Origin of the sequence: Amycolatopsis mediterranei (genome assembly GCF_026017845.1) — a bacterium.
Classification (GTDB): Bacteria; Actinomycetota; Actinomycetes; order Mycobacteriales; family Pseudonocardiaceae; genus Amycolatopsis; species Amycolatopsis mediterranei.
Genome location: NZ_CP100416.1, coordinates 9,758,153 through 9,806,678, shown reverse-complemented (window position 1 = coordinate 9,806,678; position 48,526 = coordinate 9,758,153). Strand labels below are relative to the sequence as shown.

Sequence of the window (48,526 nt, the reverse complement as noted above, 5' to 3'; positions counted from 1 at the left end):
GGTCGGCTCGCGTGTCTGGAGGGTCGGCTCGCGTGTCTGGAGGGTCGGCTCGCGTGTCTGGAGGGTCGGCTCGCGTGTCTGGAGGGTCGGCTCGCGTGCTTGGAGGGTCGACTCGCGTGTCTGGAGTGGACGGTCGGCCGGCGAGTCGGCCACCGGATACGCGGGCTGATCGGCTGGGTGCGCGGCTGACCGGCTGGGTGCGTGGGCCGACCCTCCCGGTACGCGAACCGACCGGCTGGGTACGTGGGCCGACTGGCTGGGCGCAGGTGTGTGGGGCGGTGGGCGGTCAGGGCTGTCCGTTGCGGTAGGCGCGGGCCTGGATCTCGTACAGCTCGTGGTAGACGCCGCCCGCGCGGATCAGCTCGTCGTGGGTGCCTTCTTCGATCAGTCTTCCCTTCTCCAGCACCAGGATCCGGTCGGCTGAGCGGATGTTGGCCAGCCGGTGCGTCACCAGCACCGTCGTGCGGCGGCCGCGGTCCGAGCGGCTCGCGTGCTGCAGCCCGGCGAACACGCGGGCTTCGGCGCGGGCGTCGAGGGCCGCCGTCGGTTCGTCGGCCACCAGGACCGAGGCGTCGCGGTAGATGCCGCGGGCGATGCCCATGCGCTGCCACTGGCCGCCGGAAAGGTCGTGGCCCTCGTCGAACTTCTTCGACAGGACGGTGTCTTCCCCTGCGGGCAGGGAGCTGATCACCTCGTCCGCGCCCGAGTAGTCGGTCGCTTCCCGCCACGCCTGCCTGTCCGGGTCCGGCCGGCCGAGGCGGCCGACCGTGATGTTGTTCGCCGCCGTCATCGGCCACTCCGCCGGTTCCTGCGCGATCACCGCGATGTTCGCGTGCACCGAGGCCGGATCCGCCCGCGCGAGGTCGACGTCGTCCCAGCGGACCGTGCCCTCGTCCGGCGGGTAGAGCCCGGTGAGCAGCTTGCCGAGGGTGGTCTTGCCGGAGCCGTTCTCGCCGACCAGTGCGACCACCTCGCCGCGCCGGATCGTCACCGAGACGTCCCGCAGCGCCGGGCTGTCCCGGCCCGGGTAGGTGAACGAGACGCCGTCCAGCCGGATCTCGGCCGGGTCGGCGGGCGCGGTGACCGACGCCGGCGGCGGTTGCCGCTTCCGGGATTCCGCGAGCAGCTGGTTGTAGAACCCGATGTAGAAGGAGTCTTCGTACAGCGAATTGACCGCGCGCATGGTGTTGGACAGCGACGTGGACGCCGTGCGCATCGCCAGCACCGCCGTGCCGGCCAGCGCCAGCTCCATCGCGCCGGTGTAGAGCAGCCACCCGAGCACCAGGTACGCGAGGGCGGTGCCGAAGCCGGCCGCCGCCCGCCCGCTGGTGCGCACCAGGTTGCTCCGGTGCGCCAGCCGGACCTCCTCACGCGTGAGGCTGCGCGAGATGCGCCGGTACTCGCCGAGCAGCGGCTCCTGCAGCGTCAGCGCGTGCCGTTCGAGGGCCATCGAGCGCCAGGTGGCGACCTCTTCGACGACCGACTTGCGGATGTTGCGCCCGACGGTGTCCAGGAAGTGCCGGTAGTTCAGCTTCGCGACGCGCGCGGCGGCCCAGCCGTCGGCCGCCGCCGCGAGCAGCAGCACTGGGGCCAGCCACGGGTTGAGCAGCCCGGCCGTGATCATCGCCGCCGCCAGCGAGATCACCGAAGACGTCAGGTCGGCCAGCCGCCGCAGGCTCGTCTCGATGGCCCGCACCCCGAACCGCGCGCCCTGCCGGGCCAGCTCGCGGAAGTCCGCGTCCTCGAACGCGATCAGCCCGACGCGCACGACCGCGGCCGTCACCGCGTCGTCCGCCGCCGCGGTGACCCGGGGCCGGAGCGCGCCTTCGACGGCGGCGACGGCCGCGTCCAGCACCGCGCGCGCCGCGTACGACCCGGTGACGACCGCGATCGCCGGCAACGACTGCAGCACGCGTTCCGGGGTCGGGCCCTGTTCGAGCAGTGCGGTGAAGACGTTCGCGGTGGCGAGCAGCCCGAACGCCGTGACGCAGCCGGACACGACGTGCACGACGGCGGCCAGCAGCGTCAGCCGCGGCGACGTCCGCCACGCCAGCCGCAGCACGACCGAGATCGCGGTGGGCAGCGCGCGCACGGCCTGGCCGAAGCCCGCGGCGGCCACGCGTTCGTCGACGCGCGCCCACTCGGGCATCTTGACGTTTTCGACCCCGATCAGCGGGGGCGGCTCGGCGGTTCCGGACACCCCACCATCTGTACTCCGGGGGTCCGACAGTTTCGGGCCGGCTACTGGTCCTTCCGGGTGTACCGCGCGCGCAAAAACGGGCTGTACTCGGGGTTTTCACCCATCCGGACGTCGATTTCGTGCGTCAGCGTCCCGCCGTCGGGCGTGAGCCGGTGCCGGGCCACCCCGCGCGCGGTCCGCTTCTCCAGGGTCAACGTCGCGCCGGCCCAGGTACCGCGGGCGGCCGACTCGGGCGGGAAGCCGTAACTGTCGAAGCCGTACCAGAGCGTCTCGCCGGTGGCCGGGTCGGCGGTGAAGACGTTGTGGCCGAGGAACTCGGACCCGTCCTCGCGGCGCTGCCGGTAGTGCTGGATCACGGCGAAACCGTTGAGGGCCAAGCGGTATTCGCAGTCGGCACGCGCGGTCGAGGCCGGCGCCCACGGCGAGGCGGCGAGTTCCTCCGTGCCGGTCCAGTCGCCGACGAACGCCTTCAGCGATTCGTGCGCGGGACCGAGGCGGGGCATGTTCATGGTCGTCTCCATTTCGACAGGTACCTGTCGATGTGCGAGACTAGCACGCATGCGGTCGCATCGAGCCGAGACGTTCACCCGCGTGATCGACGCGGTCTTCGCGTGCAACGGCGGTTTCCTCGCCGCGGGCGACGCGCTGACCGAGCCGGTCGGGCTGACGGCGGCGCAGTGGCAGGTGCTCGGTTTCCTCGAGGACGGCCCGGCGACCGCCGCCGAGGTGGCGCGCCGCCGCGGACTGCGCCGCCAGAGCGTGCAGGAAACGGTGAACCGCCTGCTGCGCAACGGAATGCTCGACCGCCTGCCCAACCCGGCCGACGCGCGGGCGCCGCTGCTGTCGTTGACGCGGCGGGCTCGCAACGCGATGCGGGCCCTGGGCGAGGCGCAGGTCGAGTGGGCGGAGGACGTGGCGGCGGAGGTGCCACTGGCGGACCTCGAGACGACATTGCGCACGCTGCAGCGATTGCGCGCGGTGGCGGCCCGGCCGCAGCCGCGGTGAGCGCTCGGACAGGACCGATCCGTCAGCACATGCCGACGCTCTGCCGCTCGACCTCGATGAGCGCGACCACCCGCTGCTGCTCCCGCGTGTACGGCCTCCCGATGTACTTGGCCGCGATCCGGTCGACGATCTCCCAGGCGGCGTCACCCTCGATCCACTCGGCCACCCGGCCACGGATGATCACCGGTTCGAACGGGTTGTCCGGCGAGGTCAGCGAGAGCGCGACGCGCGGGTCACGCCGCAGGTTGCGGGCTTTGCGCGTGTCCGGGCCGGTCAGGATGGCGATGCGGTCGCCCTCCGCGTCGACCCAGACCGGGACCGAGTGGGGCGCGCCGTCGGGCAGGGCGGTGGCGAGGTGACCGATCGCGGTGGTGGCGAGGATGCGGCGGACGTCGGTGTCGAGCATGGTCGGTTCCTTACTGGGGTAGCGGTTCAGGCGACGGCGTAGTGGAGGTGCGTGACGCCGGGCGCGGCCACGGCCTCGAGCAGGCGGAGCCGCACGTGTGACGGCAGCTCTTGGAAGAACGATCGGCCGCCGCCGAGCAGGACCGGGACCTGGTGGAGCACGATTTCGTCGACCAGTCCGGCCTGCAGCGCCGAGGCCAGCACGCCGCCGCCCATGAGGCCGACGTCCTTGCCGCCGGCCGCCTCGCGGGCCGCCGCGATCGCGTCTTCGACGTTGCCGGCGAGAGTCTGCCGCTCGGTCAGCTCCGGCGCGGGCCGGTGGCTGACCAGGAAGAGCGGGGCGTTCGGGTGCGGGCTGCCGCCACCGAAGTGTTCCGAGTCTTCGTAGGTGTTGCGGCCCGCCACGATCGCGCCCACCCGGCCGGCGAGCGAGTCGAAGACGCGGGCGCTCGGCTCGCTGAGGGTGAAGAAGTCGAAGACCCGGCTGCGGGTGTCCCCGTCGGTGTACCAGTCGAAGAGCGTCCCGCCGTCGCCGAGGCCCTGACCCGGGCGGGCGCCGCGGCCGGTGAGGTAGCCGTCGACCGACACGGCGTGGGCGCTGAAGACCTTGCTCATCGTGACTTCCCTTCTGGGTTCCTTCAGGAGACTCCGAAACCGTAACAGCTCAAGTTCCTTAAGGGAACCCCGAGTGCTAAACTGGCCTCATGCAGCGCACGAACTTCAGCGAACTGGCCGCGTGCTCGATCGCGCGCACGCTCGACGTCATCGGCGAACCGTGGTCACCGCTGATCCTGCGGGACGTCTGGGCCGGGGTCGGCCGGTTCGAACAGCTCCAGGCGGACCTCGGCATCTCGCGCAAGGTCCTCACCGAGCGGCTGAAGCACCTGGTCGACGAGCAGGTGCTCGAGCGCCGTCCCTACGACCGCCGGCCGCGCTACGAATACGTCCTGACCGAGAAGGGCACCGAGCTGGTCGACATGCTGCTGGTGATGACTCGCTGGGGCGACAAGTGGCTGGCGGGCGAGGCCGGCCCCCCGGTGCTCTACCGCCACCACGCGTGCGGCGAAATCAGCAGCGTGGACCTGCGCTGCGCCCACTGCGGCGAGCCGATGCACGCCAACGACGTCGACGCGCTGGCCGGCCCCGGTTCGACCCGCTGAGTCAGTCCGGCTTCACGCCCAGCAGGGTCAGGAACGTGCGGAACCCGGCGGACATGTCGACCTCCGCCGGGTCGAGGAGCCATTGCAGCTGGAGGCCGTCGAGGATGGCGATGGCCAGCGGGGCCAGCTGTTCCGGGGTGGTACCCGGCGGGAGTTCGTCGCGGTGGCGCTCGAGCATCTGCGTCATGCCCGCCCGCACCCGCGCGTAGCGGTCCTGGAAGTACTTCCGGGCGGGGTGGTCCTCCGTGACGCTGTCCGCCGAAAGCACCGTGTACGTCTGGACGATGCCCGGGCGGGTTGCGTTGTAGTCGACCAGGTCCGCCAGCTGGTTCACGGTCATCGCCGACGGGTCGCCCTCCCGGGCGTGGCCGAAGTGCAGCAGGTCCCACTCGTCGCGGGTCTCCAGCACCGCCGTCAGCAGGTCTTCCTTGGCGGGGAAGTAGTGCATCAGCCCCTGTTGCGTCAGCCCGACGCGCTCGGCCACCGCGGCCAGCGACGTGCCTCGGTAGCCGCGCTCGGCGATCACCTCGAACGCCGCGCGGACGATGCTCGCTCGGCGGTCGGCGCCCCTGGCCCGGGTCATGATCCCGAGCCTACGGCAGTGAGCGTCACGGAAACATAACGTTCACTACTCACCGCCAGGTAGGGTGACGGCAGGACCGACCGCGGAGGATGCGCATGAGCTTCGACGTCGAAGCGCTGCTGGCCGAGCTCGACCTGGACGCCAAGGCGAGCCTGCTCGCCGGCCAGGACGTCTGGTCCCTTCCCGCGCTGCCGCGGATCGGGCTCGCGTCGATGGTCCTCTCCGACGGCCCGGTCGGCGTTCGCGGGAAGCGCTGGAGCCCGGAGGACCCCTCGGTGACCCTGCCCAGCCCGACGGCGCTCGCCGCGAGCTGGGACCCGCGGCTGGCCGTGCGCGCCGGCCGGCTGCTCGCGCAGGAAGCCCGGCGCAAGGGCGTGCACGTGCTGCTCGCCCCGACGATCAACCTCCAGCGCTCGCCGCTGGGCGGCCGGCACTTCGAGTGCTACTCCGAAGACCCCCTCCTCACCGGGATGATCGGCGCCGGCTACGTGACCGGCGTGCAGGACGGCGGGGTCGCCGTCACGGTCAAGCACTTCGTCGCCAACGACTTCGAGACCGAACGCTTCACCGTCGACGTGCGCGTCCGCGAGCGCGCCCTGCGCGAGCTCTACCTCGCGCCGTTCGAACTCATCGTCCGGCGCGCGAAGCCGTGGGGGATCATGGCCGCCTACAACTGCGTCAACGGCGTCACGATGACCCAGCACGCCGAACTGCTCAACGGCGTGCTGCGCGACGAATGGGGCTTCGACGGCTTCGTCGTGTCCGACTGGCTGGCCGCGCGCGACACCGTCGCCTCCGCCAACGGCGGCCTCGACGTGGCCATGCCCGGCCCCCGCACGGTGTTCGGCGAACGGCTCGCCGAAGCCGTTCGCGGCGGCGAAGTCGATGAAGCCGTCGTCGACGCCATGGTCCGCCGCGTGCTCCTGCTCGCCGACCGGACCGGCGCGCTCGGCGGGAGCTCCGCGCCGAAAGGGTCCGATGTGGACGGAGACGCGATCGCGCGCGAGGTCGCGCACCGGTCGTTCGTGTTGCTCCGCAACGAAACCGGCGTGCTGCCGCTGCGGGAGCCGCAGAGCATCGCGCTCATCGGTGCGCTCGCCGCGGACCCCAAGATCCTCGGCGGGGGCAGTGCCACCGTGTTCCCCGATCACATCGTCTCCCCTCTCGACGGCCTGAAAGCGGCCATTCCCCCGGGCACCGAGCTCGGTTATGCCCCCGGTGCCGATCCGCGGACGACGTTACCGACCGCCACCGACATTTCTTGGGGGCCTCGGGTGGCGAAGCCCCCGACCTGGGGCGAAGCCCCGGATGTCACCGACAATTTCCGGCTCCGCGCGACGGCCCGCGCCGCCGACGGCGCCGAACTCGCGGAATTCTCCTTGCGCCAAGCCAGGATCGACTGGATCGGCGAACTGCCGGCCGGCCTCGACATCGGCGCGCTCGCCTCGGTCGAGATCGCCGGCACGTTCCTCCCGGAGCAAAGCGGCACGCACACCTTCGGCGTCACCGGCCCCGGCGACCTCCGCCTCACCGTCGCCGGCCAGACCGTCTTCGACGGCGTGAACCTGCCGGAGGGCGGGGACATCTTCACGTCCATCATGCAGGTGCACGAACAGCGCCGGGAGCTCGAGCTGACCGCGGGCGAGCCGGTCGACATCAGCCTGACCTACTGGATCCCGTCGGAGATGGCGGAATTCGCCAGGGGCACGTTCGCCTGGGTCACCTTCGCGCTCGGCCACCGCGGCCCGGTCCTCGACCCGGACGCGAGCCTCGACGAAGCCGTGGCACTGGCGGCGAAGTCGGAGGTCGCGATCGTCGTGGTCGGCACGACCGCCGAGGTCGAGAGCGAAGGCTTCGACCGGACGTCCCTCGCTCTGCCCGGCCGCCAGGACGAACTCGTCGCGCGGGTCGCCGAAGCGAACCGGAACACCGTCGTGGTCGTCAACGCCGGCTCCCCGGTGGAGATGCCGTGGCGCGACGACGTCGCCGCGGTGCTGCTCACCTGGTTTCCCGGCCAGGCCGGCGGTGCCGCGCTCGCCGACGTCCTCCTCGGCCGCGAGGAGCCCGGCGGCCGCCTGCCGACGACCTGGCCGGCCAAGCTCGAAGACGCGCCGGTCACCGACGTGACGCCGGAAGACGGCGTGCTCGAGTACGGCGAAGACGTGTACATCGGCTACGGCGCCTGGGCCCGCGCCGGCCGGCAACCCGCGTACTGGTTCGGTCACGGCCAGGGCTACACGACCTGGGCGTACCAGGAGCTCGACGCCTACCCGGACGAGGAAGGCGGCGCGCGCGTCCGGGTCCGCGTGCGCAACACGGGAACGCGCACGGGCCGCGAGGTCGTGCAGCTCTACCTGGCCCCGACCGAGCGCGGCGACCGGCCGCAGCGCTGGCTGGCCGGGTTCGCGAGCGTCGAAGCCCGGCCCGGCCAGGCCGTCGACACCGACATCGTCATCGCGCCGAGATCGGCCGAAGTCTGGCGCGACGGCTGGCAGCACATCGCGGGCGAGTACGTCCTGGAGGCGTCGCACTCCTACGCCGAACCGCGGCTGAGCACGCGCGTGGTGCTGCAGAAAATCCGTTGATCACCGCGGGCGGATCCCGCTAAGGTCACGAACGCACCCTCGACCAGGCGAAAGGAGGTGGGACCGATGATCACGCACCCGATCACGCGCTCCCACCTCAGTACGAGGGTGCCGGGTATCTGACCCCGGGAGCGCACTCCCGGAAGGATTTCCGTGACCGAACTGGTCATCCGCCCGCTCGCAGCGGGCGAAGAAACACTGTTCACCTCCCTGCCCGACCGCGGTCTCGTCGGCCGCGCGCTGCTCGGCGACGACTTCACCGAGATGGCGAAGAACGGCGAATACCGGCCCGAGTGGACCTGGGTCGCGCTGCGCGACGGCGTGGTCGTGGCCCGCGCGGCTTGGTGGGCCAAGCCCGGCGACGAAGAACCGATCGCCCTGGACTGGTTCGACTTCACCGACTTCGACGCGGCCGTCCGCCTGCTGAAGACCGCGCCGCTGCACGCGGAGTACGCGCTGCACACGCCCCCGGCGTGGCAGGACGATCCGCAGGTCGCGGCCGAGGTGACCGGCCGGGTCGAGGCGGCTGAGCGGGCGGGCTACCGGAAACTCGTCGAGCGCTACCGCTTCTGCTGGACCCCGGAAAACGGCCTGCCGGAAAAGCCCGGCCGGCTCGAGTTCCGGCCGGAACCGGACGACGACGTGATCCTCGACGTCTTCCGGCGGGTGCACGTCGGCAGCCTCGACGCACACGTCCGCAAGGCGGTCGAGGAGCACGGCCTCGACGCGGCCGCCCTGGAGGACCTCGACATCATGCGGTGGATGCCGGGCCCGCGGGACTGGTGGCGGCTGGCGTACACGCGCGAAGGCGAGCTGGTCGGCCTGACCCTGCCGACCCGCAACGTCTACGACCCGGTGGTCGGCTACATCGCCGTCGTGCCGGAGCAGCGGGGCCGTGGCTACGCGTACGACCTGCTGGTGGAGGCCACGCACGACCTCGCCGGGTACGGCGCGGACGGGATCATCGCGGGCACCGACGTCGGCAACGTCCCGATGGCGAAGGCGTTCGCGAAGGCGGGCTACCCGGTGGTGCTGCACCGCATCGACCTGGTGTGACACGCAGGCGGCCGCGTCTTGCCGGGCGCGGCCGCCGCGCGTTACGGTCGCTAGAGCGATCTATCAAATCGGGGGCGAGATGGACAAGGGACTGACACCGCTTCGCGTGATTCTCGGCTTCTCCCTGCTCAGCACGACGTTGCATTACGCGCACAACGCCCTCCGCGTAGCGGACTACCCGCAGCTGCCGGGCGTTCCCGCGGCCGCGGCGGGCATTGCCGTCGCCGTGGCCTGGGTGCTGTTCACCGCGTTCGGCTGGCTCGGCTACCGCGCGTACACCCAGGAGCGGTACACGCGCGCATTGGCGTTCCTCTTGGTCTATTCCCTGGCCGGACTGGTCACGCTGGGCCACTTCCTGACCGGCGTCCCGCGGATCCCGGCGTTCTGGTTCGCGACGATCTTCACCGACGCCGCGGCCGGGCTGGCCCTGTGGGCGTTCCTCACCTGGGCGTGGGCCACGTACAACCGGGTGACCACGCGAGATCAACTTTCTACACAACATTGACCTCCGTCTGACTCATGTAGACAATCGAGCAGTGACCACCACCACACCGGTTGCCTTCGACCGCCGTCCGGACGAGTACCGCCACTGGCGCCTGCGGGTCGACGGGGAGGTGGCCTGGCTGGAGCTGGACGTCGACGAGCAGGGTGGGCTGGTCCCGGGGTACGAGCTCAAGCTCAACTCCTACGACCTCGGCGTCGACATCGAGCTCTACGACGCCACGCAGCGGCTGCGGTTCGAGCACCCCGAGGTCCGCGTGGTCATCGTGACCAGCGCCAAGGACAAGGTGTTCTGCGCCGGCGCGAACATCCGCATGCTCGCCGCGTCGGAGCACCACTGGAAGGTCAACTTCTGCAAGTTCACCAACGAGACCCGCAACGGCATGGAGGACGCCACCGAGCACTCCGGCCAGGTCTACGTGGCCGCGGTGAACGGCACCTGCGCCGGCGGTGGCTACGAAATCGCGCTGGCCTGCGAAAAGATCTTCCTGATCGACGACAACTCCTCGACCGTCGCGTTGCCCGAGGTGCCCCTGCTGGGCGTGCTGCCCGGCACCGGCGGCCTCACCCGGGTCGTCGACAAGCGACGCGTGCGCCGGGACCTCGCCGACGTCTTCGCCACGCGCCCGGACGGCGTCAAGGGCAAGACGGCCGTCGACTGGCGGCTGGTCGACGAACTGGTACCTCGCCAGGACTTCCGCGAGAAGGTCCTCGAAAAGGCGCGAGAACTCGCCCGGCAGTCCGAGAAGCCGGCTGACCAGGGCATCGAACTCACCCCGCTCGAACATCGCTATGTCGACATCGACGTGGCCGGGAACCAGGCCACGATCACCGTCAAGGGCCCCGAGAACGACCCGGGCGACCTCCACGAAGAGGGTGCGGGCGGCTGGTTCCTCGCCATGACCCGCGAGCTGGACGACACGATCCTGCGGCTGCGCACCAACGAGGTCGAAGCCGGGACGTGGATCCTCCGGACCCAAGGCGACCCGGCGAAGGTGCTGGCGCACGAGCAGGCCGTGCTCGGGCAAAAGGACTGGCTGGCCAACGAGATCACGCACTACTTCAAGCGGACGCTCAAGCGCCTCGACGTCACCAGCCGCAGCCTGATCGCGCTCATCGAACCGGGCAGCTGCTTCACCGGCGCGCTGCTGGAAATCGCGCTGGCCGCCGACCGCCAGTACATCCTGGACGGGCCGCCGATCGACGACGAAGACAGTGACGAACGCGCGTCGATCCAGCTGACGGACGCCAACTTCGGTGCTTTCCCGATGGGCAACGGCTTGACCCGCTTGCAAGCGCGCTTCTACGGCGACGAAGACCACCTCGCCTGGCTCGCGCGCGAGAAGAACCGCGAGCTCAGCCCCGCCGAAGCCCTCGAACTCGGCCTGGTCACCGACGCCCCGGACGACCTCGACTGGGAGGACGAAATCCGGATCGCGCTCGAAGGCCGCGCGTCGCTGTCCCCGGACGCGCTCACCGGCATGGAGGCCAACCACCGGTTCGTCGGGCCCGAGACCATCGAGACCAAGATCTTCGGCCGGCTGGCGGCTTGGCAGAACTGGATTTTCACCCGGCCGAACGCATCCGGGCCCGAAGGCGCGCTGCGCCGTTACGGTACGGGACAGAAGGCCGTCTTCGACAGGAAGCGGGTCTAGCGCAGATGCCCGAGAAGATCGACTACGACGCCAAGATCCCCAACAACGTCAACCTCGCCGAAGACCGCAGGCTGCAGCGCGCCTTGGAGGGCTGGCAGCCGAAGTTCCTGCACTGGTGGGGCGAGATGGGGCCGACGCTGGAGACGCAGGGGGTCTACCTGCGCACCGCGGTCAGCGTGGGGCGCGAAGGCTGGGCGCACTTCGACCACGTCAACGTCCCGGACTACCGCTGGGGCATCTTCCTCGCCGAGCGCGACCCGGACCGCCGGATCGCCTTCGGCGAGCACCAGGGCGAGCCGGTGTGGCAGCAGGTGCCCGGCGAGTACCGCGCCGACCTGCAGCGGCTGATCGTCATCCAGGGCGACACCGAGCCGGCGTCGGTCGAGCAGCAGAAACTCCTCGGTCTGACCGCGCCGAGCCTGTACGACCTGCGGAACCTGTTCCAGGTCAACGTCGAAGAAGGCCGGCACCTGTGGGCGATGGTGTACCTGCTGCACGCCTACTTCGGCCGCGAAGGCCGTGACGAGGCCGAAGGACTGCTGATGCGCAACTCCGGCAGCCCGGACGCGCCCCGCATCCTCGGCGCGTTCAACGAGGAAACCGCCGACTGGCTGGCGTTCTACATGTTCACCTACTTCACCGACCGCGACGGGAAGTACCAGCTCGGCACGCTCAAGGAGTCCTCCTTCGACCCGCTTTCGCGCACCTGCGAGTTCATGCTCAAGGAAGAGGCGCACCACATGATGGTCGGCACCACCGGCGTCGACCGCGTGGTGACCCGCAGCGCCGAGCTGATCCGCGAGCACGACACGTACGACATCGGCCCGCACGGCGGCATCCCGCTGGACATCATCCAGAAGTACCTCAACTTCCACTACACGGTGTCGCTGGACCTGTTCGGCAGCGAGACGTCGACGAACGCGGCGAACTACTACACCGCCGGGCTCAAGGGCCGCTGGCAGGAGACCCGCCGCCGGGACGACCACAAGCTCACCGAGGACGCCCGCACGCTGGAGCGGCCGAACGGCGACGGCACCTGGACGACCGAAGAGCTGCAGGCGATCCTGCTGCTCAACCTCGACCTGCGCAGCGAGTACATGGCCGACTGCCAGACCGGTGTGAAGCGCTGGAACAAGATCCTCGCCGACGCCGGCGTCGACCACACGTTCCGCTTGCCGCACCCTGGCTTCAACCGCGAAGTGGGCATAAACTCCGGCCACCACGTCACTCCCGACGGCACCATCGTCGACGAGGCGACCTGGGAGGCAGGCAAACGCAAGTGGCTGCCCACGACCGAAGACCTCACGTTCGTCCGTTCGCTGATGCGCCCGGTGTACGAGCGGGGGAAGATCGCGAGCTGGGTCGCGCCGCCGCGGCAGGGCATCAACGGCAAGCCCATCGACTACGAGTATGTGTACCTCACGTAGGAGGCCTGGTGGCGACAGGGTTCAATGCCGCGGAGTACCTGCTGTCGGCCGGGCTCCCGGACGCGACCGCGGTCGTGTCGCGCGGGCGATCGCTCACCTACGCCGAGCTCGCCGAGGAGTCCCGGCGCGTCGCCGGCGGGCTCGCCGGACTCGGGGTGCGGCCCGAAGAACGGGTCATGTTCTGCATGGTCGACGACGTCGAGCTGCTCACCGGCATCCTCGGCGCGATGCTGGCCGGCGCGGTCGCCGTCCCGGTGTCGACGATGGTCACCGGGCCGGAGCTGGGCCAGGTGCTGGCCGACTCGCGGGCGCGCGTGCTGTGCGTGTCCGGGGAGTTCGCCGAGCAGGCCGGGATCGCGCTCGAGCTCGCTCCGGAGGTCACCGACGTCGTGCTCGACCGCTGCGACGGGGCCGGGTTCGGCGTCCGGACGCACGACTGGCCGGCGCTGGCGGGATCGCTCCCCAGTGGACGGACGTGGGAAGATTCGCCCGCGCTGTGGCTGTACACCTCGGGCACGACGGGGCAGCCGAAGGGCGCGATGCACCGGCACGCGAGCATCCGCGCGGTCTGCGAGACCTACGCCCGCGGTGTGCTGGCGACGACGTCGGCGGACCGGTTCCTGTCCGTGCCGAAGCTGTTCTTCGCCTACGGGCTGGGGAACTCGTGCTTCTTCCCGCTCAGCGCGGGCGGGACGACGCTGCTCGAGCCTTCGCGGCCGGCGCCCGCGTTGTTCGCGAAGCGCGCTCGCGAGGAGCGGCCGTCACTGTTCTTCGCGGTCCCGACGTTCTACGCCGCGTTGCTCGCCAGCGACGTCCCGGACGACTCGTTTTCTTCGGTACGGTACGCGGTTTCGGCCGGTGAGCCGCTGCCCGCCTCGCTGTTCGAACGGTTCCGCGCGCGCTTCGGGCTGGAGATCCTCGACGGCATCGGGTCGACCGAGGCCCTGCACATCTTCCTGTCGAACCGGCCCGGTTCGGTGCGGCCGGGCAGCACCGGCGTCCCCGTGCCGGGGTATTCCGTGCAGCTGCGCGACGAAACCGGGGCCGTGATCGACGCCGTCGGCAAGCCGGGCGAGCTGTTCGTGGCCGGGCCGTCGACGGCCACCGGGTACTGGGCCCGCTACGACGCGACGAAGCTGGTGTTCCAGGGCGAGTGGCTGCGGACCGGCGACAGCTACGTCCGGAACGAAGACGGGACTTACAGCTGTCTGGGCCGGTTCGGGGACATGCTGAAGGCGGGCGGCATCTGGGTGTCACCGTCCGAAGTGGAGGAACGGCTGCGGCAGCACCCGGCGGTGGCCGAGGTCGCGGTCGTCGCCGCGCCGGACGCCGACGGTCTTGACAAGCCGGTGGCGTGCGTGGTGCCCGCGCCCGGGTTCGCGGTGGACCCGGCCGAGCTGATCGAGTTCTGCCGCGAGGGCCTGGCGGCGTTCAAGCGCCCGCGCGGGGTGGTCGAACTGGCGGAGCTGCCGAAGACGGCGACCGGCAAGATCCGCCGCAACGTGATCCGCGAGCTGGTCCGCGACTCGCTGCGGACGGTACCCAGCCCGTGATCGACGGGCACTTCGTGGTCGACGCCCACGTCCACACGCCGCGGCTGCCGACGCTGAAACCGGCGTGGCTGCAGTGGGCGCACGACTTCGCCGGGTCGTACCCGTGGCGTTCGGTTTACGCCTCCGACGGTTCGGTGGTGCCGTCCGCAATGGACGAGCTGATGGAGTCCGAGGGTGTCGACCGGGTGCTGCTGTTCTGCGAGTACAGCCCGCGGGCGACCGGGATCCAGCCGATCGAGGACAACCTGCCGTTGGTTTCGTTCAACCCGGAGCGGTTCCGGCTCGTGGCGAACGTGAACCCGTACCTGCACCACCCGGCGGCGGCCGAGGTGGCGCGGCAGCTGGACCTGGGCGCGGTGGCGTTGAAGATCCACCCGGTGCACGGCGCGTTCTCGCCGGCGGACAAGGAGCTGTACCCGGTCTACCAGCTGTGCCTCGAACGCGGGGTGCCGGTGATCCTCCACTCGGGAACGTCGAGCTTTCCCGGCTCCCGCACCAGTTTCGGCAATCCGGAGCTGCTGTCCGATGTGGTCGAAGACTTCCCGTCGCTGCAGTTCGTCTTCGCCCACGGCGGTCGCGGCTGGTGGTACGACGTGGCGGCGTTCCTCGCGCTGGCCAGGGAAAACGTGTGGCTCGACCTGGCCGGGCTGCCACCGAAGAAGCTGCCGGAGTACTACCGGCGGTTCGACCTGCCGCGGCTGGCGGGCAAGTTCGTGTTCGGGACGGACTGGCCGGGCGTGCCTTCGGTGGCGGCGAACGTCCGGACGCTGGCCGGCTTGGGGTTGCCGGACGACGTGCTGAGCGGGGTTCTGTCGGGGAACGCGATCAAGCTGATGCCGTCGCTGGCGTAGCGGGGCCGAACGCGGGGGTGCCGCTGACGGCACCCCCGCGCCCCCAGGGGGTCAGCCCATGACCTCGTGCAGGCAGAGCACGTTGCCTTCGGAGTCGCTGAACCAGGCGGCTCGCTCGTTGCCCAGCTGGGCGATGTGGTCGACCGTCTTCAGGCCTTCCATCTCGAAGTCCTGGAACCGCACGCCGCGGCCCTCCAGGGTTTTGACTTCGGCGGGCAGGTCGCCGACTTCGAAGCTCAGTGCCGTGTTCTCGCTCTGCGCGCCGGCCGGCATCGGGCGGAGGCCGATGGCGCCGCCGGCTGCCGCGAAGTAGAGGGTTCCGTCTTCGCCCTTCCCCGTCTGCTTCAGGCCGAGGGAGTCCGCGTAGAAGTGGCCGGCGCGTTCACTGTCGGTCACCGGAAGCATCGTCGTGATGGTCGATTCGGTCAGCATGGCTCTCATGGTGCGCCGTCACCGGCGTCCGGCGTGACCTCGACTTTTTCAACGATCGGCGTTGAACGCGCGCAGTGTCCGCATGGCTTCGGCGAGTGCCGGGGCGTCCTCACCGAGCGGCGTCAGGACGATCCGGCGCAGGATGTCCGCCGCCGCGGCGCGGGCCTTGTTCGCCACGTCCAGCCCGTGCTCGGTCAGTGACGCGAACGTCACGCGGCGGTCGTCGGGGCTGGGGATCCGGCAGATCAGGTCGGCCGCCACCAGGCGGTCCGCCACCTTCGTGAACCCGCCGCTGGACAGCGCCGCCTCCATGGCCAGGCGGGTCATCGGCATCCGGTGCTCGGGCGAGCGCACCAGCCGCAGCAGGATGTCGAACGACGCCGGCGCGAGCCCGAAGCGGTCGGCGATTTCGCCCATCAGCCTGTCCTGGGTGGCCAGGTAACCCTCGATGACCAGGCCCCACCAGGTGACGATCTCGTCGTCGTCGGTGTCCACGAGGAGACACTTTACCGCAGCGACTCGCCGGATTACTTCTTCCGCGGAAGATGTCAGCCCGTTTGTACGAGTCGTATACCGGACATCCCTACGATCGGCCGATGACTAACGAGGCACTACAGCGTGCTACCAAACTGCTGGACGCCGTCATCCTCGCCGACGGGCACAACGACCTGCCGTGGGAGCTGCGGCAGCACGGTGGCCCGAACCCGGTCGAGGCGGCCGCGTCCCTCGACCTGACCGTGCGGCAGCCCGCGCTGCACACCGACTTCCCGAAGCTCGCCGACGGGAAGCTCGGCATGCAGTTCTGGTCGGTGTACGTGCCCTGTGAGTTCGAAGGCCACAGTGCGGTGACCGCCGTCCTGGAACAGGTCGAAGTCGTCCACCAGCTGGTGGAGCGCTACCCGGACCGGCTCCGGCTCGTCACCACCGCGGACGAGGCCGAGGCCGCGTTCGCCGACGGGCGGATCGCGTCGCTGCTCGGTGCCGAGGGCGGGCACAGCATCGCCGAGTCGATCGGCGTGCTGCGGATCCTGCGCCGCCTCGGTGTCCGCTACATGACGCTGACGCACAACTTCAACACCACCTGGGCCGACGCGGGCACCGACGAGCCGGCCCACGGCGGTCTCACCGAGTTCGGCCGCGACGTAGTGCGCGAGATGAACAAGATCGGGATGATGGTCGACCTGTCGCACGTCGCGCCGTCGACGATGCGGGCGGCGATCGAGGTCAGCTCGGTGCCGGTGATCTTCAGCCACTCGTCCTGCACCGCGGTGAACGACCACCCCCGCAACATCCCCGACGACGTCCTGGCGAAGCTGCCCGGCAACGGCGGCGTCGCGATGATCACCTTCGTGCCCGCGTTCGTCTCGCCGAAGGTCGCCGCGTGGAACGAACAGCTCGAGGCCGCGATGGCCGAAGCCGGGCAGGAGTACCGGAACCTGACGCTGCGCGGGAAGTTCGTCCAGGACTGGGACGGCCCGCCCAAGCCGCTCGCCACCGTCGAGGACGTCGTCGCGCACGTCGAGCACGCCCGCGAGGTCGCCGGCATCGACCACATCGGCCTCGGCGGCGACTACGACGGCGTCGGCTCGCTGCCGGAGGGACTGGAGGACACGTCCAAGTACCCGGTGTTGTTCGCCGCGCTGCTCGAGCGCGGGTGGAGTGAGGACGACTGCGCGAAACTGGCCGGGCGGAACACCCTGCGCGTCCTGCGGGAGGTCGACGGTTTCGCCCGTTAGGGGGTTTGAGGCGGCGCTCCGCGCGCGCCGGACGGACACTGAGCACATGACGCACGCGCGCGGGGGCGCGGCCGACCGCCCCACCGGTCCCACCCACCAAGAGCTGCCCGAAGGCGCCCTGGAGCCCGCCGAGCTGCGCGCCGGCGACGTCCGGCCGGGCGCGGAGGAGGTGACGCCGGTGCGGCCGGCACCCGCCGAACCGGCGTCCGCCGAACCGGCCTCCGCCAAACCGGCGGGCAAGGCCCGGCCGACGCGGATCAGCGGCACCTGGGTCGCGGTCATCGCGGGCCTGGTTGTCCTGGTCGTGCTGCTGGTCTTCATCCTGCAGAACCTCGACCCGGCGACGGTGCACTTCTTCGGCGCCGAGGGCAGCCTGCCGCTGGCCATCGCGATGCTGTTCTCGGCGATCGGCGGCGCGGTCCTGGTCGCGCTGATCGGCGGCGCCCGGATCCTGCAGCTGCGGAAGCAGGCCCGACGCCGCTAGACGATGATCGACGTCATCCCGAGGAGCACCGCGCAAACGTTTTCGTCCCCCGTCGTCCGCACCCGGCCGAGGTCGGTCGCGTTGCGGGTGCAGAGGCGCCAGAACGTGTCGAGGTCCGTCGTCACGGTGGCCAGCGGGGTCTGTGACGGCGGTGCGCCGCGGTCCAGGACCCAGCCGTCGCGCTCGCGGCGCGCGTGCCACTTGCCCTGCCCGGTCACCGTGTAGCCGACCTGCTTGCCGACGCGGGCGTCGACGGCACGCAGGGTGTGCGGCAGGGCCCGGATGAACGTGTCGGCGATCGGCTCGGCGTACTCCGCCTCCAGCGGCGTGTGCTCCAGGGCCTCGCGGATCTGCACGTGGTGCACCCAGAACTCGGAGTAGTCGCGAGCCGCGTCCAGCCAGCGCGGGGCGGGCTCGTCGCCGGCCCAGCTCACCGGCATGCCGAGGACGTCGAGGTCCAGCTGGGCCCAGTACTCGGTCGTCTGGCCCATGAACTCGTACAGCATCGTGAGCAGGACGTCCGTCGAGAGCCGGCGGCACGCGACGACCCACTCCTCGTTGATCCGGTCGATGAACCGGGGAAACGCCTCACCCGGCCGGGGGCCTTCGGACGCGTGGCCGTCGCGGCCGTGGGACAGCCGCCCGACCTTGTCGCCCAGCAGGTGGGCGGCGACGTCCTTGACCGTCCAGCCGGCGCACATCGTCGGCCGCGTCCAGTCCTCCTCGGTCAGGGCGCCGAGCAGGGTCATCAGCGCCTGCTCTTCCTTGGAGAAGTACGGGAGGACGTCGATCGGCGGGCCCCAGCGCGTCGGACTCATGTGTGCATCCAACACGGACATCACACCTCCGTTCGGCCTACCCGCAGGTAGCATCAGCGCGTAAGCAGAGGGGAGCCCACCGGTGAACGCAGAGCGACCGAACGGCCGGGGTGCCGCCGACGACGTGGCCGACCTGGCCCACCGCGCCGGTCAGCTGGCGGGCTGGGCCGCGCGCACCGGTTTCGCACTCGGCCGCAAGCTGCCCGGCGTCGAGACCGCCGAACGCGGCGTCCGGCAGGTGGAGCGCCAGCTGCTGACCGAGCTGCGCCGCCGGCTCGACGAGGTCGACGACCCTTACCACGCGGCGCTCACCGCGGCGTCGGCGATGAACCGCCCCGCGGCCATCGAAGCCACCGTCACGCTCGTGCCGGTGCGCGACAACCGCGGCGAGCCGCTGCGCGCGGCGATGGCCGAGCTGCTCAACCACTCCGTCGGCTTCGGCCGCGAGCGCGCCCGCGAGTACTTCTACGCGATCATCCTGCGCCAGCTGACGCCGGACGAGGCCCGGATCCTGTCCGCGCTGTCCGACGGCTCGCCGTTCCCCGCGGTCGACGTCGTCGAGCGGACCGGCCTCGGCGGCCACGGCCGGGTCGTGCTGCGCAACGCCTCGACGGTCGGCAAGGCGGCCGGGGTGTCGCTGCCCGACCAGGTGCCCGGCTACGTCACCCGGCTGATCGGGCTCGGCCTGGTCGACCTCGACGAAGAGGTGCCGTCGCTGGAGACGCAGTACGAGATCCTGATGACCGACGAAACGGTGCGCGAAGCGGAGAAGCACGTCCGGCGTGCGAAGTTCGTCCGGCGGACGATCCACGTCTCGCGCCTCGGCGCGCAGTTCTGGCAGGCCTGCGACCCGAGCTTGGGTTAGCGGATGGGGGCCTTCTTCGCCGGCATCGTCGCCGACTTCGCGCAGCACTGGCCTCTCTACGTTTCGATCCCGATCGTCGCCGCGCTGATCGGCTACGGCACCAAGCTCGTGGCGATCCGGATGATGTTCCAGCCGGTGGAGTTCATCGGCGTCAAGCCGTTCCTCGGCTGGCAGGGCATCGTCCCGAAGCGCGCGGCGCGGATGGCGAGCATCGCCTGCGACACGATGACCGAGCAGCTGATCAAGCCGGCCGAAGTGGTGGCGCGGCTGGACGCCGGGCGGATTGCGAAAGAGATCGAAAAGCCCCTGCTCGCGGGCGTCGAGGACATCGTCCGCGAGGTGGCGGCGCACTACCAGCCGGGGCTGTGGGAGTCCCTGCCGGTCCGGGTGCAGCGGCTGGTGATCGAGCGCGTCCAGCACGAGTCGCCGCGGATGGTCGCCGCCGTGCTCGACCTGATCAAGTCCGATGTGGACAGCGTGTTCGACCTCAAGGGCATGGTGGTCACCAGCCTGGTCAAGGACAAGCGCCTGCTGAACCGCATCTTCCAGGAGGCGGGCGCGAAGGAGTTCAAGTTCATCGCCCGGTCCGGCCTGGTGTTCGGCGGCGCGATCGGCGTCGTCCAGATGGTGGCGTGGGTGCTGTTCAAGTTCCCGCCGATCATGCCGGTCTTCGGCCTGTTCACCGGCTGGTTCACGGACTGGCTGGCGCTGCGGATGATCTTCTACCCGATCGAGCCGCGCCGCTATTTCGGCATCCAGTGGCAGGGGCTGTTCCTGAAGCGGCGCGCGGAAGTGGCGGAGGCGTACGGCTCGCTGATCGCGAAGGAGATCATCACGCCGCACAACGTGATCGAGGCGATCCTGCACGGGCCGCTGTCGGACCGGGTGCTGGCGCTGATCCAGCGCCAGCTCGACCGGGAGCTGGGCAGCGTCGCGAAGCCGCTGCTGGTGTTCGCCGTGGGCAGCCGCAAGTACCAGGACGTGAAGCTGGCGATTTCGTCCCAGATCATGTCGCGCCTGCCGGAGACGATGCGCTACATCGAGGACTACGCGGCGGACGCGATGGACATCCGCAACGTGCTGGTGTCGAAGATGAAGCAGCTGTCGCCGAAGGAGTTCGAGAGGCTGTTGAGGCCGGCCTTCGAGCAGGACGAGTGGATCCTGATCGCGACGGGCGCGGTGCTGGGCTTCGCGGTCGGTGAGGCTCAGGTCCTGGTCCTGGAGCACCTGGCGGTTTAGGCCAAGTCGTACGCCTGACGCGCCTCGGCGACCTTCGCCCGGTGCTTCGCCGCCCACGCCGACAATGCGTGCAGTGGCTCGTCCAGCTCCATCGCGTGCGGTGTCATCGTGTACTCGACCCGCGGCGGGACCTCCGGGTAGACCGTCCGCGTCACCAGCCCGTTGCGTTCCAGGCCGCGCAGCGTCAGCGACAGCATCCGCCGGGAGACGCCGGCCAGCGCCCGCTCCAGTTCGCTGAACCGCCGGGGTCCGTCGCCCAGCTGGATCAGCGTCCGGATCGCCCATTTGTCGCCCACCAGATCGAGCACCTCGCGCAGGGAGCACATCTCCGCGGGAGGAGTTTCGCCGTTGTCCATCGTCGTGACCCCGTTCGTAACAGGCGTGTGCCGTCGTATCAGAAAAGTGCCGTCTTCCAGCGGGAACGCGACCGGGGCACGATCGATTCCGGCAAGCTGGGGAAAGGAACCAGGAATGACCAAGACAGTGCGGTTCGCGACCGAAGGCGGACCGGAAGTGCTGGAGCTCGTGGACGTCGAACTCGGCGAGCCGGGCCCCGGCGAGCTGCGGCTGCGGGTCGAGGCGATCGGGCTCAACCGGGCCGAGGCGATGTTCCGCGCCGGGGTGTACTTCGAACGCGCCGGCGAGTTCCCCGCCAAGCTCGGCTACTCGGCCTCCGGGATCGTCGAAGCCCTCGGCGACGGTGTCGAGGGCTTCGAAATCGGCGACGCGGTCAGCACCATCGCGGGCTTCTCGATGCGGGACTACGGCGTCTACGGCGAGGCGGCGATCGTCCCGGCGTCGGCCGCCCTCCGGCGCCCCGAAGGGCTCGACGCCTCCGAGGCCGTGGCGCTGTGGGGGCCCTTCCTCACCGCTTACGGCGCTCTCATCGACGAAGGACAGGTGCGGCCGGGTGACTTCGTGCTGATCACGGCCGCGTCGAGCAGTGTCGGGCTCGCGACGATCGACGTCGCCAACCACATCGGCGCGATCCCGATCGCCGCGACGCGGACCGCCGGGAAGAAGCAACGTCTTCTCGACGCCGGTGCCGCGCACGTGATCGTCACGGACGAAGAAGACATCGCCGAGCGCACCCTGGAAATCACCGGCGGCAAAGGCGCGGAGTTCGTCTTCGACGCCGTCGCCGGCGAGGGTGTCCGCAAGCTGGCACAGGCAACGGCCAAGGGCGGGACCCTCGTCGTCTACGGCGCGCTCGACAGCAAGGAAACGCCGTTCCCGCTGTGGTTCGTCCCGGCCATGCGCGTGTTCAACGCGTTCGACCTGACGTTGAACCCCGACCGGCTGGCTCGCGCGGCACACTTCGTTCGTGCCGGCGTCCGGGCGGGCACGTTCCGGCCGCGCGTGGACCGCACCTTCGACCTGACCGACATCGCCGAGGCGCACCGCTACCTCGAGGCGAACGGCCAGTTCGGCAAGGTGGTGGTCACCGCCGGGGGCTGAGCGGGCGAACAAGTCCACCCGGACGGCCGTACCCCCGGACGTATCCCCGTCGTCACCTTTCGCCTCTACTCTGCGTCAGGACGACCGATTCGCCGGGAGACTCCCCATGGCCGAGACCGCGGAACCGTGGCAGCAGGAAATCCGGCTCGCGATGACCATGGTCGGCGGGGCCAGCCTGGCCATCTGGATGGGCGGGGTCGCCACCGAGACGTCGCAGCTGCTGCGGGAGTCACGCGGGGACACCCCGCCCGGCCTCTACCGCGGCCTGCTCGACCTCCTGCGGGCGAGCGTTTCGATCGACGTCCTCACCGGGACCAGTGCCGGCGGCATCAACGCCGCCTGTCTCGGCCTGGCCGAGGCCTTCGGCTCCACGCCACAGGTGCTCCGGGACACCTGGATCACCACCGGTTCGCTGGAAAACCTCATCCGCGACCCGCGAGAAGCGCAGCCGCGGTCGGTGCTCGACGGGGACCGCGTGCTGCTCGGGGACGTCGAACGGGCGCTGCGGGAGATCACCGCGGCCGGGACGCCGCCCGCCGGCGACCCCGACATCACCGTGCTGCTCACCGGCACGATGATCGACGGCGAGACCACCCGGTTCGACGACGCGCTCGGGAACCTGGTGCGGGACACCGAACACCGGATGCTCTTCCGGTTTTGTGGTCCACTGTGGACGATCGGGGTGGAGGGGCCCCTCGCGCTGGCGGCCCGCTCCACCGCGTCCTTCCCCGGCGCGTTCGAGCTGTCGCGGATGCCGATCGGCACCGGTGGCACCGACCGGCTGCACCCCGACATGACGCCGTACACCGAGCTGACCCGCTCGCACTGGCTGACCGACGGCGGTGTGCTGCTCAACAAGCCGCTGCGGCCCGCGCTGCGCGAGATCTTCGAGCGCACGTCGCACGCCGACGTCCGGCGGCTGCTGCTCTACGTCGTGCCGACCGGGGAACGCGAAGCCGACGCCGTCGGCTGCGATCCGGCGGACCCGCCGTTGCTCTCGAGCGCGATGGCCAAGGTCGTCAACACCGTGATGAGCCAGTCGATCAGCGCCGAGCTGGACGACCTGACCCGCCACAACGACGCCGTGCTGCGCGCTAGGGACACGCGCGTCTCGCTGGCCGCGCTGGGCCTGCGCGGCGGACCGGACTGCCTGGTGGACGAGCGGATCGCCGCCGCCTACCTCGAGCGGCGGACCGCCGAGGACGCCGCCGAGCTGGTCCGGGTCGCTGCCCGCCGGTACGCGCTGTCCGAGGCCGACACCCCGGACCGCGACTGGGCGTCCGGGATGTCGCGGCAGCTGCGCGCGATCGCCGTGACCGGGCTGAGCGGCGGTGTCCCGGCCGGCCCACCGGCCGCCAGTCTCCAGGTCGAGGACCTGGTCGGCTACCGGACGACCGCCCTCGACGACGCCGTCGCGACCGGCCTGCAGCTGATCAACGCCGGGTTCCGGCTCCGGCCGGACGCGACGCGCGCGAAGACGCTCAACGACGCGCGCGCCCAGTTGCACGCGGCACGCCGGACCGCCGGCCGCGGGGTGCGGCTGGCGCAGTGGGTGGCCGCGCACCCCGGCCCCGGCGCGAGCAGCACCCTCGAGGGGTGGATCCGCGAGCTCGCCGAGGAGTGGGCCGGGCTGGGCCGCTCGGCCGCCGTCGCCGAGGCGTGGCCGAAGGTGGTCGCGGGCCTGCGGGCGGCGGCGCCGACGTTGCGGGCCCTCGCCGACGCCGAGCCCGAGAAGTCCGGCCCCGAGAAGTCCGGCCCCGAGAAGTCCGGCCCCGAGAAGTCCGGCACCGTCACGACCCTGCTGAACTGGCTGGCCCTCGGCCCGGACGCCGCGGGCGGCGACGACGTCGTCCAGGCGCGGCTGGTCACCCTCCACGTGGCCACGCGCGGGCTGCTCGCCCAGGCACCGGCGGTCGACCAGCGGGTCGACCTCGTGCAGGTCAGCGCCGATTCGCGGACGCTGCTGGACATGACGCGGAACCGGTCGTGGGACAAGCTGACCGGGATGCAGGCGAGCTACTTCGGCGCGTTCTACAAGGCGTCGTGGCGGGCCAGCGACTGGATGTGGGGCCGCATCGACGGCGCGGGCTGGCTGGTCCAGTGCCTGCTCGACCCGGTGCGCCTCGAGACGCTGCGTGACGTCGTCGGGCCCGAGCGGTTCCGCGACGAGCTCGTCGCCGCGCTCGAGCCGGTCTGGCGCAAGCCGGACGAGCGCGACGGGTGCACGCCGGCCGAGGCGGGTCAGCTGCGCGACCAGCTGACGGCCGAGCTGGCCTTCCTCGGCCTCGACGCCGACCTCGCACCGGTGGCGTTCGGTGACCACCGCCCGGTCAGCCTGCCGGTGACGGCCATGGTGCTGGCCCGGGCACGGCAGGCGGAAATCGCCGCGGAGGAGCTTCCGGTCGTCACGCTCGCGTCGCGCTACGACGCCGACGACCGCTCTGGCATCGAGAAGGCACTGGCCGGGGACTTGCCCCGGGTCGACGTCGACGCCGCGCAGGCCCGGTTCCAGGCCTGCCGCGTCTCGGCGGAGAAGATCGCCGGTGAGCAGGGCACCGCCCGGCTGACCAGGACGCTCGTCGCGCTCGGCGCCGCCACGGTCAACGCCGGGACGATCGCGTTCCGGCTGCCCGGCGGCTGGCCGCAGACCGTCGCGGGCATGCTGCGGACGGTCGCCCGGAGCACGGCGAGGGTCTCGCAGGGCGCGTCCCGGCTCGGCACGGCGGGTTCGCTCGCCGCGGGGGTGCTGGCCCTGCTGGCCGGGCTGGTGATCGGCAACAACGGCGGCGCGGTCCTGCAGTGGGTCGGGCTCCCCGTCCTCGCGGGCGCGGTCGTCTACCTGGCGACGGCGCTGCTCACGACGGGCCACAAGGTGCGCTGGCTGTTCGCGGCGCTCGGGGCACTGGTGGTGGCGGCCCTGCTGCTGGCCGCGTTCCTGCCCCCGCTCGCCCGGCCGTTCTTCGGCTGGCTCGGCGACGTGGTGGCCGGCTGGCGCCGCGGCGAGGGCGCGGTGTGGTGGCTGGTGGTGTCCGGGCTGGTGCTCCTGCCCGCGGTCGTGACGCCGGTGAGCGCTCTCTGGCGCCGCGTCGGCCACCGCCGAGCCCGGAACCGGGAAGCAAAAGCCGTGGTGCTCGAAGTGGCCGGGCGCACGCCCCGGAAGACGGCGGAACGCACTCCGGCGCGGAGTTCGCGGTGACCGATTTCGGCCCGTCGCCTTGCGATCACGGGCGCGAAGGTTCATGGTGCGGGTAGGTCACGGGCCCTGAGCCCGCGCCACGAGCCTGCCTGTGCCCAACGGCCGGCCGCATCAAACAGGTTTGTGCGACTGCTCACCGGGTACTTCACGTCCTCGCAGGTCATCGCGGGGGCCGTGACCTGCGTCGCTGGCACGCGGAAAATTCTCTGTTACGTTTCCTGAGTATGTCCGTAACGCACTTGATCGAATCCCCGACCAAGGCGGACGGCGCGCAGCTCTGGCGAATCGCGCGCGATTCCGCCAAGCTCGATCTCAACTCGCCGTACGCATACATGCTGTGGTGCCGCGATTTCGCCGCGTCTTCGGTGGTCGCGCGTGAGGACGGCGAGGCGGTCGGTTTCGTCATCGCCTACCGCAGACCGGACGCGCCGGACTCGGCGCTCGTCTGGCAGGTCGCGGTCGACGCGTCCCAGCGGGGAAAAGGCCTGGCCGGAGCCCTGCTGGACGCGCTCTACACGCGCCTGGTCGACGAGGGGGTGCGTTACCTCGAGACCACGATCACCCCGGACAACGAGGCGTCCATCCGGCTGTTCACTTCGTTCGCGAAGCGGTGGAACGCCGCGGTGGAAACCAGTGTGCTGTTCGGCGGGGAGGATTTCCCCGACGCCGGGCACCTGCCGGAAGAGCTTTACCGCATCGGTCCGCTGATGACGCCGACGAATCCGGGCGATTAGGAGAGAAACGAACACATGAGCATCTTCGAAGAGCTCGAATCCGAAGTACGCAGCTACAGCCGCGGCTGGCCGGTCGTGTTCGACCGCGCGCAGGGCAGCCGGCTCTACGACGAGAGCGGAAAGCCCTATCTGGACTTCTTCGCCGGGGCCGGCGCGCTGAACTACGGGCACAACAACCCGCAGCTCAAGCAGGCCCTGATCGACTACATCCAGCGCGACGGCGTCACCCACGCCCTGGACATGTTCACCGTGGCCAAGCGCGACTTCCTGCAGACCTTCCGCGACAAGGTCCTCGACCCGCGCGGGTACGGCTACAAGGTCGTGTTCCCCGGGCCGGGCGGCGCGAACGCCGTCGAGGCCGCGCTGAAGCTGGCGCGCAAGGTGACCGGCCGGGAAGCGGTCATCAACTTCACCAACGCCTTCCACGGCATGACGCTGGGCGCGTTGTCGGTCACCGGCAACTCGATGAAGCGCGGCGGTGCCGGCGTCCCGCTGGTGCACGCCACCCCGATGCCGTACGACCAGTACTTCGACGGCGCGATGCCGGACTTCCTCTACTTCGAGAAGCTCCTGCAGGACTCCGGCAGCGGGCTCAACGAGCCGGCCGCGGTGATCGTGGAAGGCGTGCAGGGCGAGGGCGGCATCAACGCCGCGCGCCTGGAGTGGCTGAAGGGGCTCGACGACCTCTGCAAGCGCCACAACATCCTGCTGATCCTGGACGACGTCCAGATGGGCTGCGGCCGCACCGGCCCGTTCTTCAGCTTCGAGGACGCCGGGATCACGCCCGACATCGTCTGCCTGTCGAAGTCCATCAGCGGCTACGGCATCCCGATGGCGCTGACGCTCATCAAGCCGGAGCTCGACGTCTGGGAGCCGGGCGAGCACAACGGCACCTTCCGCGGGATCAGCCCGGCGTTCGTCACCGCCAAGGAAGCGATCGACGTCTACTGGAGCGACGACGCGCTCGAGAAGTCGACCAAGGCGAAGGGCGAGCGCATCGCCTCCGCGTTCTCCGGCATCGTCGAGGCGTACCCGGAAGCGAACCTGCTCGCCAAGGGCCGCGGCCTGGCGCGCGGCCTCGAGTTCGAGAACGGCGACCTGGCCGGGCGCGTCTGCGCGGAAGCGTTCGCCCGCGGCCTGCTGATGGAGACCTCCGGCCCCGACGGCGAAGTCATGAAGCTGCTGCCGCCGCTGACGCTGACCGACGACGAGCTGACCCAGGGCCTGTCGATCATCGACGAGTCCGTCAAGGCCGTCCTGAAGAAGTAAGGAGTTCGCCCGTGCTCGTGCGCACGCTCGACGAGATCACCGACACCGACGCCGACATCAAGACCGAGAACTGGCGCAGCAAGCGGATCATCCTCGCCAAGGAGGGCGTCGGCTTCTCGGTGCACGAGACCACGCTCTACGCGGGGACGGTCAACGACTTCTGGTACGCCAACCACATCGAGGCGGTGTTCATCACCTCCGGTGAAGGCGAGATCGAGGACCTGGCCACCGGCAAGGTGTACGAGCTCAAGCCCGGCACCCTCTACCTGCTCAACGACCACGACAAGCACCAGGTCCGGCCGAAGACCGAGATCAAGTGCGTCTGCGTGTTCAACCCCCCGGTGACCGGCCGCGAGGTGCACGACGAAAACGGCGTGTACCCGCTGATCACCGAGGACGCGTAAGCACCGGAGAGGAAACAGGAGGCGAAGCCCGTGACGCTGACGGACACCCGGGTCGACGACGCTTACCCGACCCGGATCACCGGTACGCCGGAGCACCTGCCGCGCGTGCACCCCACGGTGTGGGGTACCGAAGCCGACGGCCCGATCGACGCCGCCACGCTGGCCAACCACGAGACCAAGGGCTACACCGTGGTCGAGGACCTGCTCTCCGTCGGGGAAGTCCAGACGTACTGGCAGGAGCTGGTGCGGCTGTCCTCCGACGCGGAGCTCGCCGGGGACGAGCGCGTGATCACCGAGGCGAAGACCGGTGAGGTCCGGTCGATCTTCGACGTCCACGAGATATCGGCCCTGATCGCGGAGCTGGTGCGCGACCCGCGCGTGCTGGACCGGGCGCGGCAGCTGCTCGGCTCCGAGGTGTACGTCCACCAGAGCCGGGTCAACTACATGCCCGGCTTCAAGGGCACCGGGTTCTACTGGCACTCGGACTTCGAAACCTGGCACGCGGAGGACGGCATGCCGGCGCCGCGCGCGGTCAGCTGCTCCATCGCGCTGACCGACAACCACCCGTTCAACGGCGGCCTGATGATCATGCCCGGTTCGCACCGGACGTTCGTCCAGTGCGCCGGTGAGACGCCGGAGGCGAACTACAAGAGCTCGCTCAAGGACCAGCGGGTGGGCGTGCCGAGCGAGAACGACATCACCCGGATGGCGGCGGAGCACGGCATCGACCAGTTCACCGGCCAGGCCGGCTCGGCGCTGTGGTTCGACTCGAACATCATGCACGGCTCCGGGAACAACATCACCCCGTACCCGCGCTCGAACATCTTCCTGGTGTTCAACAGCGTGGAAAACGCCCTGCAGGAGCCGTTCGCGGCCGGCGCGCCGCGGCCCGCGTTCATCGCCGGCCGCGATGCGACACCGATCACGCGCTGAGACGCACCGGGGCGCAGGCCGGGAACGCAGTGAATGACTCATTCCTGGCGTCGGAGGTCAGGAATGAGTCATTCATGACGCCGCAGCACCGCACCAGATCCTGACCCGCCGGTGACCGGTCCGGTGCGCCCTGTTACCGTGTCGCCACCGCGTGGGTGTGTGGCCCGCGCAACACGTCTTCGCGGACGACCGGCGGCGGGTACTTCGCTCGGGGTGAGCTCACCCGCCCGGTTGCCCTCGGTGGCGGACGGGCGGACGGCTCTGGCGGCCCGGCCGGGAGTTTTGACGGCGACCCCGCACCACCGGATCGGGACCGGTGGTGCGGGGTCCTGTCATGTCCGCGTCAATCGCAGGGGCGCAACACCCCCGCCGCGGATTCCGCAGTGTCCGCGATATGTCCTGGTCCCGGCCCGGTGGGGCGGTATTCGCCAGCCGGTCATCACGGTAGGTTGATTTTTCCGGCGGGGGCGACGCCGGGGGACACCGTGGACCCGGGGAGGTGGGCGCGAGCATGGCCCAGACCCGGCTCCAGCTGCTCGGGCCCGTTCAGCTCTTCCACGGCGACGAGCCCGTCCCGATCGGCGGCCCCGGCGTCCGCGGCCTGCTCGCGCTGCTGGCGCTGCGGCCCGGCAAGGTCGTCGGGCTCGACGAGATCATCGACGCCCTGTGGGGCCACGACCCGCCGGCGACGGCCCGGACCATCGTCCACGGCAACGTCTCCCACCTGCGGCGCGTTCTGCGCGACCTCGACGGCCCGCGCATCCTCACCACCCCGCCGGGTTACCGGCTGGACGTCGAGCCCGACCTGATCGACGTCCACCGGGCGCGCACGCTGCTGGACCGGGCGTCGGTGGCGACGCCGGAAACCGCCGCCACGCTGCTGGCCGAGGCGCTTGCCCTCTGGCAGGGCCCCGCGCTGGGCGGGGTGCCCGACTCCCTGCGGGCCCCCGAGCTGGAGGACCTCCGCCTCGCCGTGCACGGCGCCCGCGTCGACGCCGACCTCGAACTCGGCCGGCACGCGGAACTGATCGTCGAGCTCAGCCCGATCGTCCGGGCCGATCCGCTGGCCGAGCGGACCGCGGGGCAGCTGATGCGGGCGCTGTACCACGCGGGCCGCCGCGGGGACGCGCTCGAGCTGTACCGGACCGTCTCCCGCGCGACGCTGCGCACCCTCGGCGTCGAGCCCGGCGCGGAGCTGCGCTGGCTGCACGAGCGCGTCCTCAACGACGACCTCCCGGCCCGGGACGTCGTCGCCCCGGCCGCCGTCGCGGAGCCGGCGAAAGCGATTTCGCAGCTGCCCGCGGCGGTGCCGAACCTGGCCGGGCGCGCCGAGGAACTGGCTTGGCTCGACGGCCTGGTCACCCGGGCCGAGGCCGGGCAGACGACGATCGCGGTGGTCACCGGCACCGCCGGGGTCGGCAAGAGCTCGCTCGTCGTGTGGTGGGCGCACCGGGTCGCGCCGCGGTTCCCCGACGGCGTCCTGTTCGCGTCCCTGCGCGGCTTCGACCCGCACCACCCGCCGCTCGAGCCGGCCGAGCTGCTCACCCAGTTCCTGCTCGGCCTCGGCGTCGAAACCGCGAAGGTCCCGGAGCTGCTGCACGAGCGGGTCGCCCTCTACCGCTCGCTGATCGCCGGACGGCGGATGCTGGTGCTGCTCGACGACGCCCGCACCGCCGAGCAGGTGCGCCCGCTGCTGCCGCCGAGCGCGCGGACGATGACGGTGGTGACCAGCCGCTCGCGCCTCGACGGGCTCGCCGTGTCGAACGCGGCCAAGCAGCGCGTGCTCGGCACGCTCGCGCCCGACGACGCCGTCGCGCTCATCGAGGAACTCGCCGGCCCGGCGAGCCTCAACCACGCCCTCGCGCGGCTCTGCGGCTACCTCCCGCTGGCGTTGCGGATCGCCGGAGCAAGGCTCTCGGCGAGCGCGCAGCGGACCGCGGAGGAGCTCGTGGACGAGCTCGGCAACGAACGCACCCGGCTCGCGGCGCTGCAGGTCGACGGCGCCGACGACAGCGTCCGCGCGGCGTTCGACGTCTCCTTCCGCGGCCTGCCCGGCGAAGTCGCGGAAACGTTCCTGCAGCTGGGCGCGGTGCCCGGGGTGATGGTCGGGCCGCACGTGATGGCCGCGGTCGCGCAGATCACGGTGGCCGAGGCTCGGCGGCGGCTGCGCACGCTGGCCGCGCACAACCTCATCGCCGAGACCGAGCGGGACGTCTTCGTGCCGCACGACCTCGTCTGCCTGTACCTGCGGGAGCTCGCCGAGCAGGAACTCGGCGACAAGGAGCGCGACGAAGCCCTCGGCTGGACGGTCCGCTACTACCAGGCGGTGGCCGACCGGGCGCGGCGCCGGCTGGGCCGGATCGCCGACCCGCTCGACTTCTCCCGCGTCCTCGCCGACGACGTGGTGCCGGAGATCCCCGGCTTCGCCGAGGCGCACGACTGGTTCGCGGCCGAGTGGCCGAACCTCCTGGCCGTCCTCGACGCCGCGTACGCCGCGGGCCGCCACGACGACGTGTGGCGGCTGGCTCGGGTGGCTCACACCTACCGCGTCGCGTGCCCGCTGCTGGACGAGTGGATGCGGATGGCCGACCTCGGCGTCGCCGCCGCCGAAGCCGCGGGTGACGTGGCGGGGCAGTGCTGGCTGCGGCTCGCGCGGTGCGAGATCGCGTTGACGTTCGAGCTCCCGGGGTCCGGGCTCGCCGACGCCGAACGGGCGGCGGAGCTGTCCGCCGTCTCGGCCGACCAGCGGCTGCGGACGTCGGTGGACCTGCACCTCGGGCGCGCGCTGAGCCGGCTCGGCGAGCACGAGAAGGCCATCGAGCGGCTGGCCGAGGCCATCGCGAACGCGCCCGACGTCACCCTGCGCGGGCAGGCGCTCAGCAGCTGCGCGCAGGCGGAGAAGCGGGCGGGCCGTCTGTCCGACGCGATCGCCCACCAGCGTGCCGGCCTGCGGATCGACCGCGAACTGGGCGACGACGTCCAGGTCGTCGTCTCCCTGGACCGGCTGGCCGAGCTTTGCCTGCGGGCCAGGGACCTCGAGGCCGCCGAGCGGTACGTCTGGGAAGCGATCGACCTGGCGATCAGCCGTGAGTTCGTCGCGCGGGAAGGGACGCTGCGGCTGACGCTGGGCCGGGTGCTGCGGGCCCGCGGCGACATCGACGGCGCGCGGGAACAACTGGCGTTGTCGGTGCGCATTTACGAGCGCGTGCACCCGAAGCTCGTCGGTGAGGTGCGCACCGAACTCGCCGATCTTCAGTGACGGCTTTCGCGAACTGCGGCCGTTCGGAATTTCGTTGCGAATGGGTCACGAGCCCGCCTTTGCGCTGAATCCTTAGTGGATTCTTAGTGGGCGCGGGCGGTGTCCGCGTAGGTTCGGCGGTGCCGGCAGAGCCCTAGGGGAGGGGCAGGCGGAGACGCCGGTGCCAGGCCCCACGCGGGAAACCGCCGCGGGGCCCGGAGCCGCCAGGAGCGGCTCGTGGCGGCCCGGCCGGCCGACTTGGGGGTAGGCCGGCCGGTCGCCAGGCGGGGGGCCGCGCCTGGCTCAGCCGACGTTCGCGGTGCAGAGCGCGATCGTCGTCCCGCTGTTTTCCGCGACCTTCTTGCCGTCGACGAGAATGGCGCAGCGGATTTCGTTGCTGACCGTCGCATTGCGGGTGTCCGCGGTGAGCGTCAACAGGTAGGAGCCATTGTTGTAGGACGCCTGGCCCTGCCAGGCGTCGGTGCTGGCGGGCGCGTTTTCGGTGCGCTGGTCGTTGAGGCTGCCGTAGCGCACGGTCGCGCCGCCGGCGGAGGTGACCTGGAAGGTCACGGAGTGCTTGTCGGCGGCCACCGCGGGCAGGTGAAGCCCGGATTCGCCGCCGCCGAAGAAGGTGGAGTACAGCAGCATCCCGCCCGTGGTGAGCAGCGCGGCGGCCGTGACGGTGGTGGCGGTGATCGCCACCCCGCGGTCGCCCACGGTGCCCTTCTTGGCCTGGACCAGCCCGGTGATCGCCAGGATGAGCCCGATCCCGCCCAGCGGCCACGCGACGAACTCGACATCCGGGACGAACGTGACGACGAGTGCCGCCACGCCCAGCAGCAGGCCGACGATCGCCAGGATGTTCCGTGCGGGCTTCGCATTGGCCTGACGACGCTCCGTGGCCGTCACCGGCGGCGCGGGTCGGCCGTGGCGCGCGGTGGCCGGCGGGTACTGCGGGTCGGTCATCATGCGAACCCCTTCGGGTGGGAGTGCGACGACGTTAACCCATAAGTGTGGCCCCGAACGAAATTGTTACATTCTGGAAAAAGTCATTGTCCCACCATTTGGTGTCAGGTATCGATATTTCCTGACATCGTGGGCATGGTGTGGCCCGATGATCAATGGGAAGAATATCGGAGTTCCCACTGTTCGACGCGGCCTTTTGCGACCTCGCAGCCGGTATCGTAAATACCGTACGGTCATCCGGGCACCACCGTGAGGCCTACGACGACCGTCGGGTACGGCGTTCAAGACGAAAGTCGTATACCGGACTTCTCAGTCGAAAAGGCTTACTTCCGGGGTGATTTCGAGCAGTTCGAACACGGGCCGGCCGCGCCGGCCGTCGATCGTCGTCGTGCGCACGACGCGTAGCCGGGCGGTCACCGGGCGGTCGAGGTTCTCCTTGATCTGGTCGAGCAGATCCGGCGCCACCGCACCCTGGATCGTGCCGCCCGACTCGCGATCGAGGTAGAAGATGCGCCGCCGGGTGCGGACGCCGTCGAGCCGCCCGCGCACCGTCTCGTAGCCGACCTCCTCGCGGGACTCGCGGAGGCTGCTCTGCAGGATCCGCGCCTGCTCGGTGGTCATGCTGCGGGTGACCTGCTCGCCGGCGGTCGGGGTCAGCGCCATCCCGATGCCGGCGTTCTTCGCGACGGCGTTGACGATGTCGCTCACCGCGTTGCGGACGGTGTCGCGCTGGAGCAGCACGGCGTCGAGCGCGCCGTCGTCCGAGCCGTTCGCCGGCAGGAAGTCGCAGAGCTCCTTGACCGCGCGCTCGGACAGCGTCTCGATGCCGTCGACGATCAGGGCGTCTTCGGCCAGCGGCTCCGGGAAGCCGAAGAAGATCGCGTTGCCCGCCTGGCCGCGCTGGATCAGCGGCGCCTTGTCCCGGTCGGTCTGCTGGACCTGGGTGACCTCGCCGGACGGGTTCCGGATGATGTGCCCGATCTTCGCCGTCGCGTCCTGCAGGGCGCGGCTGATGTCGGAGAAGGTGTACGCGTCGATGGTCTGCTCGCCGATCACCGAGACGTGCAGCAGCGGCGAGCGGGACGTCCGCTCGAACTTGGCGTTGGCCGCCATCGCCGAGGCGCGGGCCAGGTCGTCGAGCCACGTGCCGCCGGGGATCTCGTCGGCGATGCGCCGGAACTCGTTCCTCACCAGATCATCTCCGGGTAGCCCCTGCCACCTGCGGCCCAGACCTCGGCCCACACGTCTTCGTCGCCGGGGCGGCACAGGAAGCCGTCCAGCATGCCGCCGACCGGCTGCACTTGGTCGAGGTACATCGCCGGCTGCCCGACGATCACGCCGCGCAGCGTGAGCAGCCCGTAGAGCGCGGACCGGCCGGCGTCGTCGAGCCGCTTGAGCGCGCCCCATTCGTCCGGGATGAGGACGACGTCGAGGCTTTGCGGTGGGTGGGCGGTCCGGGTGATGAGCTCGCCGCCGATCCAGGCGCGGCCGGACGGGATGATCCGCCGGGCGACGCCGAGGTAGCTGTTGAGCGCGCTGAAGAGGATCTCGCGGTCGTTCTGGTGCGGGGCGTCGAACACCAGGCGTTCGTAGACGTCGGCGAGGTCGCCCGGGTGCCGGCCCGGCGGCAGGACCTGCTGCGACGTCCAATGGGGGAGCGCCACTCCACCCCCTCCTCAGCCTTCGCTCACAGTGCGTAGCCGAACTTACCAGGATGGGTGTCAGCCACCGCGCCCAGGTTGGTGCCACCGCCGGGTGGCGTCCGGCGGCTCTTCGGCCTGCGGCCAGGCGGGTTCTTCTTCGGTGGGCCAGTCCTCGGCCTCCGAAGCGCGCTGCGGCGGCAGCGGCAGGTGGCCTTCGCGGTGGCCGACGGGATCGGGTTCTTCGTCGTCGTGGACGTCGGCGCGCGGCTCGGGCGCGTGCTGGGCCCAGGCGGCCGGGATGAACTGCGTCTGCTCGGTCGAAAGGGGTGGCGGCGGCTCGTACCGCGGTGCTTCGTCGTCGGGCTCGGCTTCCCGGGCGGGCTCGGGCCGGGGGCGCGGGGTGGCGCGCAGCACGAGCCACGACGTCAGCGCACCGAGGGCGAAGGCGACGATCAGCCACAGCCAGATCTGTCCGAACAGCCAGAACATCAGCTCATCACCCCTCAAACGACCGTGATCTCGACACGCCGGTCTTCTTCGCCGCCGGTGGCCGGCCGGGTGTCGCCCAGCCCCCGGTAGGTCACGCGGGCGACCGTCAGCCCGTTGGTCGTGAGGATCCGCGCGACGGCCCGGGCGCGGTCCCGCGAGAGTTTGAGAGCGGCGCTCTCGCCACCGGGGCCCCGGGCGACGTGCCCGGTGACGCGGTACCGGAAGCCGGCGGGCGCCTTGGCGAGAGCGATCGCGACGCTGCGCGCGGCTTGTTCGCCGTCAGGGGTGAGCTTCGCCGTGTCGGGCTCGAAGGCGATGGGCGCCTCGGTGAGCAGCCGGTCGATCTCGGCCTGCACACCGGCCTTGTCGGTGGGCGGCGGCGCGGTGGTACTGGTGGTCGGCGGCGGGCTCGTGGTGGTGGTGGCGGTCGTCGGCGGGCTCGGGGTGGTGGTTGTGGTGCTGCTGCTGTTGCCGGGCGCCACGGGAGTCACGTCGCCGTTGACCTTGGCGGCCCGGACGCCGTCGACTTTTTGCACGATTTCGAGGGCTCTGAGCGCTTGGTCGGGCGGGAAGCCGCTGAGCGTGGCGTCCCGCCCGTCGAAGCGGACATCCCCGGTGGGCAGTCCGGCTTCGAAGAGGGCGGTCTGGGCCCGCGCGGCCAGGTCCCGTTCCATGCTCCCGGACCGGGTCCAGGTGGCGACCCCCGCGAGCAGCGCTGTGACCAGCACCGCAACCGGGACCACGAGGATCCAGCGCCGACGCATAAGGGGACTGTAAGCCGGGTGCCGCGGGTTGGCGAGCTGAATCCGGGTGGTGATCCACAAGTTGTCCCCAGGTAGGTCGACATGTGGACAACTCGGGAGATCGTGTTCGGTCGGGCACGTTCTGTCGGAGGTGGCCGGTAGGCTGGAGACGGGTGGTTCCCCCAGGGAGGGTGGGCCGCGTTCGGAGGCGGTTTGTGGCCGGCAGGGGCAGCAATGGGGCACGGTGGCGCGGGCTGGGATGCCGGTTGTGGTCCGGCGAGGTCTGCGGCTGGCAGCGCTGGTGGGCGCCCTGCGGGTCGCCTCAATACCTGTCGCGCTCTCTGGCTTCACCGAGATGCCCGGCTCAGCCGAGCGCGCCACTCCTCGGCGGAAAGGTTCTCGCCGCGCGATCCGGGCGCTGCGATACCCGGCTGCCGCGGTTCGGCGCCTTTGCCGAACCCTCGCCGTCCCTCAAGTCGCCGCGGGGCCGCCAAGCAAGCCGCCTGCCGCGGTGTTCAGCGCGTTCCGTCGCTCGTGAATGAAACCGGCGGCCGACCCTCAGCTGGCCTGCTGCTGCGGAGCGCTGTCCGGCACCTCGAGCACGTCCAACGGCAGCAGCGGCGCCAGCTGAGGCCGCTTCGGCGACAACCCGTCACCCATCGACTCGCCCCGCAGCTGCCGCCGGATCCACGGCAGCAGGTGCACCTTCGTCCACGTCAGGTCCGACCGGCGGGAGTCGATCCAGCGGCTCGGGGCCTCCGCCAGCGGCCACGGCTCGCGCCAGTCGCTCTCCACCGGGATGCCCAGGACCTCCGCCGCCTTCAGGGCGATCCGGCGGTGGGCGTCCGGGGAAAAGTGGAGCCGGTCGTCGCTCCAGGCTCGGCGGTCGTGCAGCGGGCCCATCGTCCAGAGATCGACCATGCGGGCCCCGTGGCGCTCGGCGATCGCCCACAGATTCGTGTTGTAGATCGCCACCTTGCCGCGCAGGACCGACATCACCGACAGGACCTTCGTGTCCGGGCCGTTGAACATGAGCACCGGGATGCCCGCCTCGCGCAGCTTCGCGACGCCCTCCTCCAGGCGCTCGGTGACCGCGTCGACGTCCGCTCCCGGGACGATGATGTCGTTGCCGCCGGCACAGAGCGTGACCAGGTCGGGCTTCAGCTCCAGGGCGATCGGGAGCTGCTCGTCCAGGATCTCGTCGAGCATCTTGCCCCGCAGGGCCAGGTTGGCGTAGCGGAAGTCGCTGCGGCCGGCCGCCAGGACCTCCGCCAGCCGATCGGCCCACCCGCGGAAGGTGCCGTCCGGCAGGTCGTCGTTGAGTCCCTCGGTGAAGCTGTCACCGAGGGCTACGTAGCTGTCGAATCCGTACACGTGGGTCCCCTTCCCATCCCTGCGACCGACACACCCCGACATGTAGTTGTACACCTCAACTAAGCGTCGGCCGCACACCCGCTCCGCCCCGGGTCGTTCAGCCTGCGGTAACAGTGTCTTATCTTGTCGGCCTTCTCCGCCTCTCTATTACGTAGTCTTCACCGTCGGCATGCCGTGAAACAGCACACTCGAAGGCAAACCCGGCACCCGATGTGGCGAAAATCTCCCCGCCCGGGGCGTTCCGGACGGGATCCGGCAGGCTGGACACGTGTCCGGAGAACCCCGTGAATCGCTCGCGCAGATCCTCGGTGGCCGCCGGGGCGCGCTCGACGCCAGCATCCCGCCCGTCGGTTTCGTCGCCGGCTGGCTCGCGGCCGGTCAGTCCGTCGCCTGGGGTGCCGGTGCTGCCGTCGTGGTCGCCATCGCGGTCGGGGTCTTCCGGATCGCCGGCGGTGGCAAGGTCCGCGCGCTCGTCGTCAGCCTGGCCGCCGTCGTCGCGGCCGCGCTGATCGCCCTGCACACCGGCCGCGCCCAGGACTTCTTCCTGCTGCAGCTGATGTCCAATGTGGCCAGCGCCCTGCTGTGGGCGGCCAGCATCGTCGTGCGCTGGCCGCTGCTCGGCGTGGTCGTCGGCCTGCTGCTGGGCCAGAAGACGCGCTGGCGCCGCGACGCCGTGCTGCTCAAGGCCTACTCGCGGGCCAGCTGGGTGTGGGTGCTCCAGTACACGCTGCGCGTGGTCATCTACGGCCTGCTGTGGTCGGCCGGCCAGGTGCTCGCGCTCGGCGTGGCCCGCACGGTGCTGTCGTGGCCGCTCGTCGCGCTGACCGTCGCGGTCAGTGGCTGGGTGCTCTACCGGGCGTTGCCGCCGGAGCATCCCGGCCTGCGCCTGGCGCCGGAAACCCGCTCGGACGACGTACCCGGGGCATAAGGCGGCCCCCGGCGAGGGGGGAGGGTCCGGGGGCCACTGCCTACGGTACCCGGACTACCCGGGTTCAGTCGACGGTTTCGCGTCTTTGCGCCGCGTTTTGCTCAATCTCGTCCCGGCCGGGGCCGCGGCGCGCCCTCGCCGAAGGCGTCCACGGCGGCCAGCCACGCCGCCCCGAGCACCCCATCGGAGCTGGTCAGCACCTCGAGGCCGGCCAGACGGCGGCGGACGAGCTCGCCGACCGGGCTGGCTCCGCCGAGCACCGAGCCGACGAGCACGATCGGGGTCGACTCGCCGGGCTCGCGCGCGGCGAGGGCGTTCTCGGCCAGGAACCCGGCCGCGCGGGCGACGATCTCCCGGGCCGCGGGCTCACCCGCGTCGTGCGCCGCGCTCACCAGGGGGGCGAACCGGGCGAGCCGGACGGGCGCCTCGGCGTTGGCCGCCGTGATCAACGCCCGGGACGCGGCCAGCCGCGCGTCGTCGTCGCGGACGTCCAAACCGGACAGTCCGAGCGCGGCGGTGAGCACCGCGGAGGGCAGCCCGTCGAGCGGCCGCCCGCGCCCGAGTGCCTCCAAAGTGGAGCGGACGGCTTCGCGGCCCAGCCAGAACGCCGATCCTTCGTCGCCGAGCAGCCAGCCGTAGCCGCCGGTCGTGCCGGCCAGCCGCCGCTTCCGGATCCGGCCCACGATCGAACCGGTGCCGGCGACGACGACCGTCCCGTCCGGTGCCGGCGTCGCCGACGCGTACGCCACTTCGGCGTCGGCGACGGTCCGGACCGGGCAGGTGAGGCCGATCCGCGCCCACGTCCTGTCGAAGACGGCCGCCACGCCCTGGTCGCTCAGCTTGCTGACCCCGGCCATGCCGACGACGCACGCCCGCACCGCCCCGGGGTCGTGGGCGCCGAGCGCCGCGGTGATCGCGCCGGCGATCCGGTCCGCGGCGACCTCGGGCGCGTGCGCGTTCGGGTTGGCCCCGTCGCCGCGCCCGGTGCCCAGCACCGCGCCGGTGGCGTCGACCAGGGCGGCCCTGGTCGACGTGCCGCCGGCGTCGACGCCCACCGCGAAGCTCACCGGGTCTTGGTCACCTTCAGCAGGCCGCGCGGGCTGTCCGGGTCGCCACCGCGGGCGAGCGACAGGCCGAGCGCGATCCGCTGGATCGGCAGGATCTCCAGGATCGGCGCCAGCTCCTCGACCGTCGGGGCGACGTCGATGCGCAGCGCCGCGGGCACCTCGGCGGCGGCCGAACCGACCGCGAGGACGTCCGCGCCGCGCTTGCTGACGGCTTCGAGGACCTCGTGCATCGCCCGGCCGCCGTGCCCGGCGCTGGTCACCGCGAGCACGGCGGTCTCGCCGTCCACCGCCGCGACCGGGCCGTGCAGCAGGTCCGCGCCGCTGTACGCGCGGGCGGCGAGGTAGCTGGTCTCGGCGAGCTTGAGCGAACCCTCGAGCGCGCTGGCGTAGGAGTAGCCGCGGCCGGTGGTGAGGACCCGGTCCACGAAGCGGTACCGGTCGACCGCGCGCTGCACGCCCTCCTCGGCGCCGTCGAGGGTCTGCTGCGCCAGCTCCCCGATCTTCTCGGCGTCGGCCGCCTTGCCGCCGCGCACCGCGTCGATCAGCAGGTACAGCGCCATCAGCGTCGCGGAGTACGTCTTGGTGGCCGCGACGGCCTTCTCGACGCCCGCGCCGATGTCGACGCCGAGCTCGGAGGCCGCCCGCAGCGGCGAGTCCGGGGTGTTGGTGACGGACACCGTCAGCGCGCCCTGGCGGCGCGCCGTTTCGGTGACCTCGATCAGGTCGGGCGAGCCGCCGCTCTGGCTGACCGTGACGAACAGCACGTCCCGCAGATCGGGCCGCGCGCCGTACAGCGTCGCCGTGGACGGGGAAACCAGACCGGCCGGAAGGCCGAGCAGTACCTCGATCAGGTACTTCGCGTACAACGCTGCGTGGTCGCTCGATCCACGCGCGGCGAGCAACGCGAACCGCGGCGGGCGTTGTGAGATCTTTTCCGCCACTTCGGCGATTTCCGCCTGACGCTGCACCAGTCCCGCCAAGACGTCCGGCTGCTGGGCGATCTCCGCGGCCATGTGCGCGCCGGGCCGTTGTTCGGTCATCATTTTCCTCTCCACCTCCGGCATTATGTACCGGACTCAGGCGGCGTCGGTCAGGTCTAGACCAATGTTATAGGGGCGGCGCGTTTGGGGAAAAGGGTACGTTTCTTACGGGGACGTGGCGTGCGATGAGGGAAGACATAGGGAGCCGGGCATGTTGGAGACCACCACCACGGGCGAGGCGGGCGCCGTCGCCGGGCTGCGCGGCCAGCGCGAGCCCAAGTACTGGGCGCTGAAACAGCACCTCCTCGACCTCCTGGACGTGCTGCCGCCGGGGTCGCCGATCCCGACCGAACGCGCGCTCGCCGGGGAGTTCACGGTCTCCCGCACCACCGTGCGCCAGGCGCTGGCCGACCTCACCGCCGAAGGCCGCCTGCACCGTGTGCAGGGAAAAGGCACCTTCGCGGCCGAGCCGAAGCTCGCCCAGCGGCTCCAGCTGTCCTCCTACACCGAGGACATGCGCAAGCAAGGCCTGAAGCCGTCGTCGAAACTGTTGGAAGTCGAGGAACTGCCGGTCGAGGGCGACCTCGCCAAGCTGCTCGGAATCCGCACGGGCGCGAAAATCCTTCGCCTTCGACGACTTCGACTGGCGGATTCCCAGCCGATGGCGCTGGAGACGACCCACCTTCCCCTCGGCCGCTTCCGCGGGCTGCGCAAGCACGTCTCGGCCGGCGGTTCGCTGTACGCCGTTCTCCGCGAGCACTACGGCGTCGAACTCGAACGCGCGGAAGAAACGATCGAGACGTCGCTGGCGGGCCCGCAGGAAGCGGAGATGCTCGGCGCGGACGTCGGCATGCCGGTGCTGATGCTGACCCGCCACTCGTTCGCCACGGACGGCAAGCCGGTCGAGTTCGCCCGCTCGGTCTACCGCGGTGACCGCTACAAGTTCGTGACGACGCTGCTGCCGTAAGGGGGCGCGGTTGACGGGGGTCCCCGGTCGCGTGAAGGTGACCGGGTGACTGCCACTGAAGACACCGGGATCCGGTGGGGCACCGGCGCGGCCCGCGGCCTGCTGGCCACCACCATCCTCGGCTCCGGCATGGCCATGCTCGACGGCACCATCGTCAACGTCGCCCTGCCCCGCATCGGCGCCGAGCTGAACGCCTCCGTCGCCGGGCTCCAATGGATCCTCGACGGCTACATGCTGGCGCTCGCCGCGCTGATCCTCGTCGCGGGCTCGCTCGGCGACCGGTACGGCCGCCGCCGCATGTACCTGGTGGGCGTCGTCTGGTTCGGCGTCGCGTCCGGGCTGTGCGCCGCGGCGACGTCCACCGAGATGCTCGTCGCGATGCGGATCCTGCAGGGCATCGGCGGCGCGCTCCTGACGCCGGGGTCGCTCGCGATCCTCCAGTCGTCCTTCGCGCACGACGCCCGCGCCCGCGCGATCGGTGCCTGGTCCGGCCTCGGCGGCATCGCGGCCGCCGCCGGGCCGCTGCTCGGCGGCTTCCTCGTGCAGGCCTGGTCGTGGCGGCTGGCGTTCCTCATCAACGTGCCGATCGCGGTCGCGGTGGTGCTCATGGCGCGGAAGTTCGTCCCCGAATCCCGCGACCCGGACGCCACCGGGCACCCGGACTTCGGCGCCGCCGCCCTCGGCGCCCTCGGCCTCGCCGGGATCACCGGCGCGCTGGTGGAGGCGCCCGCCCGCGGCGTCGGCGACCCGATCGTGCTGATCGCGGGCCTGCTGGGGATCGCGGGGCTGGCCGCTTTCGTCGCCGTTCAGCACCGCTCGAGGGAACCGCTCGTGCCGCCGTCGCTGTTCCGCGACCGGACCTTCACGCTCTCGAACGCGCTGACCTTCGTCGTCTACGCCGCGCTCGGCGGCGTGATGATGCTGCTGGTGATGCAGCTGCAGGTCTCGCTCGGCTACTCGCCGACCGCGTCCGGGCTGGCCGGGCTGCCGCTGACGGTGATCATGCTGCTGCTCTCGGGCCGCTCCGGCGCGCTCGCGCAGCGCATCGGCCCGCGGACGCAGCTGGTCGTCGGCCCGATCGTCGTCGGCATCGGGATGCTGCTGATGCTGCGCATCGCGCCCGGCGCGTCCTACCTCGGCACGGTGCTGCCCGCGGTGGTGGTGTTCGGGCTCGGGCTGGCGACCGTGGTGGCCCCGGTGACCGCGACGGTGCTCGCCGCGGCCCCGGACCGCTACGCCGGCGTGGCCTCCGGTGTCAACAACGCCATCGCCCGCTCGGGTGGCCTGCTGGCGGTGGCGGTGCTGCCCGCCGCGGCCGGGCTGACCGGCGAGGCGTACACCGACCCGGTCGCGCTGACGGCGGGCTGGCGGACGGCGCTGGTCATCTGCGCGGCGCTGGCGATCGCCGGCGGCCTGATCGCGCTCGGCATCCACAACGGCGTCCTCGCGCCGCCGACGGAGGCCAAGCCCGACGACGAGCGCCCCCACCTGGGCGAATGCTTCCACTGCGGTGTCGAGGGCCCGCCGACGCACATCCGCGGCGGGACCCCGGTCGCCGGCTCCTGACCCGCGCTCCGGATCAGCCCGCGAGGATCTCGGCGAACAGCGCCGGGTCCGCGTTGCCGCCCGAGACCAGCGCGACGGTCTTGCCGGCCGGCAGCTCTTCGGCGTGGAAGAGGTACGCCGCCGTCGTCACCGCGCCGCTGGGCTCGGCCACCAGCCGGGCCTTGCGGGCGAGGACGCGGACGGCCTCGCGGATCTCGTCCTCGGTCACCGTCACCATCCGGTCGACGACCTCCCGCAAATGGGCGAAGGTCAGCTCGGACGGCTGCGACCGCAGGCCGTCGGCGATCGTCTTGGCGCGGTCGGCCTGCGGCCAGCGGACCAGCCGGCCCTGCTGCAGGCTGTCGGCGACGTCCGCGGCCAGTGCGGGTTCGACGCCGATGACCTGGGCCCCCGGGCAGCGGGCCTTGATCGCGGTGCCGACCCCGGCCGCCAGCCCGCCGCCGCTGATCGGCACCAGGACGACCTCGACGTCCGGCAGGTCCTCGGCGATCTCCAGCCCCGCCGTGCCCTGCCCGGCGATGATGGCCGCATGGTCGAACGGCGGGACGAGGGTCAGCCCGCGTTCGGTGGCCAGTTCGCGCGCTTTGCCCTCGTGCTCGCCGATCGGAACCTCGATCACCTCGGCGCCGTACGCGCGGGTGGCCTCGACCTTGATCCGCGGCGCGACGTCCGGCACGACGATCACCGCGGGCACGCCGTAGCGCTGCGCCGCGTACGCGACTGCCTGCGCGTGGTTGCCGCTGGAGTACGCGATGACCCCGCGGGCACGAGCCGCGTCGTCGAGGGCGGCGATGGCGTTGAACGCGCCGCGCACCTTGAACGCCCCGACCGGTTGCAGGTTTTCGGGTTTGAGCCACAGGGTTCCGCGGGGATCCCAGGTCTGGAGCAGCAGAGGCGTGCGCACGGCGACATCGGCGACGCGCTTCGCGGCGGCCTCGATGTCAGAGATCGTCACCAGTTCCATGTGCCGAGTATGTCAAGAAAACGTTCGATATGGAGTGTCTACTGTGGACAGACGGAGTGGTCCTCCTCACGCCGCGGCAACGAGGGGAGTGCCTCACGCGCCTTAGACGTTGGACAGGGGAGAACACGGACTACCTAGATCGGGATCATGAGCAAGGAGAACGTAGCGGCTTCGGAAGCGAAGGAACAGAAGTCGGGCCTGCGGATCGCGCAGGTCCTGGCAGCGGCGCTGGCGGCGGTGACCGCGGCGCTGCTCGGTTCGACGCTGGGCGTGGCGGGCACCGTGGTCGGTGCCGGCGTGGCGAGCGTGGTGTCGACGGTCGGCAGCGAGCTTTACCTGCGCTCGCTGCAGCGCACCCGCGAGGCGGCGCTGAAGGCGCGCCAGCTGGCGACGTCGGGCATCCGGCGCCGGGGACCGGCCGAGGAGCCGTCGGACGTGCCGATCACCGACCAGCCGACGGTCCAGCTGGCGAAACCCGAGCCGTCGCAGCTGTCGGCGCGGCTGCGGAAGCTGCGCTGGCCGTTGATCATCGGCACGAGCGTGGCGGCGTTCGCGGTGGCGATCCTGTCGATCGTCGGCTTCGAGTCGGCGACGGGCACCCAGATCGGCGGCGGCACGGGCTCGAGCATCGGCAAGATCTTCTCGGGCGGCAGCGGCCGCACGGACCAGACGCCGTCGAAGACCCCGCCGACCTCGACGAACGACACCCAGGTGTCCCCGACGGAGACGACCACGACGCCGCCTTCGCAAAGTTCGACGGCGCCGACGACGTCGTCCGAGACCCCGACGACCACCCCGAGCACGACGACCGAGCAGCCGTCGACCTCGGCCCCGGCGACGACCGCGACCCCGCCGACCAGCAAGGGCGCCGCGTCGACACCGACCCCGTGACTCAGGGCAGCCGGGCTCGCAGTTCGCGCGCCGCGGCCTCGGGGTCCTCGGCCTCGGTGATCGCCCGGACCACCACGATCCGGGACGCGCCCGCGTCGAGGACCTCCGGGAGCCGCGGCCCGTCGATGCCGCCGATGGCGAACCACGGCCGATCGGGGGTCCAGGCCGCCGTCGCGCGGACCAGGTCCAGGCCCGGTGCCGGGCGGCCCGGCTTCGTCGGGGTCGGCCAGCACGGGCCCGTGCAGAAGTAGTCCACCCCGGGCTCGGCGGCCGCCGCGAGGGCCTGGTCGAGCGAGTGCGTCGAGCGGCCGATCACCACCTCGTCACCCAGGATGCGGCGGGCCAGCGGCACCGGGATGTCGTCCTGACCCAGGTGCAGCACGTCGGCCCCCACGGCCAGCGCCACGTCGGCCCGGTCGTTCACCGACAGCAACGCTCCGTGGCGGGCACACGCCTCCGCCAGCACCTCCAGCGCCGCGATCTCGCCGGCCGCCTCCAGTGCGCCGGTCTTGTCGCGCAGCTGGACGATGTCGACGCCGCCGGCCAGGGCCGCGTCGGCGAAGGCGGCCAGGTCGCCGCGGTTCGTGCGGGCGTCCGTGCAGAGGTACAGGCGCGCCGAGTCGAGGCGGGCGCGGATCTTGTCACCGGAGAGGGCGGGCATAGCGGCGACCGTACCCGTCGCGTTAGGGTGGACGTGTCCGCACGGGAGCCCGAGGCACGGGCTGAGAGGGAGCTGCCGCTCCGACCGTGGAACCTGATCCGGGTCATGCCGGCGCAGGGAGCGTGATCCCATGACGAACCTGGCAGTGGTGGGCGGCGGCGTGATCGGCCTGTCCGCCGCGTGGCGAGCCGCCGCGAAAAAGCACGACGTCACCCTCTACGACCCCGAGCCCGCCCGCGGTGGCGCGTCCTGGCTGGCCGGCGGCATGCTCGCCCCGGTCACCGAGGCCTGGCCGGGCGAGGAGGACATCCTCCGCCTCGGCGAAGAGTCGCTCAAACGCTGGCCCGGCTTCGCCCGTGACCTCGAAAAAGAGGGCGTCACCCCGGGGCTGGCCGAGCACGGGACGCTCGTCGTCGCCTTCGACCGCGCCGACGCCGGCTACCTGGACATCCTGGCCGGCCACCTGCACTCGCTCGGCCGCACCGCCGAGCGGCTCACCGGGCGGGAGGTCAAGCGGCTCGAACCGGGGGTCGGATCCGTCCGAAGTGGACTCCACGTACCCGGCGACCTGGCCGTGGACAACCGGAAACTGCTCGACGCGCTGTACGCGGCCTGCGTCAACCACCGGGTCCGGTTCGTCCGCGAGCGCGTCGAAGAACTCCCGGACGCCGAAGCCGTCGTGCTCGCCGCGGGCGCCTGGACCGGGCAGCTGCACCCGCTGCTCGCCGGCGCCGTGCGCCCGCTCAAGGGCGAAATCCTCCGCCTGAAACCCCGGCGCGGCTGCTTGCCGCCGCCGACGCACACCGTGCGGGCCGTCGTCGAAGGCCGCCCGATCTACCTCGTCCCGCGCGGTGACCAGGAGCTCGTCCTCGGCGCCACCCAGTACGAGGCCGGGTTCGACCGGGCCGTCACCGTCCGCGGCGTGCGTGAGCTGCTCGAAGGCGCCGAACGCATCTACCCCGCGGTCACCGAGTACGAGCTGGTCGAGAGCGCCGCCGGCCTGCGGGCCGGCAGCCGGGACGCGCTGCCCTACCTCGGCGTCCTGGACGGCAGTGTTTTTGCCGCGACCGGGCACCACCGCAACGGCCTGCTGATGGCCCCGGTGACCGCGGACGCCGTGGTCGCCTGGCTCGAGGGGGACGAGCCGCCGGAAGGCACCGCCGCCGCGTCCCCCGCCCGCCTGCACCAGAAGGAGCACGTGTGATGGAGATCAAGCTCAACGGGAAGTGGACGGCGTTCCCGGACGGCGCCACCGTCGCCGACGTCCTCGACGCCACCGGCGGCCGGCGGCCCGGGATCGCCGTCGCGGTCGAGGGCGTCGTCGTCCGCCGTGCCGACTGGGCCACCACCGCCGTGCCCAAGGGGGCGGGCGTCGACGTGCTCACCGCGGTCCAGGGAGGCTGAAATGGACGAAGAACCACTGGTCATCGGCACCTGCAAGCTGACGTCGCGGCTGATCATCGGCACCGGCGGCGCGGCGAACCTCGCCGTGCTGGAACGCGCGCTGGTGGCGTCGGGCACCGAGCTGACCACGGTCGCCATGCGCCGCGCCGACGCCGAGGGCGGCTCCGGCGTCCTCGAGCTCCTGAACCGGCTCGGCATCGAACTGCTGCCGAACACGGCGGGCTGCCGGACGGCCGCCGAAGCCGTGCTCACCGCGCAGCTGGCCCGCGAGGCCCTGGAAACCGACCTGATCAAGCTCGAGGTGCACGCCGACGACCGGACGCTGCTGCCGGATCCGTTCGAGACCCTCGACGCCGCCGAACGGCTGGCCGCCGACGGGTTCACCGTGTTCGCCTACACGAACGACGACCCGGTGCTCGCGCTGCGCCTGGAGGAAGCCGGCTGCGCCGCGGTGATGCCGCTGGGCGCGCCGATCGGCACCGGCCTCGGCATCCGGAATCCGCACAACATCGAGCTGATCGTCTCGCGGGCGGGCGTCCCGGTGATCCTGGACGCCGGAATCGGCACGGCGTCGGACGCGACGCTGGCGATGGAACTGGGCTGCGACGCCGTCCTGCTCTCCACCGCGGTCACCCGGGCGGCCGATCCCGAGCGGATGGCCGCGGCGATGCGCGCGGGCGTGGTGGCCGGACGGCTGGCCCGCGAGGCCGGCCGCGTGCCGCAGCGCTTCTGGGCGCAGGCGTCGAGCCCACCCCGGTGAACTGCTGCTTTCGGGGGCTCCGGGTGGCGGAGCCCCCGGCCCGGGGCGAAGCCCCGGTATGACGCCGTGGTGGCTTAACGCGGAGCGTGACCCCGGACCCGTAAGGTGGACGGCAATTTCCGGCGCAGCCGCGGCGGGGTGAGGGCAGAAGGAGCCAGCCGTGACGAGCACATCGGTCCAGGACGTCTCGGGCAGGTTGTACCTCGCCGTGGGCAGGCTGTCCCGGTCCCTGCGGCAGGCGGGGGTGCCCGGGCCGGGCCACGGCGCGATCTCGGCGCTGGCGACGCTGGTGCACGCGGGCCAGCTGCGGCTCGGCGACCTCGCGGCCAAGGAAGGCGTGGCCGCGGCGACGATGTCGCGGATCATCGCGTCCCTGGTCGAGGCGGGGTACGTCAGCCGCGAGTCCGATCCGATCGACCGGCGCGCCTGGCTGGCGAAGGCGACCGAAGAGGGCGAGCGCCTCGTTTCCGGCGTCCGGTCGACGCGGGTGCAGGAGCTGAACCGGCGCCTCGACCGGCTCTCGCCCGAGCACCGGGAGGCCCTGACGGCGGCGATCCCGGCGCTCGAGGCCCTGATCGCGGACGACTGAGCCGCCTTCTGAACCGTCAGCGCTCTTCGGGCGCCAGCCGCCAGAAAGCCGAGACCGGGCCGACCTTCGCGCCCATCGGGTAGGCGTGCTCGACCGCGTGCGAGACGAACCACTTGCCGTAGCGCGCGGCCTCGACCACGGACATCCCCTTGGCCAGGCCGGCCGTGAGCGCGGACGCCATCGTGTCGCCCGCGCCGTGCGTGTGCGGGGTCGGGTACCGCTGCCCCGGCAGCTCCACGAACGTCGACCCGTCGAACAACAGGTCCACGCACTCCGGGTCGGCCTGCAGGTGCCCGCTCTTGACCAGCACGTACCGCGGGCCCATCCGGTGCAGCACGACGGCCGCGGTGTGCATGCCCTCGCGGTCCTTCACCGTCATCCCGGTGAGCAGCCGGACCTCGTCGAGGTTCGGGGTCAGCACCGTCGCGCGCGGCAGGAGCTCGTCGCGCAACGCCACGAGCCCCGCCTCGTCGAACAGCGGGTGGCCGTGCATCGACGCCGCTACCGGGTCCACGACGAACGGGATCTTCGCGTCCCGCCCGATTTCGGCGGTGTCGCACGCCGCCGCGACGGCGTGGATGATCTCGGCCGAGGCCAGCATGCCGGTCTTCGCCGCGCCGACGCCCATGTCCGCCGCCACGGCCTCGATCTGCCCGGCCACGATGTGCGGCGGCAGGTCGGCGCGGTCGTGCACGCCCAGGGTGTTCTGCACGGTGACGGCGGTGACCGCGACCAGGCCGTGCACTC

Annotated in this window: 48 protein-coding genes and 1 riboswitch (1 of these 49 only partly in view); of the genes, 28 read left to right on the top strand and 20 right to left on the bottom strand. The window is 71.4% G+C overall.

Annotated features, from left to right (window positions below; genetic code table 11):
- Positions 1–286: 286 nt before the first annotated feature.
- A complete protein-coding gene (locus ISP_RS44510) occupies positions 287–2,200 on the bottom strand; it encodes an ABC transporter ATP-binding protein (RefSeq protein ID WP_013230344.1) in 1,914 nt (637 codons plus the stop codon).
- Positions 2,201–2,241: 41 nt separating this feature from the next.
- Positions 2,242–2,709, bottom strand: coding sequence for a DUF1579 family protein (locus ISP_RS44505; protein ID WP_230468629.1), 468 nt, complete (start codon positions 2,707–2,709; stop codon positions 2,242–2,244).
- Positions 2,710–2,758: 49 nt separating this feature from the next.
- Between ISP_RS44505 and ISP_RS44500 the strand changes: the two genes are divergently transcribed.
- Positions 2,759–3,205, top strand: a complete 447-nt coding sequence (locus ISP_RS44500) for a MarR family winged helix-turn-helix transcriptional regulator (protein ID WP_013230342.1) — start codon at positions 2,759–2,761, stop codon at positions 3,203–3,205.
- A 22-nt stretch (positions 3,206–3,227) separates the two neighbouring features.
- On the opposite strand, the gene ISP_RS44495 is transcribed toward ISP_RS44500, so the two are convergent.
- Both ISP_RS44495 and ISP_RS44490 read right to left on the bottom strand, forming a co-directional pair.
- A complete protein-coding gene (locus ISP_RS44495; RefSeq protein ID WP_013230341.1) occupies positions 3,228–3,611 on the bottom strand; it encodes a PPOX class F420-dependent oxidoreductase in 384 nt (127 codons plus the stop codon).
- 26 nt (positions 3,612–3,637) lie between these two features.
- Positions 3,638–4,225 carry a dihydrofolate reductase family protein gene (locus ISP_RS44490; RefSeq protein WP_013230340.1) on the bottom strand — a complete coding sequence of 196 codons (588 nt, stop codon included), beginning with the start codon at positions 4,223–4,225 and terminating at the stop codon, positions 3,638–3,640.
- A gap of 89 nt (positions 4,226–4,314) precedes the next feature.
- Between ISP_RS44490 and ISP_RS44485 the strand changes: the two genes are divergently transcribed.
- Entirely contained in the window at positions 4,315–4,770 is a 456-nt protein-coding gene (locus ISP_RS44485; RefSeq protein ID WP_013230339.1) for a winged helix-turn-helix transcriptional regulator, read from the top strand.
- A 1-nt stretch (position 4,771) separates the two neighbouring features.
- Here the strand turns inward: ISP_RS44485 and ISP_RS44480 are convergent, their stop codons facing one another.
- Positions 4,772–5,353: a TetR/AcrR family transcriptional regulator gene (locus tag ISP_RS44480; RefSeq protein WP_013230338.1), complete on the bottom strand. Its 582-nt coding sequence runs from the start codon at positions 5,351–5,353 to the stop codon at positions 4,772–4,774.
- A gap of 95 nt (positions 5,354–5,448) precedes the next feature.
- Between ISP_RS44480 and ISP_RS44475 the strand changes: the two genes are divergently transcribed.
- The 7 genes from ISP_RS44475 to ISP_RS44445 all read left to right on the top strand — a co-directional run bounded on the left by ISP_RS44475 (position 5,449) and on the right by ISP_RS44445 (position 14,981).
- A complete protein-coding gene (locus tag ISP_RS44475) occupies positions 5,449–7,938 on the top strand; it encodes a glycoside hydrolase family 3 protein (RefSeq protein ID WP_013230337.1) in 2,490 nt (829 codons plus the stop codon).
- Between the two features lie 153 nt (positions 7,939–8,091).
- On the top strand, positions 8,092–8,994 hold the full coding sequence (locus ISP_RS44470) for a GNAT family N-acetyltransferase (protein ID WP_013230336.1): 903 nt from the start codon (positions 8,092–8,094) through the stop codon (positions 8,992–8,994).
- A gap of 79 nt (positions 8,995–9,073) precedes the next feature.
- Positions 9,074–9,499, top strand: coding sequence for a hypothetical protein (locus tag ISP_RS44465; protein WP_176742176.1), 426 nt, complete (start codon positions 9,074–9,076; stop codon positions 9,497–9,499).
- A 31-nt stretch (positions 9,500–9,530) separates the two neighbouring features.
- Positions 9,531–11,150 carry a 2,3-epoxybenzoyl-CoA dihydrolase gene (gene boxC / locus ISP_RS44460; RefSeq protein WP_013230334.1) on the top strand — a complete coding sequence of 540 codons (1,620 nt, stop codon included), beginning with the start codon at positions 9,531–9,533 and terminating at the stop codon, positions 11,148–11,150.
- Positions 11,151–11,155: 5 nt separating this feature from the next.
- Entirely contained in the window at positions 11,156–12,577 is a 1,422-nt protein-coding gene (gene boxB, locus ISP_RS44455; protein WP_013230333.1) for a benzoyl-CoA 2,3-epoxidase subunit BoxB, read from the top strand.
- A gap of 8 nt (positions 12,578–12,585) precedes the next feature.
- A complete protein-coding gene (locus tag ISP_RS44450) occupies positions 12,586–14,130 on the top strand; it encodes a benzoate-CoA ligase family protein (protein WP_013230332.1) in 1,545 nt (514 codons plus the stop codon).
- Positions 14,127–14,981 carry an amidohydrolase family protein gene (locus ISP_RS44445; protein WP_013230331.1) on the top strand — a complete coding sequence of 285 codons (855 nt, stop codon included), beginning with the start codon at positions 14,127–14,129 and terminating at the stop codon, positions 14,979–14,981. Before ISP_RS44450 ends, ISP_RS44445 begins: the two co-directional genes overlap by 4 nt.
- Before the next feature lie 51 nt (positions 14,982–15,032).
- Here ISP_RS44445 and ISP_RS44440 read toward each other — a convergent pair whose 3' ends face one another.
- Positions 15,033–15,413: a VOC family protein gene (locus tag ISP_RS44440; protein WP_013230330.1), complete on the bottom strand. Its 381-nt coding sequence runs from the start codon at positions 15,411–15,413 to the stop codon at positions 15,033–15,035.
- A gap of 48 nt (positions 15,414–15,461) precedes the next feature.
- Positions 15,462–15,908: a MarR family winged helix-turn-helix transcriptional regulator gene (locus ISP_RS44435; RefSeq protein WP_013230329.1), complete on the bottom strand. Its 447-nt coding sequence runs from the start codon at positions 15,906–15,908 to the stop codon at positions 15,462–15,464.
- 101 nt (positions 15,909–16,009) lie between these two features.
- Between ISP_RS44435 and ISP_RS44430 the strand changes: the two genes are divergently transcribed.
- On the top strand, positions 16,010–17,149 hold the full coding sequence (locus ISP_RS44430) for a dipeptidase (RefSeq protein ID WP_013230328.1): 1,140 nt from the start codon (positions 16,010–16,012) through the stop codon (positions 17,147–17,149).
- A gap of 46 nt (positions 17,150–17,195) precedes the next feature.
- The gene (locus tag ISP_RS44425; protein WP_013230327.1) at positions 17,196–17,633 is read left to right on the top strand and encodes a LapA family protein; all 438 of its coding nucleotides are present in this window, start codon (positions 17,196–17,198) and stop codon (positions 17,631–17,633) included.
- Here ISP_RS44425 and ISP_RS44420 read toward each other — a convergent pair.
- Complete coding sequence (locus ISP_RS44420; protein WP_014467799.1) at positions 17,630–18,451, bottom strand: maleylpyruvate isomerase family mycothiol-dependent enzyme; 822 nt, start codon at positions 18,449–18,451, stop codon at positions 17,630–17,632. The genes ISP_RS44425 and ISP_RS44420 overlap by 4 nt on opposite strands.
- A gap of 82 nt (positions 18,452–18,533) precedes the next feature.
- Between ISP_RS44420 and ISP_RS44415 the strand changes: the two genes are divergently transcribed.
- Both ISP_RS44415 and ISP_RS44410 read left to right on the top strand, forming a co-directional pair.
- Positions 18,534–19,316: an Abi-alpha family protein gene (locus ISP_RS44415; protein WP_013230325.1), complete on the top strand. Its 783-nt coding sequence runs from the start codon at positions 18,534–18,536 to the stop codon at positions 19,314–19,316.
- Positions 19,317–19,319: 3 nt separating this feature from the next.
- Entirely contained in the window at positions 19,320–20,555 is a 1,236-nt protein-coding gene (locus ISP_RS44410; protein WP_013230324.1) for a DUF445 domain-containing protein, read from the top strand.
- Here the strand turns inward: ISP_RS44410 and ISP_RS44405 are convergent.
- The gene (locus tag ISP_RS44405) at positions 20,552–20,911 is read right to left on the bottom strand and encodes a winged helix-turn-helix transcriptional regulator (RefSeq protein WP_013230323.1); all 360 of its coding nucleotides are present in this window, start codon (positions 20,909–20,911) and stop codon (positions 20,552–20,554) included. The genes ISP_RS44410 and ISP_RS44405 overlap by 4 nt on opposite strands.
- Positions 20,912–21,026: 115 nt before the next feature.
- Here ISP_RS44405 and ISP_RS44400 point away from each other — a divergent pair, with 115 nt between their 5' ends.
- The 7 genes from ISP_RS44400 (at position 21,027) to ISP_RS44370 (ending at position 31,808) form a co-directional block, all read left to right on the top strand.
- Positions 21,027–22,013, top strand: a complete 987-nt coding sequence (locus ISP_RS44400; protein WP_013230322.1) for a zinc-dependent alcohol dehydrogenase family protein — start codon at positions 21,027–21,029, stop codon at positions 22,011–22,013.
- Between the two features lie 106 nt (positions 22,014–22,119).
- The gene (locus ISP_RS44395; RefSeq protein WP_013230321.1) at positions 22,120–25,209 is read left to right on the top strand and encodes a patatin-like protein; all 3,090 of its coding nucleotides are present in this window, start codon (positions 22,120–22,122) and stop codon (positions 25,207–25,209) included.
- A 224-nt stretch (positions 25,210–25,433) separates the two neighbouring features.
- Entirely contained in the window at positions 25,434–25,943 is a 510-nt protein-coding gene (gene ectA / locus ISP_RS44390) for a diaminobutyrate acetyltransferase (RefSeq protein ID WP_034284130.1), read from the top strand.
- Positions 25,944–25,958: 15 nt separating this feature from the next.
- Positions 25,959–27,212 carry a diaminobutyrate--2-oxoglutarate transaminase gene (ectB, locus tag ISP_RS44385; protein ID WP_013230319.1) on the top strand — a complete coding sequence of 418 codons (1,254 nt, stop codon included), beginning with the start codon at positions 25,959–25,961 and terminating at the stop codon, positions 27,210–27,212.
- 11 nt (positions 27,213–27,223) lie between these two features.
- Entirely contained in the window at positions 27,224–27,616 is a 393-nt protein-coding gene (locus ISP_RS44380; protein ID WP_003071625.1) for an ectoine synthase, read from the top strand.
- 30 nt (positions 27,617–27,646) lie between these two features.
- Positions 27,647–28,549, top strand: coding sequence for an ectoine hydroxylase (gene thpD / locus ISP_RS44375; RefSeq protein WP_013230318.1), 903 nt, complete (start codon positions 27,647–27,649; stop codon positions 28,547–28,549).
- A gap of 511 nt (positions 28,550–29,060) precedes the next feature.
- Positions 29,061–31,808, top strand: a complete 2,748-nt coding sequence (locus tag ISP_RS44370) for an AfsR/SARP family transcriptional regulator (RefSeq protein WP_013230317.1) — start codon at positions 29,061–29,063, stop codon at positions 31,806–31,808.
- A 282-nt stretch (positions 31,809–32,090) separates the two neighbouring features.
- On the opposite strand, the gene ISP_RS44365 is transcribed toward ISP_RS44370, so the two are convergent.
- From ISP_RS44365 to ISP_RS44340, 6 genes are all read right to left on the bottom strand, one after another.
- On the bottom strand, positions 32,091–32,756 hold the full coding sequence (locus ISP_RS44365; RefSeq protein ID WP_013230316.1) for a hypothetical protein: 666 nt from the start codon (positions 32,754–32,756) through the stop codon (positions 32,091–32,093).
- 306 nt (positions 32,757–33,062) lie between these two features.
- The gene (locus ISP_RS44360; RefSeq protein WP_013230315.1) at positions 33,063–33,944 is read right to left on the bottom strand and encodes a hypothetical protein; all 882 of its coding nucleotides are present in this window, start codon (positions 33,942–33,944) and stop codon (positions 33,063–33,065) included.
- Positions 33,941–34,417, bottom strand: coding sequence for a DUF6932 family protein (locus tag ISP_RS44355; RefSeq protein WP_013230314.1), 477 nt, complete (start codon positions 34,415–34,417; stop codon positions 33,941–33,943). Before ISP_RS44355 ends, ISP_RS44360 begins: the two co-directional genes overlap by 4 nt.
- Positions 34,418–34,474: 57 nt before the next feature.
- Positions 34,475–34,885, bottom strand: coding sequence for a hypothetical protein (locus ISP_RS44350; RefSeq protein WP_013230313.1), 411 nt, complete (start codon positions 34,883–34,885; stop codon positions 34,475–34,477).
- A 14-nt stretch (positions 34,886–34,899) separates the two neighbouring features.
- Positions 34,900–35,649 (bottom strand): OmpA family protein, encoded by a 750-nt coding sequence (locus tag ISP_RS44345; RefSeq protein WP_230468628.1) that lies wholly within the window; start codon positions 35,647–35,649, stop codon positions 34,900–34,902.
- 537 nt (positions 35,650–36,186) lie between these two features.
- Positions 36,187–37,002 (bottom strand): SGNH/GDSL hydrolase family protein, encoded by an 816-nt coding sequence (locus tag ISP_RS44340; RefSeq protein ID WP_013230311.1) that lies wholly within the window; start codon positions 37,000–37,002, stop codon positions 36,187–36,189.
- A 268-nt stretch (positions 37,003–37,270) separates the two neighbouring features.
- Between ISP_RS44340 and ISP_RS44335 the strand changes: the two genes are divergently transcribed.
- Positions 37,271–37,930: a DUF3159 domain-containing protein gene (locus ISP_RS44335; RefSeq protein WP_013230310.1), complete on the top strand. Its 660-nt coding sequence runs from the start codon at positions 37,271–37,273 to the stop codon at positions 37,928–37,930.
- Between the two features lie 101 nt (positions 37,931–38,031).
- On the opposite strand, the gene ISP_RS44330 is transcribed toward ISP_RS44335, so the two are convergent.
- Both ISP_RS44330 and ISP_RS44325 read right to left on the bottom strand, forming a co-directional pair.
- A complete protein-coding gene (locus ISP_RS44330; protein WP_013230309.1) occupies positions 38,032–38,997 on the bottom strand; it encodes an N-acetylglucosamine kinase in 966 nt (321 codons plus the stop codon).
- Complete coding sequence (locus tag ISP_RS44325; RefSeq protein WP_013230308.1) at positions 38,994–40,040, bottom strand: SIS domain-containing protein; 1,047 nt, start codon at positions 40,038–40,040, stop codon at positions 38,994–38,996. Before ISP_RS44325 ends, ISP_RS44330 begins: the two co-directional genes overlap by 4 nt.
- Before the next feature lie 148 nt (positions 40,041–40,188).
- Between ISP_RS44325 and ISP_RS44320 the strand changes: the two genes are divergently transcribed.
- Positions 40,189–40,944: a GntR family transcriptional regulator gene (locus ISP_RS44320; RefSeq protein ID WP_013230307.1), complete on the top strand. Its 756-nt coding sequence runs from the start codon at positions 40,189–40,191 to the stop codon at positions 40,942–40,944.
- A 45-nt stretch (positions 40,945–40,989) separates the two neighbouring features.
- Positions 40,990–42,510, top strand: a complete 1,521-nt coding sequence (locus ISP_RS44315) for an MFS transporter (RefSeq protein ID WP_013230306.1) — start codon at positions 40,990–40,992, stop codon at positions 42,508–42,510.
- Positions 42,511–42,523: 13 nt separating this feature from the next.
- Here the strand turns inward: ISP_RS44315 and ISP_RS44310 are convergent, their stop codons facing one another.
- The gene (locus tag ISP_RS44310; protein ID WP_013230305.1) at positions 42,524–43,474 is read right to left on the bottom strand and encodes a threonine ammonia-lyase; all 951 of its coding nucleotides are present in this window, start codon (positions 43,472–43,474) and stop codon (positions 42,524–42,526) included.
- 147 nt (positions 43,475–43,621) lie between these two features.
- On the opposite strand from ISP_RS44310, the gene ISP_RS44305 reads away from it, so the two are divergent.
- Complete coding sequence (locus tag ISP_RS44305) at positions 43,622–44,365, top strand: hypothetical protein (protein ID WP_013230304.1); 744 nt, start codon at positions 43,622–43,624, stop codon at positions 44,363–44,365.
- Position 44,366: 1 nt separating this feature from the next.
- Here the strand turns inward: ISP_RS44305 and thiE are convergent, their stop codons facing one another.
- Entirely contained in the window at positions 44,367–45,026 is a 660-nt protein-coding gene (gene thiE, locus ISP_RS44300) for a thiamine phosphate synthase (protein ID WP_013230303.1), read from the bottom strand.
- A 31-nt stretch (positions 45,027–45,057) separates the two neighbouring features.
- Positions 45,058–45,163: riboswitch (TPP riboswitch) on the top strand.
- Between thiE and thiO the strand changes: the two genes are divergently transcribed.
- From thiO to ISP_RS44280, 4 genes are all read left to right on the top strand, one after another.
- Positions 45,157–46,230, top strand: coding sequence for a glycine oxidase ThiO (thiO, locus tag ISP_RS44295; RefSeq protein WP_013230302.1), 1,074 nt, complete (start codon positions 45,157–45,159; stop codon positions 46,228–46,230). Its footprint overlaps the riboswitch before it by 7 nt.
- Positions 46,230–46,430 carry a sulfur carrier protein ThiS gene (thiS, locus tag ISP_RS44290; protein WP_013230301.1) on the top strand — a complete coding sequence of 67 codons (201 nt, stop codon included), beginning with the start codon at positions 46,230–46,232 and terminating at the stop codon, positions 46,428–46,430. Before thiO ends, thiS begins: the two co-directional genes overlap by 1 nt.
- Position 46,431: 1 nt before the next feature.
- A complete protein-coding gene (gene thiG / locus ISP_RS44285) occupies positions 46,432–47,190 on the top strand; it encodes a thiazole synthase (RefSeq protein WP_013230300.1) in 759 nt (252 codons plus the stop codon).
- A 160-nt stretch (positions 47,191–47,350) separates the two neighbouring features.
- Positions 47,351–47,779 (top strand): MarR family winged helix-turn-helix transcriptional regulator, encoded by a 429-nt coding sequence (locus tag ISP_RS44280; protein ID WP_013230299.1) that lies wholly within the window; start codon positions 47,351–47,353, stop codon positions 47,777–47,779.
- Positions 47,780–47,795: 16 nt separating this feature from the next.
- Here ISP_RS44280 and thiD read toward each other — a convergent pair whose 3' ends face one another.
- Positions 47,796–48,526, bottom strand: partial view of a bifunctional hydroxymethylpyrimidine kinase/phosphomethylpyrimidine kinase gene (gene thiD, locus ISP_RS44275; RefSeq protein WP_013230298.1) — the 3' portion only. 88 nt of this gene lie beyond the right edge of the window; only the last 731 of its 819 coding nucleotides appear in the window; its start codon lies beyond the right edge, outside the window; it ends in the stop codon at positions 47,796–47,798.

Excerpts from the sequence above, each read along its gene's own strand:
- ISP_RS44505 (WP_230468629.1), bottom strand. The coding sequence starts at position 2,709 with ATGAACATGCCCCGCCTCGGTCCCGCGCACGAATCGCTGAAGGCGTTC.
- ISP_RS44500 (WP_013230342.1), top strand. The coding sequence starts at position 2,759 with ATGCGGTCGCATCGAGCCGAGACGTTCACCCGCGTGATCGACGCGGTC.
- ISP_RS44495 (WP_013230341.1), bottom strand. The coding sequence starts at position 3,611 with ATGCTCGACACCGACGTCCGCCGCATCCTCGCCACCACCGCGATCGGT.
- ISP_RS44490 (WP_013230340.1), bottom strand. The coding sequence starts at position 4,225 with ATGAGCAAGGTCTTCAGCGCCCACGCCGTGTCGGTCGACGGCTACCTC.
- ISP_RS44485 (WP_013230339.1), top strand. The coding sequence starts at position 4,315 with ATGCAGCGCACGAACTTCAGCGAACTGGCCGCGTGCTCGATCGCGCGC.
- ISP_RS44480 (WP_013230338.1), bottom strand. The coding sequence starts at position 5,353 with ATGACCCGGGCCAGGGGCGCCGACCGCCGAGCGAGCATCGTCCGCGCG.
- ISP_RS44475 (WP_013230337.1), top strand. The coding sequence starts at position 5,449 with ATGAGCTTCGACGTCGAAGCGCTGCTGGCCGAGCTCGACCTGGACGCC.
- ISP_RS44465 (WP_176742176.1), top strand. The coding sequence starts at position 9,074 with ATGGACAAGGGACTGACACCGCTTCGCGTGATTCTCGGCTTCTCCCTG.
- boxB (WP_013230333.1), top strand. The coding sequence starts at position 11,156 with ATGCCCGAGAAGATCGACTACGACGCCAAGATCCCCAACAACGTCAAC.
- ISP_RS44440 (WP_013230330.1), bottom strand. The coding sequence starts at position 15,413 with ATGCTGACCGAATCGACCATCACGACGATGCTTCCGGTGACCGACAGT.
- ISP_RS44430 (WP_013230328.1), top strand. The coding sequence starts at position 16,010 with ATGACTAACGAGGCACTACAGCGTGCTACCAAACTGCTGGACGCCGTC.
- ISP_RS44425 (WP_013230327.1), top strand. The coding sequence starts at position 17,196 with ATGACGCACGCGCGCGGGGGCGCGGCCGACCGCCCCACCGGTCCCACC.
- ISP_RS44420 (WP_014467799.1), bottom strand. The coding sequence starts at position 18,451 with ATGAGTCCGACGCGCTGGGGCCCGCCGATCGACGTCCTCCCGTACTTC.
- ISP_RS44410 (WP_013230324.1), top strand. The coding sequence starts at position 19,320 with ATGGGGGCCTTCTTCGCCGGCATCGTCGCCGACTTCGCGCAGCACTGG.
- ISP_RS44405 (WP_013230323.1), bottom strand. The coding sequence starts at position 20,911 with ATGGACAACGGCGAAACTCCTCCCGCGGAGATGTGCTCCCTGCGCGAG.
- ISP_RS44400 (WP_013230322.1), top strand. The coding sequence starts at position 21,027 with ATGACCAAGACAGTGCGGTTCGCGACCGAAGGCGGACCGGAAGTGCTG.
- ISP_RS44395 (WP_013230321.1), top strand. The coding sequence starts at position 22,120 with ATGGCCGAGACCGCGGAACCGTGGCAGCAGGAAATCCGGCTCGCGATG.
- ectA (WP_034284130.1), top strand. The coding sequence starts at position 25,434 with ATGTCCGTAACGCACTTGATCGAATCCCCGACCAAGGCGGACGGCGCG.
- ectB (WP_013230319.1), top strand. The coding sequence starts at position 25,959 with ATGAGCATCTTCGAAGAGCTCGAATCCGAAGTACGCAGCTACAGCCGC.
- ISP_RS44370 (WP_013230317.1), top strand. The coding sequence starts at position 29,061 with ATGGCCCAGACCCGGCTCCAGCTGCTCGGGCCCGTTCAGCTCTTCCAC.
- ISP_RS44365 (WP_013230316.1), bottom strand. The coding sequence starts at position 32,756 with ATGATGACCGACCCGCAGTACCCGCCGGCCACCGCGCGCCACGGCCGA.
- ISP_RS44350 (WP_013230313.1), bottom strand. The coding sequence starts at position 34,885 with ATGTTCTGGCTGTTCGGACAGATCTGGCTGTGGCTGATCGTCGCCTTC.
- ISP_RS44345 (WP_230468628.1), bottom strand. The coding sequence starts at position 35,649 with ATGCGTCGGCGCTGGATCCTCGTGGTCCCGGTTGCGGTGCTGGTCACA.
- ISP_RS44325 (WP_013230308.1), bottom strand. The coding sequence starts at position 40,040 with ATGATGACCGAACAACGGCCCGGCGCGCACATGGCCGCGGAGATCGCC.
- ISP_RS44320 (WP_013230307.1), top strand. The coding sequence starts at position 40,189 with ATGTTGGAGACCACCACCACGGGCGAGGCGGGCGCCGTCGCCGGGCTG.
- ISP_RS44310 (WP_013230305.1), bottom strand. The coding sequence starts at position 43,474 with ATGGAACTGGTGACGATCTCTGACATCGAGGCCGCCGCGAAGCGCGTC.
- ISP_RS44305 (WP_013230304.1), top strand. The coding sequence starts at position 43,622 with ATGAGCAAGGAGAACGTAGCGGCTTCGGAAGCGAAGGAACAGAAGTCG.
- thiE (WP_013230303.1), bottom strand. The coding sequence starts at position 45,026 with ATGCCCGCCCTCTCCGGTGACAAGATCCGCGCCCGCCTCGACTCGGCG.
- thiO (WP_013230302.1), top strand. The coding sequence starts at position 45,157 with ATGACGAACCTGGCAGTGGTGGGCGGCGGCGTGATCGGCCTGTCCGCC.
- thiS (WP_013230301.1), top strand. The coding sequence starts at position 46,230 with ATGGAGATCAAGCTCAACGGGAAGTGGACGGCGTTCCCGGACGGCGCC.
- thiG (WP_013230300.1), top strand. The coding sequence starts at position 46,432 with ATGGACGAAGAACCACTGGTCATCGGCACCTGCAAGCTGACGTCGCGG.